37 protein-coding genes and 1 tRNA gene (1 of these 38 running past the window's edge) are annotated in these 57671 nt (G+C 57.3%); 30 read left to right on the top strand and 8 right to left on the bottom strand.

Features of this window, described 5'->3' with window-relative positions; all coding sequences use genetic code 11:
• Positions 1 to 987, top strand: the 3' portion of a protein-coding gene (locus tag JS530_RS09930; protein WP_240541190.1) for an alpha-galactosidase. Its footprint begins 1137 nt before the window's first position; the window shows 987 of its 2124 coding nt (coding positions 1138-2124); its start codon lies off the left edge, out of view; it ends in the stop codon at positions 985 to 987.
• Between the two features lie 69 nt (positions 988 to 1056).
• Here JS530_RS09930 and JS530_RS09925 read toward each other — a convergent pair whose 3' ends face one another.
• Positions 1057 to 2070 (bottom strand): LacI family DNA-binding transcriptional regulator, encoded by a 1014-nt coding sequence (locus JS530_RS09925; RefSeq protein WP_214377004.1) that lies wholly within the window; start codon positions 2068 to 2070, stop codon positions 1057 to 1059.
• 151 nt (positions 2071 to 2221) lie between these two features.
• On the opposite strand from JS530_RS09925, the gene JS530_RS09920 reads away from it, so the two are divergent.
• From JS530_RS09920 to JS530_RS09880, 9 genes are all read left to right on the top strand, one after another.
• Positions 2222 to 3484, top strand: coding sequence for an ABC transporter substrate-binding protein (locus JS530_RS09920; protein WP_214377003.1), 1263 nt, complete (start codon positions 2222 to 2224; stop codon positions 3482 to 3484).
• A gap of 242 nt (positions 3485 to 3726) precedes the next feature.
• Positions 3727 to 4644: a carbohydrate ABC transporter permease gene (locus tag JS530_RS09915; RefSeq protein ID WP_214377002.1), complete on the top strand. Its 918-nt coding sequence runs from the start codon at positions 3727 to 3729 to the stop codon at positions 4642 to 4644.
• A gap of 38 nt (positions 4645 to 4682) precedes the next feature.
• Entirely contained in the window at positions 4683 to 5525 is an 843-nt protein-coding gene (locus tag JS530_RS09910) for a carbohydrate ABC transporter permease (protein ID WP_214377001.1), read from the top strand.
• Positions 5526 to 5559: 34 nt separating this feature from the next.
• Positions 5560 to 7593: a glycoside hydrolase family 127 protein gene (locus JS530_RS09905; RefSeq protein ID WP_214377000.1), complete on the top strand. Its 2034-nt coding sequence runs from the start codon at positions 5560 to 5562 to the stop codon at positions 7591 to 7593.
• Positions 7594 to 7842: 249 nt separating this feature from the next.
• Entirely contained in the window at positions 7843 to 8850 is a 1008-nt protein-coding gene (locus tag JS530_RS09900) for a hypothetical protein (protein ID WP_214376999.1), read from the top strand.
• A gap of 24 nt (positions 8851 to 8874) precedes the next feature.
• Complete coding sequence (locus tag JS530_RS09895) at positions 8875 to 10620, top strand: immunoglobulin-like domain-containing protein (protein ID WP_342590074.1); 1746 nt, start codon at positions 8875 to 8877, stop codon at positions 10618 to 10620.
• Positions 10621 to 10878: 258 nt separating this feature from the next.
• The gene (locus tag JS530_RS09890; protein ID WP_214376998.1) at positions 10879 to 11373 is read left to right on the top strand and encodes a MarR family winged helix-turn-helix transcriptional regulator; all 495 of its coding nucleotides are present in this window, start codon (positions 10879 to 10881) and stop codon (positions 11371 to 11373) included.
• Positions 11374 to 11575: 202 nt separating this feature from the next.
• A complete protein-coding gene (locus JS530_RS09885) occupies positions 11576 to 13342 on the top strand; it encodes an ABC transporter ATP-binding protein (RefSeq protein ID WP_214376997.1) in 1767 nt (588 codons plus the stop codon).
• Positions 13343 to 13370: 28 nt separating this feature from the next.
• Entirely contained in the window at positions 13371 to 15212 is a 1842-nt protein-coding gene (locus JS530_RS09880; RefSeq protein ID WP_214376996.1) for an ABC transporter ATP-binding protein, read from the top strand.
• 505 nt (positions 15213 to 15717) lie between these two features.
• Here the strand turns inward: JS530_RS09880 and JS530_RS09875 are convergent.
• Positions 15718 to 16821 carry an FAD:protein FMN transferase gene (locus JS530_RS09875; RefSeq protein WP_425350872.1) on the bottom strand — a complete coding sequence of 368 codons (1104 nt, stop codon included), beginning with the start codon at positions 16819 to 16821 and terminating at the stop codon, positions 15718 to 15720.
• Between the two features lie 253 nt (positions 16822 to 17074).
• Here JS530_RS09875 and JS530_RS09870 point away from each other — a divergent pair, with 253 nt between their 5' ends.
• The 3 genes from JS530_RS09870 to rsmI all read left to right on the top strand — a co-directional run bounded on the left by JS530_RS09870 (position 17075) and on the right by rsmI (position 20124).
• A complete protein-coding gene (locus JS530_RS09870; RefSeq protein ID WP_240541189.1) occupies positions 17075 to 18511 on the top strand; it encodes an MFS transporter in 1437 nt (478 codons plus the stop codon).
• A gap of 139 nt (positions 18512 to 18650) precedes the next feature.
• Positions 18651 to 18723, top strand: a tRNA-Ala gene (locus JS530_RS09865).
• Between the two features lie 363 nt (positions 18724 to 19086).
• Positions 19087 to 20124, top strand: a complete 1038-nt coding sequence (gene rsmI / locus JS530_RS09860) for a 16S rRNA (cytidine(1402)-2'-O)-methyltransferase (RefSeq protein WP_342590073.1) — start codon at positions 19087 to 19089, stop codon at positions 20122 to 20124.
• Between the two features lie 66 nt (positions 20125 to 20190).
• Here rsmI and JS530_RS09855 read toward each other — a convergent pair whose 3' ends face one another.
• Entirely contained in the window at positions 20191 to 20547 is a 357-nt protein-coding gene (locus JS530_RS09855) for a variant leucine-rich repeat-containing protein (protein ID WP_240541188.1), read from the bottom strand.
• Positions 20544 to 21230 (bottom strand): hypothetical protein, encoded by a 687-nt coding sequence (locus tag JS530_RS09850; protein WP_240541187.1) that lies wholly within the window; start codon positions 21228 to 21230, stop codon positions 20544 to 20546. The genes JS530_RS09855 and JS530_RS09850 overlap by 4 nt, the downstream gene beginning before the upstream one ends.
• Before the next feature lie 453 nt (positions 21231 to 21683).
• Between JS530_RS09850 and metG the strand changes: the two genes are divergently transcribed.
• Together metG and JS530_RS09840 are read left to right on the top strand one after the other, a co-directional pair.
• Positions 21684 to 23558, top strand: a complete 1875-nt coding sequence (metG, locus tag JS530_RS09845; RefSeq protein WP_214376994.1) for a methionine--tRNA ligase — start codon at positions 21684 to 21686, stop codon at positions 23556 to 23558.
• 525 nt (positions 23559 to 24083) lie between these two features.
• Complete coding sequence (locus JS530_RS09840) at positions 24084 to 24254, top strand: hypothetical protein (RefSeq protein ID WP_214376993.1); 171 nt, start codon at positions 24084 to 24086, stop codon at positions 24252 to 24254.
• Positions 24255 to 24355: 101 nt separating this feature from the next.
• Here the strand turns inward: JS530_RS09840 and JS530_RS09835 are convergent, their stop codons facing one another.
• A complete protein-coding gene (locus JS530_RS09835; RefSeq protein WP_214376992.1) occupies positions 24356 to 25687 on the bottom strand; it encodes an ABC transporter substrate-binding protein in 1332 nt (443 codons plus the stop codon).
• Positions 25688 to 25752: 65 nt separating this feature from the next.
• Here JS530_RS09835 and JS530_RS09830 point away from each other — a divergent pair, with 65 nt between their 5' ends.
• The 8 genes from JS530_RS09830 (at position 25753) to JS530_RS09795 (ending at position 39793) form a co-directional block, all read left to right on the top strand.
• Complete coding sequence (locus tag JS530_RS09830) at positions 25753 to 26079, top strand: hypothetical protein (RefSeq protein WP_214376991.1); 327 nt, start codon at positions 25753 to 25755, stop codon at positions 26077 to 26079.
• Positions 26076 to 30143 (top strand): fibronectin type III domain-containing protein, encoded by a 4068-nt coding sequence (locus JS530_RS09825; protein ID WP_214376990.1) that lies wholly within the window; start codon positions 26076 to 26078, stop codon positions 30141 to 30143. Before JS530_RS09830 ends, JS530_RS09825 begins: the two co-directional genes overlap by 4 nt.
• A 127-nt stretch (positions 30144 to 30270) precedes the next feature.
• Positions 30271 to 31677, top strand: coding sequence for an MFS transporter (locus tag JS530_RS09820; RefSeq protein WP_214376989.1), 1407 nt, complete (start codon positions 30271 to 30273; stop codon positions 31675 to 31677).
• Positions 31678 to 31879: 202 nt separating this feature from the next.
• Positions 31880 to 33166, top strand: a complete 1287-nt coding sequence (locus JS530_RS09815; RefSeq protein ID WP_214376988.1) for a LacI family DNA-binding transcriptional regulator — start codon at positions 31880 to 31882, stop codon at positions 33164 to 33166.
• The gene (locus JS530_RS09810; RefSeq protein WP_214376987.1) at positions 33163 to 34809 is read left to right on the top strand and encodes an MFS transporter; all 1647 of its coding nucleotides are present in this window, start codon (positions 33163 to 33165) and stop codon (positions 34807 to 34809) included. The genes JS530_RS09815 and JS530_RS09810 overlap by 4 nt, the downstream gene beginning before the upstream one ends.
• Positions 34810 to 34908: 99 nt before the next feature.
• Positions 34909 to 35865: a TatD family hydrolase gene (locus tag JS530_RS09805; protein WP_214376986.1), complete on the top strand. Its 957-nt coding sequence runs from the start codon at positions 34909 to 34911 to the stop codon at positions 35863 to 35865.
• 295 nt (positions 35866 to 36160) lie between these two features.
• Positions 36161 to 38863: a KUP/HAK/KT family potassium transporter gene (locus JS530_RS09800; protein ID WP_342590072.1), complete on the top strand. Its 2703-nt coding sequence runs from the start codon at positions 36161 to 36163 to the stop codon at positions 38861 to 38863.
• Between the two features lie 69 nt (positions 38864 to 38932).
• Positions 38933 to 39793 (top strand): class II glutamine amidotransferase, encoded by an 861-nt coding sequence (locus JS530_RS09795; protein WP_214376985.1) that lies wholly within the window; start codon positions 38933 to 38935, stop codon positions 39791 to 39793.
• Positions 39794 to 40160: 367 nt separating this feature from the next.
• Here the strand turns inward: JS530_RS09795 and JS530_RS09790 are convergent, their stop codons facing one another.
• From JS530_RS09790 to JS530_RS09780, 3 genes are all read right to left on the bottom strand, one after another.
• A complete protein-coding gene (locus JS530_RS09790) occupies positions 40161 to 40871 on the bottom strand; it encodes an HD domain-containing protein (protein ID WP_214376984.1) in 711 nt (236 codons plus the stop codon).
• A 368-nt stretch (positions 40872 to 41239) separates the two neighbouring features.
• Positions 41240 to 42508, bottom strand: a complete 1269-nt coding sequence (locus JS530_RS09785; protein ID WP_214376983.1) for an ATP-binding cassette domain-containing protein — start codon at positions 42506 to 42508, stop codon at positions 41240 to 41242.
• Positions 42505 to 43914, bottom strand: coding sequence for an ABC transporter permease (locus tag JS530_RS09780; protein ID WP_214376982.1), 1410 nt, complete (start codon positions 43912 to 43914; stop codon positions 42505 to 42507). Before JS530_RS09780 ends, JS530_RS09785 begins: the two co-directional genes overlap by 4 nt.
• A gap of 416 nt (positions 43915 to 44330) precedes the next feature.
• On the opposite strand from JS530_RS09780, the gene JS530_RS09775 reads away from it, so the two are divergent.
• From JS530_RS09775 to JS530_RS09745, 7 genes are all read left to right on the top strand, one after another.
• A complete protein-coding gene (locus JS530_RS09775) occupies positions 44331 to 45836 on the top strand; it encodes an LCP family protein (RefSeq protein ID WP_214376981.1) in 1506 nt (501 codons plus the stop codon).
• A 144-nt stretch (positions 45837 to 45980) separates the two neighbouring features.
• Positions 45981 to 47183, top strand: a complete 1203-nt coding sequence (locus tag JS530_RS09770) for an acyltransferase family protein (RefSeq protein WP_214376980.1) — start codon at positions 45981 to 45983, stop codon at positions 47181 to 47183.
• Positions 47184 to 47658: 475 nt separating this feature from the next.
• Positions 47659 to 50691 (top strand): cell wall-binding repeat-containing protein, encoded by a 3033-nt coding sequence (locus tag JS530_RS09765; protein WP_342590071.1) that lies wholly within the window; start codon positions 47659 to 47661, stop codon positions 50689 to 50691.
• A 25-nt stretch (positions 50692 to 50716) separates the two neighbouring features.
• Positions 50717 to 53851 (top strand): cell wall-binding repeat-containing protein, encoded by a 3135-nt coding sequence (locus tag JS530_RS09760; protein ID WP_214376978.1) that lies wholly within the window; start codon positions 50717 to 50719, stop codon positions 53849 to 53851.
• 184 nt (positions 53852 to 54035) lie between these two features.
• Complete coding sequence (locus JS530_RS09755; RefSeq protein ID WP_214376977.1) at positions 54036 to 54752, top strand: glycosyltransferase family 2 protein; 717 nt, start codon at positions 54036 to 54038, stop codon at positions 54750 to 54752.
• Between the two features lie 290 nt (positions 54753 to 55042).
• Complete coding sequence (locus tag JS530_RS09750; protein WP_214376976.1) at positions 55043 to 56512, top strand: hypothetical protein; 1470 nt, start codon at positions 55043 to 55045, stop codon at positions 56510 to 56512.
• A 61-nt stretch (positions 56513 to 56573) separates the two neighbouring features.
• The gene (locus tag JS530_RS09745; protein ID WP_214376975.1) at positions 56574 to 57299 is read left to right on the top strand and encodes a glycosyltransferase family 2 protein; all 726 of its coding nucleotides are present in this window, start codon (positions 56574 to 56576) and stop codon (positions 57297 to 57299) included.
• Positions 57300 to 57671: the final 372 nt, after the last annotated feature.

Below are 57671 nucleotides of genomic sequence, written 5' to 3'. Positions count from 1 at the left end.
GCCGAAGGCATGATTCCAGGCATTTGGATTGAACCGGAGGTCATCGGCGTGCAGAGCCCGATGGCTGACAGGCTGCCGGATTCCGCGTTCTTCCAGCGTCATGGCCAGCGCGTGGTGGAACAGGATCGCTATCTGCTTGATTTGCGCGACGATGCGGCCCGCGCCCACCTTGACTCGGTGATCGATCGCTTGGTCAAGGAGTATGGCATCGGCTACTTCAAGTTCGATTACAACGTTTCCCCAGGTGCCGGCACCGACTACCAATCCGACAGTGATGGCGATGGCCTGCTCGGCCATAATCGCGCCTACAGCGCTTGGATTGATTCCCTGTACCAGCGATACCCGGACCTCATCATCGAAAACTGCTCATCCGGTGGCATGCGCGAGGACTTCGCACAGCTCAGCCGCTTCCAAGTGCAATCCACCTCCGACCAGCAGGATTGGATGCTGTACCCTGCCATTGCGGCTGCTGCACCCATGATGATGCTGCCCGAACAGGCGGCCAGCTGGGCGTACCCGCAGTCCGACATGGATACGGAAACCACGGCATTCAACATCAACACCACGTTCTTGGGGCGCTTCTTCCTCTCCGGCTACCTGAACCGGATGAATGAAGCACAACATACGCTCGTCGAATCCGGCATCAAAGCCTATAAAGCACATGTGCAGCCGGTGATTGGCCAATCCACGCCGTTCTGGCCGCTGGGATTGCCGAAGTGGGATGACGTGGTCGTGGCGCTTGGCCTGAACACCGCCCAAGGCGACGCGTTGATTACCGTATGGGCGCGCGACCCGTTCTGCTCGCAAAGCGCGCTGCGATTGCCGCAATTCCAAGGGCGTGAAGTGTCGGTAACCCCCGTCTTTCCAACCGAGAAGGACGGGCTGGAGCCGTGGCGGACAAGCTGGGATGCGCAGTCCGGCATATTGCACGTGGATGTGCCGGTCGGGGAGTATGCCTCCCGGACCTTTGCGGTAAGCGCTCGCTGACCGCAAAGGCGGTGTTTCGGGGAGGTCCTGATCTCTCCCAGGCGTTCGCGAGGCCGTCTTGTCTGGTGCCTAGCGCTTCGAGACGGTCGATTCGCGGATGATCAGCGAACAATCCATCAAGGTCATACCGCGTTGCGGGCGACCTTTGATGGCTGAAAGCAGCATGCGTGCGGCCTTGCGCCCCATTTCGCGCATGTTGTTATCGAACGTAGTGATGGGGATGCGGCATTCCGTGGCGGTTACGGACCAATTATCGTGACCGATCACCGCCACATCCTCAGGCACCCGAATACCATGCTCCAAGAATGATTCGATTGCACCGCGAGCCAACATATCGTTCAAACAGTAGAGGCCGTCCACCTGCTCGCCGGACTCAATAAGCAGGTTGGTGGCCACGCGTCCCCATGATTCATGCCAGTTGCCGTATCGGGTAGGTGCGGAAAAGCGCAAGCCGGCCTCCGCCATTGCCTGTTCGGCACCTTTGACGCGATCTTTGGTAGCCGCATAATATTCCGGTCCAGCCAGTATGGCGATATGCGTGCGGCCTTGCCCCAGTAGATGATTGATCGCGGCCTGCCCGGCCAGACCGTTATCCACGGTGATGGAGCTGTCGGCTGGATCCGTGGACGGGGCATACACATACACAATGGGAATCCCCAATACGGTACTGGGTTTGACTGGAGGCCGGGCATCGGTCTCGCCGCCGAGAATCAGCAGTCCATCAACGCCGCGGGCCGCCATTTGATCGATATGGTTCCGCTCGATTTGCGGATCGCCTCGGGAGTTCGTGAGCAGTACCGCATGATTGGCCACGCCGAGCGTATCCTCCGCCCCGGCGAGGGCTGGCATGGAGAAACGCCCTTCCAAATCAGCCGACACCAAACCAATCAACCCGGATTGTTGGCGTACGATCCGCTTCTCTGCGGCTGTTCGCTGTTGATAGCCGAGTTCCTGGGCGGTGGTTTGCACTAAACGTCTGGTATGTGCGGCGATATGCCCAGTGCCATTCAGTGCTTTTGACGCTGTGGCAAGAGAAAGATGGGCGGCATCGGCCACATCTTGCAAGGTAACACGAGTTGTCACGTGGCCATTGTAGGAAAACTTTCCTAACCAAGCAAATCAGGTTCAATCCGAAAACGTTATTTTTATGCTGAAGTTACTTGCTTTCCAAACCCTCAACGCAGAGTGAAACTCAAGGTCGAGAGAGCGGGCAGAACCATAGAAAGGAAACATCATGAACGTTCGTTTGCGCAGTGGCGCCAAGAAGATTGTGGCCGCGGTGGCGGCCATCGCATCGCTTGGAGCAATGGCGGCATGCGGTAGCGGCACGGCTTCTCAGTCGGACGACAACACCCTGACCTTCTCCTACTGGGACACTTTCCCGGTACTTGAGGAGTTCAAGAAGGACAATCCGGACATTCAGCTCAAGGAAGTCAAGGTTCCCGGCGACTCCTACAACACCAAGATCAACCAGATGATTCTTGGCAACAACGCTCCTGACGTGATGCTGCTGCAGGAAGCCGATTACGTGCGCTACGCCAAGAACGGCGTGATCGACAAGCTCGATGACAAGCTGGGTGACATGGGTGTCAAGACCGATGACTTCCTGCCTGCCATCAAGGGCATCGCCGACGATGTGGATGGCTACTATGGCCTTTCCCAGGGCATGGCCACCGAGATCATGTACTACAACAAGGATATGTTCGATGCCGCAGGTGTCGCCTACCCGACCGCTGACTGGACTTGGGATGATTACGCTGCCGCTGCGCAGAAGCTCACCAAGACCGAGGGCGGCCAGACCACTCAGTGGGGCTCCGATGCTCCGAGCTTCAACGGTGTGTGGTACTCGCTGGCAGGCCAGGGCGGTGACGCTGTGGTCAAGGACGGAAAACTTTCCTTGGGTAAGGGTCTGAAGGCCGCTCTCGAATACCAGAACAAGATGACCAACGAACTCAAGGTCCAGCCTGCTCCGTCTTCCGGCTCCAAGGTCTCCGACCTGTTCGCCGCAGGCCAGGCTGCCATGACTCTCGGTGGTAGCTGGCTGATCGCCAACACCTACAAGGATGTCGACTTCAACTGGGATATCGCTCCGATGCCGGCCGCACCGGATGGCCAGGACTACGACTCCTTGCACACCTCCTTCTTCGCCGTCTCCTCTTCCTCCAAGCACAAGACCGCTGCCTACAAGTTCCTCAAGTGGATGATGAGCGAAAAGGGCCAGGTCGCCCTTGAGAAGGCCAACGCCAACATCTCCCCGTTCAAGTCCATCGGCGACAAGGGCGACTACCAGATTCAGGGCAAGCATGGTCCGAGCAACTGGGACGCCTTCACCGAGGCTGCTGAGCAGGGCAAGTTCGGCTACACCACCGTGGCGTCCACCCCGACCTTCGACCTGTACAACCAGATCAACGCCTACATCCTCGGCCAGACCTCTGAGAACGATGTGCTCAAGACCGCTGTGGACAAGGCCAACAAGGACATCGAAGCCGCCCAGTGAGCCATATCTGATGCGGTTCTGATCTGAATAATCAGATTCTTTCTTCTCCCTCCTTCTCCTACCTGTGCCGCCCGCCGATCAAGGTCGGCGGGCGGCACAGGGTTTTCCCTCATAACGTTTTTTCTATCGATCTGATTGAACTGCCGTGCGCAACATACATGCACAGCTCAATCACCATTGACTGCTCCTGACATGCCTGCCGCGAACCACCGACCGGCATATATCAGAAAGGAATATGCACCATGTCCACCGTTGCCGTATCCGCATCGCGCAAGGATGCGAAGAAGCCCAAGCGGCGTTCGGATGCCGCTGCGGGTTGGGGCTTCCTGAGCCCCTGGATCATCGGTTTCCTGTTATTCAGCGGTTTCCCGATTCTCTTCAGCTTCTACCTGAGCCTCACCAAGTGGAACCTGCTGGGTAAACCACAATTCGTTGGTCTGCAAAACTATGCTGACCTGATGTCCGGCGATTCCGAGCTGGGCAAGACCCTGCTGGTCACGTTCATCTTCACCATCATCAACGTGGGCGTTTCCATTCTCTTCTCCCTGATCCTGGCCATGCTGCTCAACAGCAAGGTTCGATTCAAAGGTCTGTTCCAGTTCTTCTACTACGTGCCCACCATCATGCCGTCCGTGGTAATGGCCGGCTGCATGACCCTGATGTTCAACCCGCAGCTCGGCATCGTCAACTATGTGCTGAAGCTGATTGGCGTCACCAATCCTCCGAACTGGACCGGCAGCAATTCTCTGGTGTGGGTGGTTGTCGCCTACGCCTCTGTGTTCACTTTCGCCACCGGCCAGCAGATGCTCGTCTTCTCTGCGGCGCTGAAGGATGTGCCCACCGAGCTCTATGAGGCAGCCTCCCTGGATGGTGCCAACGGCTGGCAGAAGTTCTGCCATGTGACCATTCCGGGCATCGCTCCGATGATGCTGTTCAATGTGGTCAGCTGCACCGTGAACTCCTTCAACGGCGCCTTCACCCTGCTCTACCCGTTGACCGGTGGTGGTCCGGGCGATGCCACCAAGGTGCTCGGTCTGCTCATCTACGACAAGGCCTTCAAGAGCTTCAACATGGGTCAGGCTTCCGCGCTCGCCGTTGTGTTGTTCATCATCGTTGCCATCATCGGCGCCCTGCAGTTCAAGCTCATGGACCGCAAGTGACCCAAGGCTCATAGCCGTAAAGACGAAAAGAGACAATCATGTTCAAAGCTCCCAAGTGGTTCACCGTACTGCAGTACGTGGTGATGATCATCGTCGCACTGTTTATGTTCTTCCCGATCTACTGGATCTTCTGCAACTCACTGAAAACCCTGACCGGCATCTCCGCATTCCCGCCGCAATTGTTCCCCAGCAATCCGCAATGGAGCAATTACGCCACAGTGCTCAGCAACCCTTCCACGTTGCTGTACCTGCGCAACACGCTGATTCTGTGCATCGGCAATACGATTGGCACCCTGCTCTCCAGCTCCATCGTGGCCTACCCGTTGGCTCGCATGCACTTCAAGGGTCGCGGCGTGATCTTCGCCATCATCATCGCCACGATGATGGTGCCGACCGCCACTTTGGTGATTCCGCAGTACCTGCTGTTCCGCGCATTCGGCATGCTGGATTCCTTCTGGCCGTTGATTCTGCCGGCATTCTTCGCCCAGCCATACAACGTGTTCCTGTTCCGCCAGTTCTTCGTATCCATCCCGGAATCGATTGACGAGGCCGCCATGTTGGACGGCTGCAACCGCTGGCAGGCGTTCTGGAAGGTGATTGTGCCGCTTGGCAAGCCGATTTTCATCACCGTCGGCATCATGTCCGCCAGCTTCTGGTGGAACGAACTGTTCACTCCGCTGATCTTTATCGACTCCGATAATCTGAAGCCTTTGACTGTGGGCGCGCTGACTTCCTTCCAGCTCGCCGGCGGCGGCAACCAAACCAACTGGCCGCTGCAGATGGCCTTCTCCATGCTGATGATCATCCCGCCGGCAATCCTGTACATCTTCTGCTCGAAGTACATCACCGAGGGCATCAAGACCAGCGGTATGAAGGACTGATGTGCCGGGCGAATTCGGCAGGAAGGAATGACGTATGACTGGCAAAGCATCGAAGTCTGCAGCACATGTGGAGGCAGACGCTCTCGCGCACAAGCCGGCCGAACCTCAGGTGTCCATCACTTCGAAATTCTGGGGGCGCTACCGTTCGATGACGGTGAACAACGCCCTGCCATATCAGTGGCGTGCGCTGAACGATGAAGTGCCTGTGGATGTGCCTGAAGGCGCGGCATGGGGCGAGAACGGTAGCCAATTCAGCCACTCGATGCGCAATCTGCGTATTGCGGCAGGTCGGGAGCCGGGCTCATTCAGCGGACAGCCATTCCAGGACACGGATGTTTCCAAGTGGCTGGAAGCGGCAAGCTATGCGTTGGGATTCGCCAAAGAAGACCCGCAAGCCGATGTCGATGAGCTGGAACGCCGTGTTGATGAGGTTGTTGGCCTGTTTGCTGACGCCCAGGATAAAGATGGCTATATCGATACCAAATTCGAGATTGACCTGCCTGCCGACCAGCGGTTCCGCGGGCTTCGTTGGAGCCATGAACTCTACACGATGGGTCATTTCATCGAGGCGGCCGTAGCCAACTATGAATCCACCGGCAGCAGCAAGGCGTTGGATGTAGCCCGCCGTGCCGCAGCATGCATTGACGAGCATTTCGGTGATGGCGAGGGTAAAGTGCATGGTCCGGATGGTCACCCTGAGATCGAACTGGCGTTGGCCCGGCTCTACAAGGCGACCGGTGAGCGGCGCTGGCTCAATCTGGCGGCTTGGTTCATCCGCGTGCGTGGTATGGATCCGGAGTTCTTCGACGAACAGGATTACGCCGGTGGACCGCAGTTCTATAAAGATCTGCACATGCCGCTGAGCTATTTCATCATGGAGAAGCCGGTTCTGGATCTGGACAAGGCGGAAGGCCATGCCGTGCGATTACTGTACATGGCCACCGCCATCGCAGAAGTCGGGCATCTGCTGGACGATACGCGTATGCTGGCTGCAGCCGAACGGCTGTGGACGAACATCGTGCGCCATCGCATGTATGTGACCGGCAACGTGGGCTCCTGCCAGATTGGCGAATCGTTCAGTTACGACGATGATCTGCCGAACGATCTTGGCTATGGCGAAACCTGCGCCTCAGTGGCCATGCTGTTCTTCGGCAAAGCGTTGATGGAAACTCATCCGACCGGTGCCATAGCCGATGTCATGGAACTCGAGCTGTTCAACGGTATGCTCGCCGGTATTCAACTGGACGGTACTCGGTACTTCTACGTGAATCCGTTGGAAGCCGATCCCGCCGCATCCAAAGGCAACCCCACCAAGGCTCATGTGCTGACTCGTCGTGCCGGATGGTTCGATTGCGCATGCTGCCCGGCGAACATCGTGCGACTGATCGCTTCGCTGGACCGTTACCTGTACACCGTCAAGGGCAATACGATTTACGCGCACCAGTACATTGCCAACAGAACAGAGTTCGGCAATGGTTTGGTAGTCGAACAATCGCAGCCGGGCGAAGGCTATCCGTGGAGCGGCGACATTGAATTCCATGTCGCCAACCCTGAAGGCTTGCAGCGTAGTCTGGCTGTGCGCATTCCCGCTTGGAGCACCAAGTGGACGCTGGATGTCGACGGCCGTCGCACCTATGTGCAGCCGCGCGACGGGTTTATTGCCGTGGACGTCTCCAAGCCGGAAACGCATATCAAGCTGATGCTCGACATGTCTGTGCGATGCCTGCGCGCCTCACTCAATGTCAAGGCCGATGCCGGCAAACTTGCCGTGGCTCGTGGGCCGATCGTGTACTGCATGGAGCAGGTTGACAATCCGCATGATCTGTGGACCTACAGCATGCCGGTGAACGCCCAGATGAGCGAGCATTACGACGCCAAGCTGTTGGACGGTGTCGAAGTGCTCAAGTTCGGCGGCGTGCGCGATGTGCAGGAAGCGGATGGGCTCTACGTGTCTGTTGACAAACCAGTGGAGCGTCGGGCGGAGGAATTGACCATGATCCCGTATTACGCCTGGTGCAATCGCACGGAAGGTCAAATGCAAGTGTGGGTGCGTGAAACCGTGCGGTGAGATGCGGGCGAGGTAGTGTTTTCGCGCGCGCATCGAGCCAATACGGTTCGCCAATAACTAATGAATAAAGGACCCTCCTTCGCAGCAGGCTTGAATGAAGGCTCGCATGCTGCGAAGGCGTCCCGTCTCCTGATGGTAATGAAGACGGGAAACAACAGCATATGGCGTCGGCAAGGGAGCCGGCTTAGCGGTCTGCTAGCTTGCTCCTCCTGTTGATGGCATATGCATTCATCAACCAGAAGGAGAATAATGAGGTTACGAAAATCTCTGGCGTCACTGCTCGCGGTGGCGACTCTCGGTGCAGGTGCAGTTGCTCTCTCGGCAACTGCTCATGCTGACGATGTGCAACCAACTGATATCGCCATCGATTTGAATCAATCCACTGGTGCGGTGAAGTATGGCGCAACCGGTTTCCTGTACGGTTTGGCCGATGATGGCGTGCCGACCGATACCATGCTGCAAGGATTGAGCCATCTGCACACGCAGGTGGGACGCCCGACCGATGGCAAGCAACATCCGAACGGCGATTCTGTGGAAACTGCAGGACAGTGGTTCCGCAATGGCGGTCAGGATATCCAGATTTACCTGAAGGATATGTATCCCATTCCATGGCCCTACCCCTCGTACAGCCCGAACATTGAAGAGGATTATCTGCCCAAGATCAAGAAGCAGATGGATACCGCCAAGAATGCGGGCCTTGACACGAGCAAGGTCATTCTTATCACGTTTAACGAGCCTGATATCGGTGATAGGAACTACCGCAATTCAGCCAATCCCACGAGCGACGGATTTAAACGACTGCTCGCTGATTGGGACACTATGTATAAGTTCATCAAGAACTACAACGCCGCCAATGGAACCAAGTTCCAAGTGGGTGGCCCCAATTACAACGCTTATTATGAAGACGCCTATGATGCATTCCTGAAGCATGCAATCGAAGCTGATACGGTACCGGATGTGGTGACCTGGCATGAGCTAAACAGCGCTGAAGCTCAGGGATATCTGCCACATTACAACAGCTGGAAGAAGATCGAGGAGAAATACCTCGGTGCTGATTCCAATATTCCAATCAGCATCAATGAATATGCAAACCGTGGCACTCAGCAGGTGACTCCCGGCGTAATGGTGCAATACATCAGTCATTTTGAGAACACCAAGGTTTCCGCGGCATTGCCGTACTGGTTCCCGGCTGGTGATCTCGACTGGTTGGTCACTCGTAACAATCAGGCTACGGGCACATGGTGGTTGTACAACTGATATGGCCAGCTTTCCGGAAACACCGTGAAGGTGAATCTGAAGGACGATAACCAGAACACGCAGGCCGTGGCTTCCTATGATGAATCGACCCAGCAAACCCGAATCCTGTTCGGCGGTGCCGAAGCCGGTGCAGTCACGCTGACCGATACATTGAAGGTCTCTGGAGCGGATACGAAATACCCCGATGGGGCGCACGTCACTGTTCAGGGCGTGGATGCTACGGCTCCGGGTAATATGCCCAATGCCAAAGACCCGGCTGCCGGCAATAAGGTTCCGGAAGCTTCCAAAGGCACGTATGTGCAGTGGCAGGGAGATGTGTCAGCCCAGCAGCTGGTAGACGGCTTGGATATTCCGGGCCTCAAGGCAGGATCCGCGTACTACGCCATCATTACGCCTGGCAAGACTGGCGGCACAACCAGCAATCAGCTTGACGGAACGTACGAAGCCGAATATGCGCATGTTGCCGACAGCAACAATAATGTATCCAAGTCATTGCTCACTGTGTATGCGGGAGGCGCGAGCGGAGCCGGTTATGTGACCGGTTTTGACAAGGCCTCTACTGATCGCGGTGACGCAAACAAGTTCTTCGTCACTTCCCAGAAGGACGGCTACGCCAATATCGCCGTACGCTATGCGGCTGATGCGAATAGCAAGCTGTTGCTCAAGGTGAATCGTGCCGATGCAGTAACGCTTGATCTGCCGTCTACCAACGGTGCGTGGGGCGAAACCACTGTGCGCGCTTACCTGCCGCTGGGAATCAGCGAGCTTGATTTCACGGCGCCTGAGCATGCGTCTGATTCCGCTGGCGTAAAGCTTGATGCGATCAAGTTGGCTTCCGATGATGCCACCGCAGTGCAGAAAATCGAAGCTGAATCGGCATCCAACACCCGTGACGGCAAGGCTGCAGTATTCGACGATGCCAAAGCATCCGGCGGCAAGGCAGTGAACAATGTGGGCAACAATCAAGGTTCCTTGACCTTCAATGTGGCTGATGTGCCGGAATCGGGCGATTACACATTGACCTTTGCCTATGCACATCTGGATGTGGCGGACAACAATGATTTCCAGACCAAGAACCGTTGGGCTGACGTCTCCGTCAATGACGGTAAAGCACAGCAAGTGGTGTTTGCCAATACTCGTCACTGGGATGATTATTGGACCACTTCAATTCGTGTGAACCTGAAAAAGGGCGATAACACGGTGAAGGTGAGTACGGCCGCAGCCAAGAAGGGTTGGGCGCCGAACTTCGACTACTTGCAGCTGGGTCGTACCGCCGTGCAGACATCTGTGCCGCAGCAGTCCGTGAATGCGGCTCCGCAAATCAAGGGCGCTGATGATGTTGCCATCAACGAGGGCGATGCTTTCGATGCCAAGGCTGGAGTGACCGCTTCTGACGCTGAGGATAGTGATCTGACCGAAAAGATTCAGATTGAAGGTGCCGTGGATACCAAGAAGGCTGGCTCGTACGAGCTGACCTACACGGTTGTCGATTCCGCAGGCGCCAAGACCACGGTGAAGCGCACGGTCACGGTGAACGCCAAGGATACCGATCACAATCAGGGCGGTCAGACTGGCGGCAATAACCAGTCTGGGCAGCCCGGTACCGGCAAGGGCGATAACGCTCCTGCGGATGGTAAGGGCTCGGGCAATGTGCTCGGTAACACTGGTGCCGCTGTCAGTGTGATTGCCGTGGTTGCGATGGTACTGGCTGCAGCCGGTACGCTGATTACCGTTCAGCGCAGAGGCAACGCTCGCCATTCCGATCGCTGACCGCTGGTAATTCGATGAGTCACGAGTCATGAGTCATGACTCATACTGACCATCCCTAGGAAAGTGGCTCTGCATGGTTGCAACAATCATGCAGAGCCACTTTTGTTACGTTGTTTAAATTGTTTATAGTGTGAGGTATCATTAGCGACGGTTGCGCGGGTGATGCGGCACGGAGAGCAGTGCCGATTGCGCATGTGCGCCAAGTTGCAATCTGCGAAATCATGTATCGCAGATGGGGGATAGCAAAGGAGATGTACCGTGGGCTATGAGGAAGAAGCGGTGGATGAGCTGTGGCGCGATGTGTGGTGCCACAGGTCGCAAGTGCAGCGCGATCTCAACCATGGCGCTGGCGAATCCTTTGTGGTTCGCATGCTGGCCCATCAGGGCACGATGTCTCCCTCGCAACTTGCCAATGCCATGCGCGTGACGAGCGGGCGTATTTCCGCGGTGCTCTCTGCATTGGAGAAAAAAGGCCAAATTGTGCGGTCTGTGGATCCTGATGATCGCCGCGCGGTGCGAGTGGAGCTTACGGATGCCGGTCGGGAGCGCGGCCGTAAGGATATGCAGGAGATACGTGACGCCGTCTGCTGGATTTTCTCGCAGATGGGGGAGCGGCGTACCCGCGAATTCGTTGATTTGGCCCGCGAATTCTCCACCTATATGTCGATTTGCAAGCCAGGTGAGCCGCGTCCCACGCCGGAAGAAGTGCGCAAGGCGTTCGAAAAAGATTCGCAGGATTCCGAGAATCTGTAAGCGTGGTGCCGCATAGTGCTTCCGCTTGCTGGCTGAGCGCAAGCCGATTCTGCTCATAGTGAATCATTGAATGTCGTTCAGCCGCGCATAATATCTTACAGTGTAAGTAATAAATACTAAAAAGGATTAAGTACTTCTGTTTGCTTCCCTCGGACAGCAATCGCAGTAATCAACAACACAATCAACAACACAAGGGGAAACAATGCTTCGCATCATGAAATATCTCTCCAAAGCGGAGATAGGGCAGATGCTGCTCGCACTGGTAACCATCGTGGGGCAGGTCTTCTTCGACCTCAAACTGCCGGATTACATGTCCGACATCACCACGCTGGTCGAAACACCGGGCAGCGCCATGGCCGACATCTGGATCGCCGGCGGCAAGATGCTGCTCATTTCACTCGGCTCCGTGGCCTGCGCCGTCATCACCGGCTATCTCGCGGCCCGCGTCGGCTCATCGTTCACCCAGCGCCTGCGCTCGCTGGAATTCCGCCAGGTCGAATCGTTCGGCCCGGCCGAAATGAACCGATTCTCCACTGCGAGCCTCATCACCCGTTCCACCAACGACATCACGCAGATTCAGATGTTCATCACCATCGGTCTGCAGCTCATCGTCAAATCGCCGATCATGGCGGTCTGGGCCGTGGCCAAAATCGCCGGAGAAGGCTTCGAATGGACGCTGGCCACCGGCGTCGCCGTCGTGATTCTGCTGGCCGCCATCGCTGTGCTGATGGCCATGGTCATGCCCAAGTTCAAAGCCATGCAGCAACTCACCGACAACATCAACCTCGTTGCCCGCGAGAACCTCACCGGTCTCAAAGTCGTGCGCGCCTACAATGCCGAGGACTATCAGGAAGCCAAGTTCACCGAAGCGAACAAGGAACTCACGGAAACCCAGCTGTTCACCAACCGAACCATGGCAGTCATGATGCCGCTGATGAACACGGTGATGAACGGCCTGATGCTCGCCGTCTACTGGATCGGCGCCACCCTCATCAATGCCGCCGACATCACCGACAAGCTCACCCTGTTCTCCAACATGGTGGTCTTCTCCAACTACTCCGTGCAGGTCATCATGAGCTTCCTCCTGATGAGCATGGTATTCGTGCTCTGGCCGCGCGCCGACGTCTCCGCCCAGCGCGTGCTCGAAGTCATCGACACCGAACCGATGGTGGAAAACGGCACCAAAACAGCCGTCGACATCGCCAAAACCGGCCAGCGCGGCACCGTGGAATTCAAGAACGTGAGCTTCACCTATCCGGATTCGCGCGAGGCCATGCTCGAGAACATCAACTTCAGCGCCAAAGCCGGGCAGACAGTCGCGTTCATCGGCTCCACCGGCTCCGGCAAAACCTCACTGATTAATCTGGTGCCGCGCTTCTACGACGCCACCCAAGGCCAAGTGCTGGTCGACGGCATAGACGTGCGCGACTACGACCTCAAAACCCTGCGCGACAAAATCGGTTATGTACCGCAGCAGTCAGTGCTGTTCAAAGGCACTGTGGCCAGCAATGTGAGCTACGGCGACAAGTCATACGACGATACGATGAGTCGCGTCAAAGCAGCCGCCGATGTGGCGCAGGCCAGCGAATTCGTCAACCAAATGGACGGCGGATTTGAAGCGGCCATCGCACAGGGTGGCTCCAACGTCTCCGGCGGCCAAAAGCAGCGTCTCTCCATCGCGCGCGCAGTCTATCGCAAACCGGAAATCCTGATTTTCGACGATTCGTTCTCCGCGCTGGACTTCAAAACCGACCGCGAAGTGCGAGAGGCGCTTGCGCGCGAGGCCAAGGAATCCACCAAGCTCATCGTGGCGCAGCGCATCGGCACCATCATGAACGCCGACCTCATCGTCGTGCTGGACGACGGCAAGATCGTCGGCCAGGGCACCCACAAAGAACTCATGGAAAGCTGCGAGGTCTACCAGCAGATCGCCGAATCCCAGCTCAGCAAAGCCGAGCTGATGGCCTGACCAAGAGCGCTAACGAAAGGACTTACCAATGCCAAGAGGACCTATGGGACACGGGCCGGGCGCAGGGCGCACGGTCGAAAAGCCCAACGATTTCGGCAAAGTCATGGGCAAACTCGTCGCCTACTGCCGTAACTACATTCCTGTCATCATCATCGCGCTCATCCTGGGCGCAGCCGGTACCATCTTCCAAATCATCGGTCCGGACAAGCTCAAGGACATGACCAACGTCATCGTCAAAGGCCTGCCCGCAGTCGTGCATGGGCGCCCAGTGATGCGTTCCATCGATCTTGCTGAAGTCGGACGCATCGCCTGGCTGCTCGTCGCCCTGTACGTGGGCTACGCCGTGCTCAGTTACATCCAAAGCTGGATGATGGCTAACGTCACCCAGCGCACAGCCCAGCGTCTGCGCGAATCCATCTCCACCAAAATCAACAAACTGCCGCTCAAATACTTCGACAAAGTCAGCTACGGCGACGTACTGTCACGCATCACCAACGATGTGGACGCCATCGGCCAGACGCTGGGGCAGAGCCTCGGCTCGCTGATCACTTCGGTGACGCTGTTCGTGGGCGCGCTGGTCATGATGTTCTACAACAACGTGATCATGACGCTGTGTGCCATCGGTGCCAGCCTGCTCGGCATGGTGCTGATGATGGTGATTATGAAGGTCTCCCAGAAGTACTTCGCGCAGCAGCAGGCCGCGCTGGGCGATGTGAACGGTCACGTGGAGGAGATGTACTCCGGGCATGTGATCGTGAAGGCGTACAGCGGCGAGGCCGATTCGATCGCGCGCTTCGAGAAGTACAATGCGGATCTCTATGAATCCGGTTGGAAGTCGCAGTTCCTCTCCGGTCTGATGATGCCGCTCATGAACTTCGTGGGCAACTTCGGCTACGTGGTGGTGTGCGTGGTGGGCGCGGCGCTCGCCATGGATGGACAGATCGAGTTCGGTGTGATCGTGGCGTTCATGATGTACATTCGCCTGTTCACCCAGCCGCTCTCGCAGTTCGCACAGGCTTTCCAGAACCTGCAGCGTTGCGCGGCCGCCGCCGAGCGCGTGTTTGGCTTCCTCGAGGAGCCGGAAATGGCGGACGAATCCGCCAAGCCGGTGCTCCTTGGTGCTGAGGGGCACCAGGTTCGCGGCGATGTGGAATTCAGCCATGTGCAGTTCGGCTACGAGCCGGGCAAGCCGATTATCCATGATTTCTCCGCATCCGTTGCGGCTGGCCAGAAGGTGGCGATCGTTGGGCCGACCGGTGCCGGCAAAACCACGATGGTGAACCTCTTGATGCGCTTTTACGAGATTTCCGGTGGCTCGATTTCGATTGATGGCGTGGACACCGCAAGCGTGCCGCGTTGGAATGTGCATGAGCAGTTCTCGATGGTGCTGCAGGACACGTGGGTGTTCCGTGGAACAGTGCGTGAAAACATCGCCTATGCGAAGCCGGGCGTGACTGATGAACAGATCGTTGCGGCCTGCAAGGCTGTGGGATTGGACCACTTCATCCGCTCCCTGCCGCAGGGCTATGACACGGTTCTGGACGACAAATCCTCGCTTTCCGCGGGCCAGAAGCAGCTGCTCACGATCGCCCGTGCCATGGTGCAGGATGCGCCGATCTTGATTCTCGACGAGGCCACCTCGTCCGTGGACACCCGTACCGAGGAGCTGATTCAGAAGGCCATGGATGCGCTGACCGTGGGGCGCACCTCGTTCGTGATTGCGCACCGACTCTCCACCATTCGCGACGCCGACATGATTCTCGTCATGAACCACGGCGACGTAATCGAGCGCGGCACTCATGACGAGTTGCTCGCGGCGGGCGGGTTCTATGCCGGTTTGTACAACAGCCAGTTCTCGCTCGCTGGATGATGGAGTGTCCTCGTTGTTGCTGCCCGCTGCGACGTACCTCCGTACGCCTTTGCGGGCGCGCCAAGAGGCCACACACATCATCCAGTTCACTTCGCTCGCTGATTGACGGCGCGATGTCGGCGTTGCTCTGCAGCGGGGTAGAACTTCGAGCGGTTCGAGGTTTTGCCCCGGTGCTCTGTTCTCAACAGGGCAGAACCTCGGCTGACTTGAGGAAACACTCTGCTACGTGCGCATAGTGGGGCATTCCCTCGGTCGGCTCGAGGTTTTGCCTCGCTGGTTCGGGCTCAGCGGGGCGAAATGCCGATTAACTCACGGTTTTGCCCCACTGATTGGTTCCCAGTGAGGCGAACTCTCGGTCTGCCAGAGGATTTGCTTCGCTGCAGCAGTTTCATCGGGGTGAATTCGTGATTGACCCGAGGAAATGCCCCGCTGGCTTGAGATTCAGCGGGGCGTAATCTCGGCTGGCTCGAGATGTTGCCCCGCTAGGTGCTGATAATTCCGAGGGCTAGCGCGTGAAGAAGCTGCCTGGGAAGTTGGGGGACTGGGCGGCGGTGCGGTCGGCGTTGAGAATCGCGCAATCGAAGTCGAAGTAGCGCCGCAATTGCTCGGCTGAAGTCGTGAATAGGGCAGTGGCCAAGCCGTCGGCAATCGCAGTTGGATTAGCGTGATGTGCGTGCGATAACGGTTTGCCGCTGCCGGTGGATTGCGCACTGTGATCCATGGTGATACCGAATCCAGAGGCGTTTGATAAGGCGTTGGAATGCTGACCGATTGGGGTTGTAACCAATCCCGTATTCCGCGCGACCGCAACCCATGTGGCCGCCACGTCTTCCACCGGCAGTCCGTCAATGGCGTTGAGCAGATGATGCAGTTGATGGCCGGCCGCCTCGCCCCAGTGGCGACGGCTGGGCGCGCTCGCGCAGAACGCGCCGGCGTTGAGTTCAGCAGTGCCCACTGCGCGGGTTGGATCCGCAGGATCTTCGAGGGCGATGGTGATCGGCGAACCGGCATCCATGCGAATCAGCAGATCACCACCCGCATCAATCACAAAGGCATCAGTATGCGGGGCGAGCATCCCTGCGATCAGATCCACCGCATACCCTTTGCCGCATGCGCCGAAATCAAGAGCAACCGGACCGTGCGTAACCAGTGTTGTGCCGCGTTCGCCATGCCGCTCCACATCATTGCGCCACGTTGGACGGCCATGAATCGCACCCAAGTGGCTCTCATATGGCGTGTTTCCGAGGTGTGATTCGTTGGCCGTGCCGGAAGCTGTATTGCGCGAAGGTGCTGTGTCGGATGCGGCACCACCGGTGTCATATCCGAGCGCATCCGGCGCAACAGTAAACGAATAGTGGGCGTCGTAGCCCAGTCGAATCAGATCTTCGCCCACGCATGGGTCGATGGCGCCCTCGGTGGCCTCGAACAGTCGGTCATACCAATCGAACAAATCCGCGCACCAATCAGGGAAATCGAACGTGCCGCCGTGCTGGGCTGTGCGCATGTGCGAGACCAGCGAACTCGGGCGGAAACGGGAGAGCGCGGACTCGTAGGTGTCGATGAAAATATCGATGGCATCGTACAGCGTGACGGTTTGGTCGTTCGCCATCGACTGGCCAGACTGGCCAGACTGGCCAGTAGCCGCGGTGCCGCCGAACAGCAGCGAAGGCATGGCGATGGGCGTCTCCGCAGATGCCGTGGATTGCACTATCAGTCCCGTACCAAGCGCGTGCGGGAAGGCCATCGTGTGTGGCAGCTGTTCATCGAGGCTGGTCATGCCTACCATCGTAATAGGCTCGAGTGTTGGCCGGGCTTGCGGTGATACACTGCTATTGACATAGTGTCAACAAGGAGGTTTGGCTATGAGCGGTTCTGATCGAATTTCCATTGATACGCACACTGATGCTGCTGCGGGAAGTGCCGGGGTCGGCGTGCCGGCCATCAAAGACCTGCCGCTCGCCAAAGTCTGGGCATTCGCCATCGGCCAGTTCGGCTGGGCATTGCTTTCCGGCATCATCTCCAACTGGCTCGTGTACTTCTACCAGCCCGACCAAGAGACCATCAGCCAAGGTCAGACTGTCTTTGTGCCGCAAGGTTTGGTAGTACTCGGCATTGTGACCGTAGTGGGTGGCATCACCGCATTCGCGCGATTCTTCGATGCATTCGTGGATCCGGCCGTGGCCTCACTCTCCGACCGATGCAACGCCAAAGCCGGCCGTCGCATGCCGTTCCTGAAATTCGCAGCCGCACCACTCGCCATCGTCACCGTGCTTGTGTTCTGGAGTCCGATCAACGGCACCAGTTGGATCAACGGCGCATTCCTCTTCGTCACCGTGATCGGCTACTACATTGCACTCACGTTCTACTGCACGCCATATAACGCGCTGATCGCCGAGCTCGGCCATGATTCCAAGCAGCAGCTCACCATCTCCACCGCCATTTCGTTCACCTGGGTGGCCGGTACCGCCATCGCCTACGTGGCGCCAGTGATTTGGGGTGGCCTAGTGCCAGGACTTGGCCGCATCACCGCCATTCGCGTGACTTTCACCATCATGGCCGCCATCGCATTCGTATGCATGCTGGTGCCGCCGCTCGCCATCCGCGAGAAGGACTACGTCAACTCCCAGCCCACCTCCGAATCCACCATCGAATCACTGAAGCAGACCTTCGGCGACGGCGAATTCCGCAAGTTTGTCTGCTCGGACGTGGTCTACTGGGTGGCCATCACCACTTTCCAAACCGGATTGCCGTTCTTCGTCACAAGCCTGCTGAAACTGCCGGAAACCACCACGACCATCTACTTCGTGCTCATGACCGGCGTTTCCGTACTGTTCTACGTGCCGGTCAACATTCTGGCCAATAAAGTCGGCAAGAAGCGGCTGCTGCTCGTGGCGTTCGTGATCTTCACCTGCGCGTTCGCGTTCGCCGGCGCGCTTGGCTCGGGCGCTCTCGGCTTCCTGCCGGCCATGACGCAGGGCCTGATCCTCTCGGTGGTCGGTGCGATTCCGATGGCCGCGTTCGGCATCCTGCCGCAAGCCATCGTGGCGAATATCGCCGACGCCAGCTCCAAGACCACCGGTCAGGATCGCCAAGGCATGTTCTACGCTGCCCGCACGTTCGCAATGAAGATGGGACAGTCCGTGGCCATGCTGCTGTTCACCGGTGTCTCCACGATCGGTATGGCCTCCGGCGCCGGTTACCGTATCGCCGCCGTGTGTGCTGCGGTGCTGTGCGGCCTGGGCGGCATTGTGTTCGCGTTCTACAACGAAAAGAAAGTGCTGGCCGTGCTGGGGCAATAGTCTGGGCCAGTAGTGCCTGGCCTCGCGCCGACGGCCCCTCGGCCGCTCCTGCTCTGCCACACCCGACCTCGAATTGCGTTTGACGGCACTTCGTACTATATTGTTGCGAGTTGCTTTGCGGAGCAAGGCAACAGACCAAGGGGCTGTAGCTCAGTTGGTAGAGCGCTTCGTTCGCATCGAAGAGGTCGCGGTTTCGACTACCGTCAGCTCCACTTGGGTCGCTTGCATTCATTCCACCGCGAGCGGCCCTTTTCTTTTGCATCCTTCCCATCGGAAACGCTCCTGACGTCCATGATTTGCTACGCTGACGGACAGTAAGAGTCGTATCTCGTTTACGAGGGGTTGATTTTGGCTTCTCGGAACATCTATCTGCTCTACAAGGGGTTGGTGGAGGCTCGTATATGCCGCATATAAGCCATTGCCATACCGTCATTCCGCCGTTTTTGCGGTTTACATACTTGGCGAGGAACCCCTTGTAACGCAGATAGACCTCCGGTGCGGCTCAAATCAACCCCTTGTAAGCCAGAAAGCCTCCAAAAACCGGCTAACTCCGTGGGGTGGGGAATACTGGAAGTATGACAAGCGCAGAGAATATGGCAGGCGATATGACCAATGATGCGGCCGAGCAGTCTGAATCAGTGAATTTCGCAGCTTCGCAAGAACAGACAAGCGGAGCCGACGCGCATACTGCAGCGCTGGATTCTGCAGACGCCCGCGCCGCAGCCGTGAACATTCCAGCCGGTACCGTGGTACTCGCCGCCACACCGATTGGCAATATCGGTGACGCTTCCGCCCGCTTGGTGGCGCTGCTGGAGCGCGCGGACATCGTGGCCGCGGAAGACACGCGTCGCCTCTATGATTTGGCGCGCCGACTCGGCGTGTATGTGACCGGCCGCGTGGTGGCCTACCACGATCACAACGAGCGCAGCAAAGCCGACGGTCTGCTCGATCGGGTGGAAACCGGTGCCACGGTGCTTGTGGTGTCCGACGCCGGCATGCCCACCATCAACGATCCAGGTCTGGCTATCGTTCGTCGCGCCATCGAACGTGGATTGCCGGTGACCTGTGCGCCCGGTCCCTCCGCAGTACTGGACGCGCTCGCACTGTCCGGTTTGCCTACCGATCGATTCTGCTATGAAGGATTCCTGCCGCGCAAGCATTCCGAACGTGTGCAAGCGTTGCGCGCATTGCTGCCGGAGCGCCGCACGATTGTGTTCTACGAGACGCCGCATCGCATCGCCGATTCGATGGATGACCTGTTGGACGCGTTCGGCCCGAATCGTCCGATGGCATTGTGCCGTGAGCTGACCAAGGATTACGAGCAGATTCGCCGCGGCTCTATCAGCGAGATTCGCCAGAGTGTGATTGATGATCCGCCGCGTGGAGAAATGGTGTTGGTTATTGGCGGCGCATCCAATGAGGAGGCCGAGGCTGCGGCGCCGAATACGTTGAGTGTGGAGGATTTGGCGGTGCTCGCTATCGACCGCGCGCTTGAGGATGGTCTGCGTATCAAAGACGCCATCGCCCAAGTGGTGCAGGAACATCCGCTGCCGGACGGTTCGCTAGCCAATCGCAAGCAGGTGTACTCGGCAGTGTTGGCAATGAAAAGCTGAGTTGAGCGCATGCGGACGCATCGTTGACAATACTGCCTGCGGTGCTGCGTGATTTACGACGCAGAATCACCGGGCTTCCGCTTCCAGCGATTCCAGCAGTATCTCAAGCGCCTGCCGCACGCCAGGCCCGCCGGATTGGGAAATATATTCCAATAAAGCGGCATCAGCCGTCGGATTCGCGACGACCCAGCGGCGCAGTTCCGGCACGTGCTGTGCAATATACCAAAGCACATCAGCATCAGTATCCGGCGAGCAAGCCACCTGCGGCGTGAGCGGAATCGGTGGATTCGGCGGTGCCGTCATATCCGAAATCAGCGCGGATGCTGAGTCTTCTTGATGCTGCGGAAGCCTATGCGACTGCCGAAGTTTGCGCAAACGATGCGTCGGCTGCTGCCTTGCGCGATGCCAGAATCGTCCCATCATGCGTACCGTTCTGTAGCGGAATCGTTGATCTCGCGCTGCACGGCATTGAAGAATTCCTTAGCGCGCGCCGCATACTTGTGATGGCGATGTTCCCGGATGATTTGCAGGCAGTCATTCGGGCGGAATTCGTAAGCCGACATAAGCTGACAGACCAACGTATTGGCCACGGATGGATCCGGGCCGTTTTCGGGAGCCATGACCAGATCACAGGCGGTGCGAGCGGGTGTGGTGATAACAAGGTCGCCGATTTTCATGATTTGTTCGGGCAGCGTGAGGCGTTTGAATACGCGGATGCGGCGGCCGGCTACAGCAGCGCGAAAATGCGATGTGGAGATTACGTCGATGGTGTCGGGAAAGTCGCCGCCGCCGAGCCAAACCCAAGCGGCAGTGCGCGTGCAAGCCACAGTGCCGAACGGTGCGATTGCGGACATGATTGAGGCGCGCCCGTAGAGTGTGTTGGCATGCTCGCTCCAGTAGGCGCAGGTTTCGTCGAGCTTATGAATGGTGCCGAGTTCGGCAAGCAGATTCATGCTCAGCGGTCCGGGTAGGTCGGAGAGGTGCAGGATGGGCGGCACACTCGGCTGGGCTGTGGGTGTGCGGCTGCCGGCGGCGGCTCCCGCGCCTGGAGTGCTGATGGTGACGGTGTTAACGCCGTTCTTCTTTGAACGATTTGAAGTACTCATGATTCCACAGTTGCACGTTTCCGCGTTGCGCGCCACCGGCTTGGCGAAAACGGTGGATAAGTGGATAACTTTGGTCGGGAGGTCAGGATTGTGGATAAGTCGGTGGATATTTGGGTGGGGTGTAGTGATTGCGGGTAATCGCGGTACGGTCCTGTGATTGCGGACTCGTCTACGGCGAGACTGTACTGCTTTATGAGCTGATGCTCGCAGATCTCTCCCTCAGTCAACTACGTTGACAGCTCCCTCATCAGAGGGAGCCATTGGCTCGGTTGTCGCTGAGTGTGCGTTCGCTGGACAGCCCACTGGACTGTCTTTTATGCGGCGTGGTCCGGCAATTATGGTCGGGCTTCGCCCACGTTTTTCTGGCTCGGTTGTCGCCTCGCACACGTTGGGCGAACGCTCTCGCGTTCTCTATGCCCAACGTGTCCCCTGTACGCCGGATAATCGGGGTTTATGAGTCATGTTTTGGTGAATGTTGCTTGGCCGTATGCGAACGGCCCCCGTCATATTGGCCACGTCGCCGGCTTTGGTGTGCCGTCCGACGTTTACGCGCGCTACGAGCGCATGAAAGGCAATGACGTGCTCATGGTCTCCGGTACCGATGAGCACGGCACCCCGATCCTCGTGGAAGCCGAGAAGGAAGGCCTCTCCGCGCAGGAGCTCGCCAACCGCTACAATCGCGTGATCGCCAAGGATTTGTGTGACCTCGGTCTGAGCTACGACCTGTTCACCCGCACCACCACCGGCAATCACGAGCACGTGGTGCAGGAGATGTTCAAGCAGTGCCTGAAGAACGGCTACATCTACAAGGGCACCCAGCAGGTGGCCATCTCCCCATCCACCGGCCGCACCCTGCCGGACCGTTACATTGAAGGCGAATGCCCGATTTGCCACGCCGAAGGCGCTCGCGGCGACCAGTGCGACGCCTGCGGCAACGAGCTCGATCCGGACGAGCTGATCAACCCGGTCTCCAAGATCAACGGCGAAACCCCGCGCTTCGAACAGACCGAGCACTTCTTCCTCGATTTGCCGGCGCTCGCCGAAGCCAACAAGGCATGGCTGGAAACCCGCAAGGGCTGGCGTACCAACGTCATCAACTTCTCCCTCGGCCTGTTCAAGGAAGTCAAACCGCGCGCCATCACCCGCGACATTGACTGGGGTATCCCGGTGCCGGTCAAGGACTGGATCGACAACCCGAACAAGAAGCTCTACGTGTGGTTCGACGCTGTGATCGGCTACCTGTCCGCATCCATCGAATGGGCTCGCCGCCAGGGCGACCCGGAGAAGTGGCGCGAATGGTGGAACGATCCGAGCTGCCCGGCCTACTACTTCATGGGCAAGGACAACATCACCTTCCACTCTCAGATTTGGCCGTCTGAAATGCTGGCCTACAACGGCCAAGGCTCCAAGGGCGGCGAAACCGGCCCGATGGGTCCGCTGAACATGCCGGAGCAGGTCGTGGCCTCTGAGTTCATGACCATGGAAGGCAAGAAGTTCAGCTCCTCCCGCGGCATCGTGATCTACGTGAAGGACATTCTCGCCCGCTACCCCGTGGACGCCGTGCGCTACTACATCTCCGTGGCTGGCCCGGAATCCTCCGATTCCGACTTCACGTGGGCTGAGTTCGTGCGTCACAACAACGAGGAGCTCGCCTCCTCCTGGGGTAACCTGGTGAACCGCGTGGCCAACCTGATCAACAAGAACTTCGGCCAGATTCCGGCTCTGGACGAGGATTCCATGACCGACGAGGATCGCGGTCTCCTGGAAGAAACCGCTGCTGCATTCGACGTGGTCGGCTCCTCCATCGAAACCCATCATCAGAAGCACGCACTGGCCGAGGCCATGCGCATCGTCGGCGACATCAACAAGTACATTTCCGCCACCGAACCGTGGAAGATTAAGGACGACCCGGCTCGCCTCGGCACTGTGCTGCATGTCGCCGCCCAGGCCGTCTCTGATGCGAACCATCTGCTCGCCCCGTTCCTGCCTCACTCCGCGCAGAAGGTGTGGGAGGCGCTCGGCGGTACCGGCACTTTCTCCCCGCTGCCTGAGCTGCGCGAAGTCGAGGATCTCGACAAGCCCGGCTTCAAGTACCCGATCATCACCGGCGACTACAAGCTTGGCGTGAACGTGCACCCGTGGAAGAGCGAGCCGATCGAAGTCGGTGCAGTGGTGCCGAAGCCGAAGCCGATCTTCGCCAAGATTCCGACCGAGGCCGTGGAAGAGGAGTTGGCTCGCTTCGATGAGGCGCTGGCTGCTCGCCGCGCCGCCGAAGCCGAGCGCTTGGCTGCAGAGAAGGCCAAGCTGGCTGCCGAACAGTCTAAATAAGGCATCGGTTTCCGGATTTTCTCTCACTGACGAAGCGTCAGTGAGAGAAAATCCGGAAAACCCGTTTGGCGCATGGGGCTCGAGGGCGTCGCATTGGACATTGTGCGGCATTCTGATGGGTAGCGTTACAAAGTCAACACAGTTTGCCAAGAAAACTCCCAGATAAGCACATCGAATCGCCAAGGAACGGGCGGTTAACTAGAACATGTCAACGGATGAAGTTCATACCGATGGCGAGGTTTTCCGAACCCCATAACTGAACCCTTCTTCTCTCTTCTCTCTCACCCGGCGCCCCAACGCCGGGTTTCTTTTTTGGCATGGAGCCCGACGCGTTGCCGACGGTATCCGGTTTGGCAAATTTTGGCAAAGGCTGGCTGTGTCAGAGGGTGGCAAATTTTGGCAATCACTGATGACCATATGCTGAGGCATGCAAGCGCTCATGCCGCGATTGGTGCGGCGGTGCGGATGCTGTAAGAGCGTAACCGTAAGAGCGCAGTAAAGTCGCGAGGAAAGGAACGTATGATCATGGTGGATCAGATGGTGATTGCTGGTGCAGCACTGGCTGCGGATTGGCAGAATGCTCTGATTGCGACCGGCGGCACGCTCGGTAAGGCTGCCATCGTGATGGTAGTGGTTGCCATCGGCGGTGCCGCGATTGATGCCGTGGCTCGTTTTATCAAGAACCGCTTTATGTGATGGTCGATAAGCTCAGAACAGATGGCCCGTATCTGGCGCAAATCAATGAGATATGTGCCAGATACGGGCCATCTGACTTGTTTTTGCGAACAGGATTACCGCTACTTCACTGTGAACCCTTCCTGCTGCCCATAGGTCTTCAGCGAATCGCCCCACTGCACGAGCGCGTTCTGCAGGGTGATTTTGCCGTGATACGCCTGACCAATTGAGTCGACCGCAATCGAGTTCGCGTAGGCCATGTACGGCAGGTATTCGAACTTGGTGCTCACGTCGTTCGAAGCCGTGGCGATCACCTGATGCGTGGCCTGTCCACCGAAGAACGAATCCTTCTCGTTCAGCCAATCGCTATCGGTGAGCACGGTGTTGAGCGGCGGCAATCCGCCTTGTGCAAGATTGACCTTGACGCCGTCGCCATATGCGAACCACTCAGCAAATTCATACGCCGCTTTCGCCTTGGCGTCATCGGTGCCCTTGGGCAATGCCAACGCGCCGCCGCCATTCTCGCCATTTGTATGCTCGCCGGCTGCATACTGCGGCATCAGGGCGATGCGCCACGAACCCTTGGTCTGCGAGAGATTCTTCTGCATCGAGGACACCATCCATGCGCCGGTCAACATCGTGGCGATAGAACCGTCGTCCAGCTTGCGCCACCATTCGTCGGTCCAGCCGGTGGTGGAGGTGTCGATGAGTTTGGCATCCAGCATCGATTGCCACATGCCGGTGAATTTCTTCACGTTTTTGCCGCTGAAGTTCACGCTGACGTTGGTGCCGTCCACGCTGAACGGCTGTGCGCCTGCCTGCCAGAGCATGGAGGTGATGAAGCCGCCGTCGCCCGTGTCGTTGGCGATGTGCGCGTCGCCGGGCAGCGCGGCGATTTTCTCAGCGGCCGCGCGGTATTCGTCCCATGTGGTCGGCGCGGTGGTCACGCCGGCTTTGGCGAACACGTCCTGGTTGTAGAACATCACCATCGGGCCGGAGGAGATCGGCAGTCCGTACGGTGAGCCGCCAACGGACACATTGTTCTGCGCGGCCTTGGTGAAGTCGCCGCGAATCGAACCGAAGCCGTAATCGTTGATGTTGCGCAGCTGATCGGAGATGGCAAACTGATGCACGGCGTTGTAGTCGAGGTAAACCACGTCCGGGATGCCGCGGCCTGCGTTGATTGCATTGGTCAGCTGCATGTATTCGTCTTCGTTCGCGCCGGCGTTGGTGACTTTGACCTTGATGTTCGGGTGGGTTTTCTCAAACGCGGTGACGAAATCATTGATGGTGGATTGCCAGGTCCACAGGGTGATTTCGGTGGTGCCGGAGCTGCTGTGGGTGCTGTTTTCGCTCGAGGTGCTGCCGCATCCGGCGGTGGCGAGCAGGCTCAGTGCCGCGATGGTGGCGGCAGCCGTGCGAATCCTAGTGACTTGGCAAAGCAGACGAGACATGTGCAGACACTCCGATGTTGAACTGGACAATGTGCAGAACTTCCGAACGCAGATTTTACCTGTGTGTGACTTGCGAGACTGCACAAATCAAGAGTTTTTGTGCAATTGGCAAAGAGCGGCAATATCCCGCGGCAAAATCAGGGATGACTGATGGCAAAGCATGGCAAAAACTGGCAAAGTTGCGCAAAACTTGGATGGCAAAAAACGGCAAACGTGGTGACGCTTCTATGGTGAGCCATGTGATTCGGTGCAGCGCCCCGATGAAACCGAAGAAGGTTTCGGTTTGCTCGGGTGCTGGGCCGAAAAAGACAGTCGAAACCATCGGCTCGCGCAACCGCAACAGCCCGATGAAGACCGAAGAATCGATGAGGAATCGAAAGGGATTGCAATGAGGCTCAACCTCAATGGTGTGTGGGACTTCTACCCGAACGGCGGGCAGGAGCGTTATGACATCGTCGTGCCGACTTGGTGGGACTCGTTGCCCGCCACCACCGGCTACCCGGCCGAATGGGAGAAGGGCCTGCACCACGGCGTGTACGTCAAGACCGTGGATCTGCCGGAAAACATCACCGACGAAGACGTGTTCCTCCACGTCGGCGCACTTGCCACGCTCGGCAAGGTGTTCGTCAACGGCCAGTCCGTCGGCCCGCTCACGACCAAGGGCTACCTGATGACCCTGCTGCCGTACGACCTCGATATCAACAACGTGGTCAAGCCCGGTGCCAACGAGATTCGCATCGAAGTCTGGTCCGTTAAGGCACTGCCGGAAGACGCGCTGGCCACCGAAGGCGGCCCGGATCGCCTGCTCTTCCCGTTCGGTGTGGAGAACATCGTCGGCCGCGTGGGCATTGGCGAAGACGTCGAAATTGTCACCAAGCCGAAGCTGCGCATCGACGATCTGCAGATCATGCCGGACCTCAAGAAGAACGCTGATCCGTCCGACGACGAACTCGCCGTGAACGTGACCATCGTCAACCACACCGCCGCCGATGCCGACCTGAAGCTCACCGCCGCTGTGCACCCATACAAGGGTGATACTGAAACCGCGGCGCTCACCTTCGACCCCGTCGATGTGCACGTCGCAGCCGGTGAGAGCACGGTTGTGAAGCTCGCCAAGGGTTGGCCGACCGCCCACTACTGGTCCCGCACCGACCCGTTCCTCTACACCGTGGACGCCGCCATCGCCGACTCCAAGGCCGCGGACGATGCAAAGCCGGTGCACGAATACTCCGACCGTTTCGGATTCCGCCAGTTCTGGCGCGAAGGCGACAAGTACATCATCAACGGCGTCAAGATTCGCCTGCGCGGCGACTCCCTGTGCCTGCTCAACCAGGGCGACCGCGATCTGATCAACGAGATCGGCGACTCCTACGGCGTGATCTTGGACGACAACCACGCAATGGACGAGATGGCCAAGGCATGGCTCGACGCCTACCGCCACGCCAACTGCAACATCATCCGTAACCACATCCGTTCCGTGCCGTCCCACGTGCTGATGGACCACGCGGATGAAACCGGCATGCTGCTCGAAGAGGAAACCGCGTTCTGGAACCCGGGCTCCACCTCCAACGTCTCCCTCGATCCGCCGTACTACCTCAACTACTCCGATGAGGCCATCGGCTACTACACCGAATGGGTGGAGCGCTGGGTGCGCGAATACCGCAACCATCCATCCATCGTGCTGTGGTCCACCACCAACGAGGCATGGAACCCGAACGACGCCGAAATCCTCATCCCGCCGCTGGAAGCTGCGGCCAACCGCGAGGATCCGACCCGCTTGGTGATGAACGATGGCTTCAACAAGCCGATCACCAACGAGGACTCCCGCCACTACTTCGGCGGCTACCCCTCCGGCATGACCTCCGCACCCGACATCTACGATCTTTACCAGATTGACGGCGACCTGCCGCTCGGCGCTGGTGAAGAGTTCTCCGTCTCCACCGCAGGCATCCCGCAGTACGCCGAAGACGGCACGATCAAGGACATCTACCATGGCCGCTTGAACGGCAACCCGGACACCATTTCCCGCGCCGACTTCGGCCGCGAAGTGGGCCGCGTGACCCGCGGCGTGCGTACCACGCGCATGGCCAACTGGAAGCCGTTCTGCCTGTCGATGTTCATCTACGACAACATCGAAAAGGTCATTGAACTCGATCAGGAGCACACCAAGCACGGCCTCAACCCGAAGGCTCTGCTGCGCCCGCAGTTCGACCCGACCGCCGAAGGCGACGCCCGCTGGATCGAAGGCGACGGCTACCGCTACTTCGCCAACTCCTACGCCGACGTGGCCGCATTCGACAAGGACTTCGACAAGGAGCCGCGCCTCGGCCTGCCGCACCACATCTACCAGCTTGGCACTGCCTCCCAGCGCACGCTGCTCGTCTACAACGATGAGGAAGTCGACGGCACTGAACTCGAGGTCCGCTGGACGGTGACCGCCCAGAACACGCAGGACGGCACAGTGCGCGAAGTCGAATCCGGTTCCAAGACCATCACCGTGGACCACGGCGAATTCACCGAACTGCCCATCACCATCCATGTGCCGGGCGAGGTGGAGACCTACGAATCCAAGCTCATCGAAACCCTGAGCGTGGTCAAGAACGGCAAGCTCAAGTTCACCGAAGACAACTTCCTCGGTTGGATCGGCCGCCCGGCCCCCGCCAAGATCGGCGCCAGCCGCGAAGTCATCGACCTCGGCACCGTGGACTGGGTGTCCCGCAACGTCAAGCACTGCCTGCACCTGAAGCAGGAAGGCGGCGCCCTGAGCGAAAAGTGGACCGCCCGCGTGGTGGATGACGCCAACGGTTCCATCAGCTTCGAGCGTCTCGCCGGCAACCTGCGCCACGAGCAAGAACTGTTCTACACGGTGAACGTGGCCGGCCTCGAATCCGGCAAGGCCTACACCGGCCAGATCGAATACACCGGCGAAAACGGCGACACCGTGACCGTAACCGTGAAGTTCGTAGCCGGCACGATGCCATGCAAGTGCCAGGCCGCCAACAAGGCCCTGGGCGCCACCGTGCGCGTCAGCTCCTCCTCCGAGCGCTACGGCTGGACCGTGGCATCCCTGGTCGACGGCGAATTCAACGCCGACTACAACCACTTCGGCTGGTCCAGCGAACCGACCAAGGAGAACCACAGCGAATGGGTCTCCCTGAAGCTCGCCGAACCGACCACTGTGGCTCAGGTTGTGCTCGCCCCGCGTGGCGAAAACCCCGGCGGTACCGTTGCCGAAGCCTTCCATGGCGAAGGCGAAGGTGTCGGCGGTGTGCAGGAGTTCGCCGCAGGCCACCGCGCTTTCGATCCGAACCAGGGACAAGGCTTCCCGGTCGACTTCACCATCGCCGTGTCCGCCGACGGCAACGCGTGGACCAAGGTGGTCGATAAGCACGACTATGCACTGCCCGCCAACGGCAAGCCGCGCGCGTTCGACTTCGCTCCGGTAGACAACGTGCGCTTCGTCAAGCTGGAAGCCTCCAAGCTGCGCGCCAACCCGAACGAACATGACGAGTACGCGCTGCAGCTCGTGGAGATCGCCGTCTACGCCGATGCCCACATGCCAGCCATTCCGTCCGAGCCCACCGATGTGACCGCTTCCGTACAGTCTCACGACGTGCAGGTCAGCTGGAAGTTCGCTTCCGACGGCCGCTCGCCAATCCTCGGCACCAAGCTCACCCTGACCAACGCAGCCGGCGAAATCATCCCGGCCGAAGTCACCGGAACTGATACCTACGCGCTGATCAGCGATGTGCCGGCCGGCGAATGGACCGTCACCGTGCAGGGCCGCAACGAGATCGGAGAAGGCGAAAGCGCCACGTACCAAGCTTTCAAGGTCGGTCGCGACACCGCCAACGAGGTTGACGATCAGCTGCCGCAGCCCAAGGCTCCGGTTGCCGAACTGCTCGTGGAATCCGGTGCCGTGGCGGTCTCCTGGAATGATGTGGACACTCGCTCCGGTTTCGGCAAGGGCGGCACCAACATCCATCTGACCCCGGTTGATGCTTCCGCTGACTCCACGTTGCCGAAGCGAGTGGCTTGGACCCCGACCGGCACCACCGCCTACACCTTCACCGATGTGGCCCGCGGTACCTACCAGGTGACCATTGAAGCCACCAGCGGCGAAGACAAGGTTTCCCCGGCCAGCGAGCCAAGCGAGCCGATCATCGTGGCCGCCGTGCCCGCCAAGCCGAACAAGCCGGGCGTTACCTCCACCGCCGACACGATGAACGTGACCTGGAAGGCTCCGGCAGACGGCGGCACTGCGATTACCTCCTACGTGCTGACCTTGCGCAACCTCACCGAGAACACCGTCAAGGTGGTCAAGGCCGAGGCTGGCGAGGAAGCCAAGAGCGTGTCCGGATTGAGCGCCGGCAACTACACGGCATCCGTGATCGCGGTCAACGCAATCGGCATGTCCGCCGAGTCCAGCCCGTCCCTGCCCTGCCTCATCAAGTAGACCGCGCGCAACGCGCGCCCAATAATCAAAGATTTGCCGCTGCCCAGGCAACGGCGAGCGGTGTGGTGCAAGGGAAGGCTTGCATCACACCGTCCAATAACAAGAAAGAACTAAGGAGTTCTGCACTATGAGCACTGCAACAGCGCAGTCAGTCAAGAAGACGCCAAAGAAGCTGACTTGGCTGAACATCGTCGGTTATGGTTCCGGCGATCTTGCCAACAACATCGGCTGGCGTATGATGTCGATGTTCCTGGCCACCTACTACATCTACATGGGCATCGACCCGGTGACCACCGCTAACATCTTCCTGTTCGCCCGCTTCTTCCAGGCTGTTGTGTACCTGCTCGCCGGCAACTACGCCGATCGCGTCAAGCCGAACAAGAACGGCAAGTTCCGCCGTCTGGTCGTGATGTTCGGCGTGCCGATGATGGTGGCCATCGCCCTGATGTACACCATCCCGGCCAACGCTGAGATGGGCGTCAAGGTGGCATGGGCCATCGTCACCTACCTGCTCTACCAGCTGCTCGGTGCCTTGGGCGGCGTGCCGTACGGCGCACTGCTCGGCGCTATGACCCAGGATCAGAACGAACGCCAGCGTCTTTCCTCCGCCCGTATGGTCGGCGGCGCTCTGTTCGGTCTCATCGTCACCTTCACCCTGGCTCCGGCCATCAACACCGTGAAGGATCAGGCCGCTCTCGCCAAGCTCATGCTGCCGATCGTGTGCATCTTCTGCCTGGTTGGCGCGCTGATCTACGTCTTCCTGTACAAGACCACCATCGAGCAGATCGATGTGCCGACCCAGCCTAAGGTCTCCTTCATCGACACCCTGAAGGCCATCGTCATGAACCCGGCCCTGCTCATCCTGTGCTTCGCCACCGGCTTCTACCTGATCGCCACCTGCGTGGGCTCCATCGGACCGATCATCGCCAAGGAAGTGCTCGCCAACGGTGCCGACGCCGGCACGCTGGCCCTCATCACCACCATCGTCACCCTGATCAACGCCTCCATCGGCGTGGTCGCCTCCCCGTTCGGCCCGGTTATCGCCCGCCACCTCGGCAAGAAGGGCGGCTGGTACCTCGGCTGCGCACTCGGCATCATCGGTGGTGTGATGTTCATCTTCGTCTCCAACGTGTGGCTGTCCCTCGTGGGCATGGCGCTGAACGCCATCGGTGCCCAGTTCTGCGGCAACTACGTGTGGGGCATGGAAGGCGACACCGTTGAGTACTACGAGTGGAAGACCGGCAAGCGCACTGATGGTGCCGCCATGGCTGGCCTGAGCTTCTTCCGCCAGATGTTCGGTGCCCTGACCTCCTGGCTTGGCCCGGCCATCCTCGCCTTCACCGGCTACAAGTCCGGCATGAACGTGGCTCAGGATCCGACCGTTGCCGAGAACCTGCGCCTGGCCGCCGGCCTCGTGCCGCTGATCGGCTTCGTGATCTCCGCCGCCATCATGTTCTTCTACCCGGTCACCGAGAAGAAGTTCGCCCAGATCAAGGCCGAGCTCGCCGAGCGTCGTGCCGAGGCCGAGGCGTGAAACAAACAATCCAGTGGATTGTTTGTAGCCGAGGCCGAACGGCGACAGCCGTGAGGTAATGATGAGCCTGGCCGTAGGCCAGTCAGCAATTGCTGGTCGAAGCTAAGGCTGCTGAAGCCTGATTCGCGCTGATTGGCTCCCTCGTGTAGAGGGAGCCTTTTTCTATATATAGTGGAAGGCAATACACCAGGGGAGGGCTGAGATGGCACAGCAACAGCGCAAGGCAACCGATCGCGTACGTCTGGCGGACGTGGCGGACGCTGCCGGCGTGGCCATCTCCACCGTCTCCCGCGTATTCAGCAATCCTGACCGCGTGAACTTCCAAACCGTGGAACAGGTACGCGCAGTCGCCGAACGCCTCGGCTACCGGCCGAATCCTCGCAAGCATCATAGTGCTGCCGCTGCTGCTGCAGTGCCGGAGCGCTCGCCAATGCAGCCGCAGCCGTCGCCGACCATGCCAACTGCCGACGATACCGCCGCGCACTCCCGCAGCAGTTCTGCCTACACGACTAACCCTGCTAGCTCTGCCTACTCTGCGAACCCTGCCAGCCCTGCCAACTTCGCCCACTCTGCCAGCCAAAGCCGCTCAACCACAGCTGTGAGCACGTCCACCAGCGGCGGAGTCATCGCACTCGTAGTCAAAGACACCACCGACGGCATCTCCTCGCAGATCTTGAAAGGCGCGCAGATCGCCGCCATGGAATCCGGCAGTGCGGTGGGTTTGATTGAAGCCGGCCAATCCCAACCGCGCACGCAACAGTTGCTCACCCATCTGATCGGCAAGGTTGACGGCGTGATTCTCGCCACCGATTCGCCCGGCATCGACTTCATCCGCAACTACGCCAAGCGTGTGCCGCTTGTAGTGCTGAATCGTCCGGTGGATGGCGTGCCCAGCGTGGTGCCTGATCCTCGCATCGGCGTGGTACGCGCGCTGACCATGCTGCGCCGCGCCGGCCATACCGCAGTCACCTACGTATCCGGCACCACCTCGTGGGCCAATCAGTCGCGCTGGTCCTGCCTGCACGATGTCGGCCAGCGCATGGGCCTGCGCATGAACCATATCGGACCAGTGCGCCCCACTGTCGAGGGCGGCTATCAGGCGGCGCTCGCGCTTGAGAATTCCAAACCCACCGCAGTCATCACCTATAACGATCTGATTGCGGCCGGCATTGTGCTGCGTCTGACTGCGGACGGCGTGCGCGTGCCGGACGACGTGTCCGTCATCGGTTTCGATAACACGCTGATTGCCCCGGTGGTGACTCCGCCGATCACATCGATTCGTATTCCGCGCGATCTGTTGGGGCAGACTGCGGTGCGACTGCTGCTCGGGCGAGAATCCGGCGCGGTGCGAAATCCCGCGGATGCTCAGCTGATGGAACAGTTGAAGGATCTGGGTGTGCGCAATGAGGACGAGCAGTCCGCCAATGTGACTTTGGTGGACACGTCGATTATTGTGCGCAGGTCCGTAGGGGAGAGGCGGGCGCAATGAGCGACAGCAAGCGTGAAACACTGCGTGAAACCGGTCGCAGCAGTCGTGAAACAGTCCGTGAAACATTGCATGAAACCAGCCGTGGCGCACAGTCGGAAGCAGACAGCCAAGCGCTGAGCCAAGCCCTGCATGAGCCCGGCGTGCGCAAAATCACCCTGCGCAACGCCATCGGCTTCGGTATCGGCGACTTCTACGGCGGCGGCCAGCTCACCATCATCGCCGCCTACCTGTCCCTGTTCTGGACCACGTTCTGTGGCATGTCCATCGCCACCGCGCAGTCAGTCATCGGCCTGAGCGCACTGATCAGTGCAGTGGCCGCGTTGCTGTTCGGGGTATTCGACGACAATCTTTACCGCTACACCATCGGGCTGCGTTTCGGCCGCCGCCGCTTCCTGCTCATGATCATCGGTCCGATGCTGCTGGTCGGTGTTTTCCTATGGATACCGGGGCTGCCGCTCGCCGCCTACGCCGCGGTGTACGTGTTCTGGGTGATTCTCGCGCAACTGTTCCAAACCGCCTACAATCCGCTGCCCGGCGAAATGACGCCCGACTTCAACAGTCGCACGAAACTCTCCACCGTGCGCATGTTCATCTCCACCGGTGCGGCCACGCTGATTCCGCTCGCCGGCAGCGCCGTGCTCGCCATTTTCGGCGAACGCACGCCCGCCGGCTACATGATCTTCACGATTACCACGACGGTACTGTTCGCGCTCGCCGTATTCGCCTGCTGGCGCAGCACATGGGAGATGAGTCCGGAAGCCGCGGGATTCGGCGCGTATGCGCGTGGTGAGAAACATGAAGGGCCGATTGGCGCGCGCGGATGGCTGCGGCGCGCAGGCAAAGTGCTGCGCGAATACGCCACCACGTTGCGGGTCAAGGAATTCCGCAAGCACCTGTCGATCTATCTGCTGGTGCAGGTGTCGATGGACGTGTTCGGGCAGACGTTCGTGTTCTTCGTGGTCTACGACTGGAATCACACGGCCGCGTTTGCCTCGCTGCTGCTCGGCTGCACGGCCATCTCCCTGCCGCTCATGCCGGTATTCGGCTGGGCGATGACGCGCATTGGGCCCAAACGCCTGTATGCCATCAACTTCATCGGCTGCCTGATCGGCGTGGCATGGATGTTCGCCGCATGGATGCTGGTCGGCGTGCTGCCGGGCGTGGTGTGGACCATTGCCACCGTAGTGGGTGCACTGTGGTTCTTCGCGTTCAAATCCTTGTGCGGCTACCTGCCGTGGGCCGTGTTCCCGTACATTGCAGACATCGACCAGATCATCACCCGCCGATACCGTTCCGCCACATTCGCCGGCATCCAAGCCTCGTTCCGTCAGCTCGGCTCAGGCATCGGCACCATCGGCGTGGGCCTTGTGCTCGGCGCAGTCGGATTCGACGCCACACTGCCGCAGCAGAGCATCGCCGCCAAAATCGGTTTGGGTGCGGTGCTGCTCGGCTGGTTCGCCTTCGCCATGATCATCTGCTGGATTATCTCCGCGCACCTGGTGATCAACAAACACACTGATTCCGTGGTGTTGGCTGAGATTACGCGACTGCGCAACGGCGGTGCGCGCAACGAGGTAGACGCGGAAACCCGCGGCATCGTCGAACACCTGACCGGCCTGCCATACGAGCAATGCTGGCGGTAATAGCTGAGGTTCTGGGGGTTCCGGGGTGTTCCCGAATTTCTCTCACTGACTGTTAGTCAGTGAGAGAAATTCGGGAACACCCCGATACACTGGAGCATCATGAGCAAGCATCACCGCGACCGCAGCTGGGCGCCGGCACCCGAGCCGCTGCCCGAAGACATCCAAGTCATCGATAACCACACGCACGTGGCCTCCGTAGTGCCATTCGCGCGCGCCATGGACCATGAAGCGCAGGCCAAAGGACAGGCTCCCGTACCTGTCTACGATGTGGACCAGCTGCTCGCGCAAGCACAAGCGGTCGGCGTTGGGGGTATTATCGACTGCGGTTGCGAGCTGCCGCACCTGATGACCGCCGTGCAGATGGCCATCGATCATCCAGGTAATGTGCACGCGGCGCTCGCAATACACCCCAACGAAGCCGTGCTCCACGGGCATCGCGGGGTTCCCGGGCCGGACGGACTGCCCCTGAAATACAAGCCTTACCATGACACGAGTTTCGAGGATGCGCTCGCCGAAGTGCATCGTCTGGCCACGCACTACCCCGAGCAGGTGGTGGCCATCGGCGAGACCGGCATGGATCTGTTCCGCACCGGCGAAGGCGCCAAGGAACTGCAGCGCGAGGCGTTCCGCGCGCATATCGCGCTCGCCAAGGAGCTGGGCTTGCCGATGCAGATTCATGACCGCGACTCGCATCGCGAAGTCATCGAAACCCTGCTGGCGGACGGTTCTCCCGAGCGCACGGTGTTCCACTCTTACTCAGGCGACGCTGAAATGGCGCAGATCGCGCGCGAGCAAGGCTGGTACCTGAGCTTCTCCGGTACCGTGAGCTACAAGGGTAACGATGGCATCCGCGAATCGTTGCGGATTGTTGGGCTCGACCATGCGATGGTGGAGACTGATGCGCCATATCTGACGCCTGTGCCGTACCGCGGTCGCACCAATGCACCGTATATGATTCCCTACACACTGCGGGCCATGGCTGATGCGCTGGATGTGTCGATTGTCGAGGTGGCTCGCGGCACTCGTACCACTACTCGCGAGGTGTACGGCATCTAAACTGCGACGTGTGCGCGCCGTCGCATCGGATTCCGGGGATTACGTCGAAATAGGCCCGTTTTCATGCCCCTAAACGACGGATTTCGGGGAATCCGGCAAAAAAGAGGGTGTATGCGGGGTGTGTCGTGACGGATTTCGGGGAATCTAGCGCGGGCGGGTAATTAGGCATGCTGCCCTGTTTTTGCGAGTTGCGAAGAAATCGCAACGGCGCTACCATATCGTTCGATATTGCAAGCAGAGCATGAATGTGAACTCGCGGGATGAAGTTGGGGCCCGTGTATGGAGGACTGAACGTATGGTTGAGTCGAGCAAACAATCTTCGCGCGCCCGAAAACAGAACAATCACACCGACGGCGAAACCAGCACCCAAGCTGAAGCCAGTAATCAAGCCAAACCATCCCGTCAGCCTCAGTCTGGTGAACCAGCCAAACCGAGCAATCAAAACAATCAAAACAATCAAAACAATCAAAACAATCAAACCGCGCCGGCGAAACCGGCCAAACCGTCCAAACCGGCCAAGCAACCCAAGCAAAAGCTGCCCAATGCCAAGCGCGCAGCCGCCAGCAAATCAACCCAAGCCGAGCAGATAGCCAAAACCCTGAAGCAAGAGGAAGCCGCACTCCTCCGCGCCGACACGTACACCAAAGCCCCGAAAGTCTCCCGCCGCACGCTCACCAAAGAAGAGCGCGAAGCTCTCGCCAAACAGCGCGAGGCCGAAAACAAGGAGGCCGAGAAACTCGCCTTCACCGCGTCCAAGGGTCGCATCGGACGCTGGTGGGCACGCCTGCAATCTGGGCCGAACAAGATCACCTGGGGCATGGCCATCGTGGCGCTCGGCGTGGTGTACGGCGACATCGGCACCTCGCCGCTCTACACCGCGCAAACCTTCCTCTCCGGCCAGGGCGGACTCGGCAATGTGGACCGCACCGCGGTGCTCGGCATGCTGTCGCTTGTCTTCTGGTCGATCACGATGATCACCACCGTCAAATACGTGCTCATCGCCATGAAAATCGATAACAATGGCGAGGGCGGCATCTTCGCGCTGTATTCGCTGATTCGCCGTCACGGCGCATGGCTTGCCATCCCGGCCATGCTGGGAGGCGCGGCCTTCCTCGCTGATTCGGTGCTCACGCCGGCTGTCTCCATCAGCTCCGCAGTCGAAGGTCTGCAAACCCTGCCTCCGCTCGAGCGGCTCTTTGACGAGAACCCCAGCCTGACCCTGATGATCACCGTGGTCATTATTGTGGTGCTGTTCTCCGTGCAGTCGCGCGGCACCGAATCCATTGGCCGCGTGTTCGGCTCGATTGTGCTCGTCTGGTTCAGCTTCCTCGCCGTAGTCGGCCTGTTCAATCTTTCCAATGATTGGACCGTGTTCGAGGCACTGAACCCGATCTACGGCATCCAATTCCTGTTCAGTCCGCATAACGAAGCCGGCATCGCACTGATGGGTACCGTGTTCCTCTCCACCACCGGCGCCGAGGCGCTCTACTCCGACATGGGCCATGTGGGCCGCGGCAACATCTACTTCACCTGGCCATTCATCAAAGTGGCGCTCGTGTGCAACTATTTCGGCCAAGGCGCATGGATGCTCGCCAACAATCGCAACCCCGAATACACCACGATGAAAACGCTGAACCCGTTCTTCCAGATGATGACGCCGAACGTGCGTTACATTGCCGTGGTGCTTTCCGTGACCGCCGGCGTGATCGCCTCCCAAGCCCTGATCACCGGCGCGTTCACGATGGTCTCCGAAGCCACGCGCCTGAACTGGATGCCGCATCTGCAGGTGCGCTACCCGGCCCGCACGCGCGGCCAGCTGTACATTCCGGTGGTCAACGGCGTGCTGTGCGCCTCCACGCTGATGGTGCTCGCCATCTTCAAGGATTCCGAACACATCTCCGCCGCATACGGATTGGCGCTCACCATCACAATGATCACCACCACCGTGCTGCTCGGCGTGTACCTGTGGTATGCCGGCCGCCACTTCGGCGCACTGCTGTTCACTGTGGTGTTCCTTGCCATCCAGGTGATGTTCTTCATCGCCTCGATGGCCAAATTCCTGCACGGCGGCTGGTTCACCATGCTGCTCACGCTTGGCATTCTGTTTGTGATGTATACGTGGAACGAAGGCACCAAGCTGGAACGTGCGCAGCGCCGCCATATGCGCCCGGCTGATTTTCTGCCCGCGCTCGACAAGCTGCACGGTGACTTCCGCATCCCGTACTTCGCGGACAACATCGTCTACCTGACTTCCGACGCGGAAACCAAGCGACTCGACACCGACATCTTCTTCTCCATCTTCGCCGACCATCCCAAGCGCGCCCGCGCATGGTGGGCAGTGAGCGTGGAAACGACCGACGATCCGTTCACGCGCGAATACTCGGTGGAGAATTTCGGCACCAGCTTCCTGTTCCGCGTGCGCATTCGCTTGGGATTCAAGGTTTCCCAGTCGATTCCGGCCTACATTCATCAGATCATGCACGACCTGTCCAAAACCGGCGAACTGCCCAAGCAGCAGTCGCTCTACCCCAAGGTGGACGCGGATCCGGATATCGGCACGATTCGCTATGTGCTGATTCACAAGGCGCTGATGCCGGAATCCAAAGTGTCCGCGCGCGGTGCGTTCCTGTTGCAAGCCAAGTATGCGATTCGCCATATGGCCGGCTCGCCGGTCAAATGGTTCGGTTTGGCACCGTACAATCCGCTGATTGAAGTCCAACCGCTGTTCGTTTCCACGCGCCGGCCTCCGCGACTGAAGCGCACGGATCTGATGCGTTCGGTGCCGCTGCCCTCAAAGCGCAAGGCCGATCCGGCTGCGATTCCAAATCCGCTCGACACCACCACCGGGCTTGGAGAGTTGGTGAAGCAGGTGGAATCCACGATGGATTCGGCAGATGCCGCGGGCGGACGTGCGGGCTCGAAGCACTCCGGCAAATCCGATTTCACCCAGGCCGACGTGACCATCGTGTCCCGCATGATTCGTCCCAAGCGCCACTAATACGCTCTATAAGCAACTCCTATAACGGCCTCCGCACGTCGCTGAGTTGCGCCGGTAGATTGTCATACTATGTGCAGATTACTGGGATACGCGACGGCAGGTACCGACCTGAGTCTCAACGACATCCTCGGCGTGAAGAACGTCGAGGACTTCCGCGACCTCTCGGAAATCCACAATGATGGTTGGGGCGTGGCGCAGCTCGCCACTCCTACCGAAACCCCGTACGTGCGCGATGGTGGCGCTCCCTCGCCGGAAACCGGCGTCAAAATCTACAAGTCCACGGTCGCCGCACGCTTCGACAGCACGTTCGGTGCTCTGGCCGCTCAGCCGGCACGCGGCGCCATCTGGCACCTGCGTCTGGCCAGCTCCAATCTGCCGCTCATCATGGAGAACCAGCATCCGTTCTATGCCAACGGACTGAGCTTTGTGCATAACGGCGATATCTCCGACGCCAACGGTCGCAACATTGTGACCAACCGCTCCTACCCAGTGGATCACAGCGTGCTGCTCTCCACCGGCGGTCGCTCCGATTCCGCAATCTTCTTCGCGGTGATTCTGGAATACATCGGCTTCGGCTTCCCCCTCGACGAAGCGGTGGCACAGGCGGTGCGCGAACTGCGTCAGGCCTACCCGAAGTCCAGCTACAACTGCATCATCCAGTCCGAAGACCAGATGGTGGCACTGTGCGCGGCCGGTCGCGAGAAGACCAGCCCGCGCATCGTGGAAATCTATGACGAGTACGGCCGCGGCGCTCAGGCCGCCGACTACCGTGTGATGCGCTACCGTGCGCTCACCGACGCGGACGGCAAGCAGACCGGCGTGGTCGTGAGCTCATCCGGTTACGACCAGAACGGTTGGACCGAACTGGAAAACGATCAGATGATCGTGGCCTCCAACCGCAACGGCACCTTCCGCCTCCGCTCCATCTGAATCCGCGCCCGCTTTGCGCGCCCTGCGCTTTCGCGCACTCCCGCGCGTCCCGCGCCCCGTGAGCGCGGCCCGCGCGTCCCGTGAGCGCGGCCCGCGCACCCCGCGCCCAATAGGGCCAGATTCCGGGAAATCCGCCGTGAAACGTATCGTGAAACGCCCCTTTTGCGCCGCAATCCCCGGAATCCGCTGCAAAAGGGGCGTTTCTGCGACGCAATCCCCGGAATCCGGCAAGGAAGGTGGGGACGGGCGGCAGGGCGCAAATCATGCGCAGACCGTGCACAGACCGTGCACAGACCGTGCACAATCACATGCACAGGCCATGCACAGGCCATGCGCAGGCCGTGCGCAGACCGTGCGCAGACCACGCTCAGACCATGCGCATATGGTACTTTTCGGCCAGTGCGGGAATATCCGGCACACCGTACTTGGCCACCAGCTCCAGCCAGCGCTGCTTGTTCTTTTCGCCGTATCGCGCGGCTTTGGCGGTATAGGCATCCACTTGCAGGAACTTCGGCGGTGTGGACTTGCTGTGGAACTTGTCGGCATACATCACCACTTCCTGCTCCAGATTCACCGGCACATAGTCATCCGGCGGCAGCGGCAGGTCCTGTGCGATCACGGCCTCACGATTCAAGCCCACACCCGTATGATTGCGCGCGAACTGGGCGATCGACTCGTCCACGCCTTCGCTCAGGAGGTACTCGTAGCCTTTGAGCCCGTGCAGAATATATTTCTTGCCGCTGAACTTCAACGGTTCGCCGTCGGTGCCGTCATGCTTGAACACTTTGTAGGTGCCGATGTCGTGCAGCAGGCCGCCGATAAGCACCAGATGCTCGTCCAGCAGCCGCGGTGGCACTTGGCCGCCAGTCACGCCGTCGGGGGAGGGAACCAAGGATTCGCCGCCGGCCGGCAGCGTGCAACGGCGCGTAAACAAAGCGTTCTGCCGGCGTACTATCTGGCAGCCGATGGTCGCCACAATCACGCAATGCGTATGCACCAGATCGTACGCCTCCTGCGAGGGGGCAATCTTCTTGTGCAGTTCGTCAATCTGCTCCAGCGTGGGAATATATCCGCTCATGATGCGCAGCTCCAGTCCTCCATAAGCCTAACTACACCCCAGATTAGCGCGTAGGCCGGCTCTACCAGTTGCAATACGGCTTTGAGCGTGACTATCTCGCTTACAAGGGGTTGATTTCCGTCTTCCAGAACGTCTAACTGCTCTACAAGGGGTTGTTGAGGGCATGTATGCGCCGTATACAAGCCCTCAGCGCAACGTTATTCCGCCATTCTTGAGAGCTGTCTACTTGGCGAGGAACCCCTTGTAACGCAGATAGACCTTCCGCCAAGCACGAATCAACCCCTTGTAACGCAGAAAGCGGGGTGAAGACCACTTTCTTGGGCCTTCACCCCGCTATTCATCGGGTGCCGCGGGAAAATGCGCTGGTTTCACACCTCAAACAGCGTGTCCGCAGCCTCGGCAATCTCGCGCGAAGCGGTCAGCACGATCACGCAGTGCTTCGGATCGCCGCTGTGCGCCAGCTTGGCCAGTGCGGCGAACACGGTCACCGTGTCGTCGTCGTTCAGGTCACGCGTCGGCTCGTCCAAAATCAGTACTTCGGCTTCGGCGCTGATGGCACGGGCAATGGCCACCAGACGCTGCTGCACTTGCGGCAGCTTACCCACGGCCGCGCCGGTCGTGGCTTCGGAGAAGCCCACTTTGGCGAGCAGTTCGCGCGCGATCACCGGCTTGGGCTTGAGGAAATTGCGGTTGGAGGCTTCCATGGCGTAGAGCACATTGTGCTCGGCATCCAGATATGGCTGAACGGCATGCAGTTGCGGCACAATGCCAAGGCGATGTCCGCGCAATTCCACCGGTTCCAGCTCGGCGATATTCGCACTCTTATTCATCACCGCGCCGGAGGTCGGCTGCACGAGACCGGTCATGACACCCATCAGCGCACGACGCTTGGCGTCCGCGGTCAGACCGGAATCCGCGTCATCGCTGATGAGCACGGCGTATGCGTGACCGGCATAGCAGGCGAACTCCACGTTATCGAGCACGTTGACCTTGCCCTTGGCGCCCGCCAGCGTGACCTTGTTCAACGCAAACGTGGGGTAGGTTTTCAGCAGCACGTCGTCCGCACCGCCGCCCACCAGCACGCGATCGATGCGCGATGCCAGCGTCATGGCCGGTTCGGCTTTGTGTGACTTGTCCTCGCGCGCGGCCAGATCGTTCTTCGGTTCGGATTTCGCCAGTCCCAAGGTTTCGTTCACATGTTTGGCATTGCGCTCGGTGACTGCGGCGGATGCATCGGCAGAAGCCTTTGCCTCCGCTTCGGCTTCGCTGGGCTCAGCTGCAGCGTCTGCGGTGCCGGCCGCAGACGCCGCATCGGCAGACGCAGCGCCGTCAGCTTCGCCGGTCGGTACGGCGGCGACTGCCTCAGGATCGGTTACGGCTGATTCCTCGGCGGCAGCCAGACTGCTGTAAATGTTGTCCGCTGCGCCGGCTGCGGCGTCGCTGACTTCGGCATCGTCTGCATCCTCGTCATCGTCAAACATGACGCTGAATTGGATGGAGTCGGCGGGCGCTGGCTTGATGGCATCTGCGGCAGACTCCGCAGCAGCCTCAGCATCCGCCGCCTTGGCGTCGAGCTCCTCGGACTGCTGCAGGTTCTCCTGATCCTTGACGTTCTTGTCATTGTTCTTCTCGCTCATGCCTTGGCCTCCGCATCGTCGTTGGAATCAGCTTCAATCGTTTCGGTTTCGCTCACCGAACCCCAGTCGCCGTCGGCGGCAAAGAGCTTGTCGGCGCGGAAGAACGCCAGTCGCAGCGCGGCGAGGATGGCGAGCACCAGGATGGTACCCAAGCCGCCCCACACCATATTCCAGATGAGCGAGGAGGAAGCGGTGACTTCGTGGCCGGTGAACAGGGCTGCGGCAAGCGGCTTGGTGGCAAAGATGCCGCCGACCAGGCCGATCACATAGAACGGCAGCGTGGTGAAGAAGACCTCGAGCATGAACTGCCAGCCCAAGCGCCCGCGGGAGACGCCGGAGACCAGCGCCATGCCGATTTCGTCGTCGCGCTTCGGACCCCATACGCCGACGAGCACCAGCGCGAGCAGCAGCACACCGCCCACAGCCAGCAGCACAATGGTGCTGGTCTTCACGTTGGCGGCCACGGCATCCATAGACTTGAGCGACTGAACATACGCCTCAAGCGAGGGGGAGGACACCGTGTAGCCGGAGGCAGGCAGCTTGGACTTCTTGAAAGTGGCGACCAGCTTCTTGTAGGAGGCGGAATCCGTAACGTTGAACACCACGTTCAGATCCGGCACCTGCCAGCCGGAGACGGAGGAGTCGCCGGTCTGCGGGTCAAGTCCTGCCTTGGCGAAGGTCTGGTAGTTGGTGAAGATCGCGTTCTCGCGGTTGCGGGCAGTCACCACCGGATTGTCGGCGTCGGCTGCGGCCGTGTATTCGTAGATGCCGCGCACGGTGAGCTCCGCGGTTGTGGAAGCATCGGAGGCTGCGGCCACTTTGAACTTGCTGCCAACCTTCAGGTTGTTGGCCTTGGCGAATGCGGAGGAGACCAGTGCGCCGGTGGTGTCTGGGTTGGAGGACTGATTGTTGTAGCTCAGGTTCTTGCCGCTCACGATCTTGAAGGTGCCGAGATCGCTGGCCGAGGCCGCGTCCTTGGTCCAGAAGGCGCGCCAGATGAGCTGGCCGCCGGTCTTATCGTCGGAAGCGGAACCGAGCTTATCGCCGCTCACGGCCTTGAGATCACCGGAAACGCGCGCCGGCACGGTTTCGGTGACCGTGAAGTCGAGCGTCACGCCGGCCTGCTGAATGATGGTGGCGTATTCGGTGTAGTCCGTCCAAGTCATGTAATGCTTGGTGGATGCCGAATCGCTGGGGGAGACCTTCTTCCATGCGGCGGCGCTTGGACGAATGGCCAGTGTGGCCTTCTGCACGTCGTAATCATCGGTGTGCGCGGTGTGATTTTCCTGCACGATGGCCAAGCCGGCAACTGTGCCGAATGTGACCACGAGTGCGATAATCGCGGTGAGCGCCGTGCGCCCCTTCGAGCGCATCATCGCTCGCCATGCGTTGCTGAGGACGAACATGTGTGTACCTCTCCCGTTCTCCTAAGCCGAAACTCTCTGGCTTGCAGCGATGTATCTACGCTGCGAGCCGAATCATTCGAACTTCTCGAAACTCATCAATACGAACTCCACTATTATTGCGCTTCGTGACCGTTGTCTTGCGCATTACTGTTATACCTCTCAATGAAGTCTGAAAGTACTCTGATAATCGATGGTCGCGATTGACGGTTGCGCATGCGGCGTCAACAACTGATCGCGGAACCGCCGCCAAGCTACCATCCAATTTCGAAGATTCAGCCCGTATTCGGCATATTTCCAATGGTTTCAAGCCGTTCTGCTACACTAACCAACGACGTATAAGCAGACACCTGAGGTAGTGAGGGTGGCGCGTCTTCGGGCAGTGAGACAAGCCCCCACCAATCAGGAAGGTAGTGATTATGGCAAAACGCAGGGCACATGAAAGTCATCCAATTCCGAATCTTGGATGGCAGAGGGTGCAAGGGCCGCATCATACCGCGGCATACCGTGTGAGCCATAAGGTTGCCAAGGGCATTGCGCTGGCTGTGATTGCCGTGCTCTCGTTCGTGGGTACGTTCGCTGGAGTGACGTGGGCGGATATCAGCAACACGGTGAGCAATCAGTCTGTCAAGATGATTGTGCAGAAGTCCAACGGCAAGAAGGTTGATATTCTGCCGGTGGATCCGTATTCGAATACGCCGATCAACATTCTGCTCATCGGCCAGGATTCGCGCGATGGCGACACGAACAGCGCTATTGGCGGTGGCGATGAGGTCGGTGTGCATAACTCCGATACGCTGCTGGTTCTGCAGATTGCCGCGGATCGTTCGTTCATCAACTTGGTCTCGCTGCCCCGCGATTTGATGGTGTCCACTCCGGGTTGCGAAACCTCCAACGGTACGATGTATGCGCAGTCCTCGGTGATGATTAATTCCATCTTCCCAAACGCTTACGCGCAGGGCGGCGACGTGGCTTCCGCCGCCAGCTGCACAGTGAACGAAGTGAATTACCTCAGTGGTCTGAACATCCAGCAGTTCATGGTGGTGGACTTCGGCGGTTTGGTTAATATGATTAACGCTGTGGGCGGTGTGGATGTGTGCATTCCTACTCCTATGCAGGATGACTACACCGGCTTGAATCTGGCTCAGGGTATGCAGCATCTGGATGGTATTACCGCGACGCAGTATGCGCGTACGCGTCACGCCACTGGTACCGATGGCTCGGATACTATGCGTACTACTCGCCAGCAGTACTTGATTAAACGATTGATAAAGACTGCGTTCGATAAGAACATGCTGACGCATTCCGCCCAGCTCTACCAGCTTGCTAAGGCTGGTCTGGAGTCGGTGCAGATGAGCGAAGGTTTGGCGAATACCACTACGCTGGCCGGTCTGGCCGCCAGCATGAAGAGCTTCGACATGAGTCACTTGTATTCGCAGACCATCCCGGTGGTGCCGTGGACTCAGGATGCCAATCGTAGCCAGTTCGCCGATGGTGCCGATGCCGTGTGGGAGAAACTGCGCAATGCTCAGCCGCTGGTGGATTCCGCCAACACGGGCACTGCCATCAACACCAACAATTCTTCGGATTCGGATAGCTCTTCCAGCTCGGACAGCAAGAAGAAGAGCACCAAGAAGAAGTCCGATAGCTCCAGCTCCTCGGATTCTTCTTCCACCGACAGCACCGACAGCTCCAGCACGGATTCCAGCTCCACCGACTCCTCCACGCCGACCACAAACGAGGACGGTTCCACCTACGATCCGGCTACGAACACCACCAAGCTGGCGGACGGCACCATCATCGATCGTGAGACCAACGGCATCATCGACCCGGAAACCGGTGCGATTCGCAGCCAGACCACCGGCCAGTTCATTGGCTTGGCCGCGCGTTACATCGAAGTCACCTACTGCGGTGTGAAGTACTGATCGCAGTGCTGATTGATCCGGTGAAGAGCCGCGAACCATGACGCGCATCGCTCCTTGTCTTGCACCAATCCAAGCAAGACAGGGAGCGTTTGCATCAGTAGACGCATACAAGCACACCACACAGGAAATCCAACGTAGAACAGCATGAGCAAACGCAATAGTTACGTAGAAATGCTACGAGTGCTCGCCATAGCGGGTATCTCGGTGTTCCACGTCTTCCAGCCGTGGTTCGCTGCCACTGCTGTAGCCACGCCGATTGATCAGCTGTCTCCTGAGAATCAAGTGATAGCCAGCAATCCGCTGGCGATGCTGTTGCTGGGTCTGATTGCACTGCTCGGCGCCACCGGCAATCACATGTTCTACATGATTTCCGGGTTCTATTTGGTGCCGTCCGCCGCCCGCAAGTCGCACACCATGACCAGTGCTGAGTATTGGCGCGAGCAGTTCGCTGCCACTGCCCGCCGCGCACTGATTATTGTGCTTTCGGTCCTGTTCTATATCGCCGTTTGCTATGTGATTAATGTGTTCGTGACGGTGCCGGAGATTGGCACTGTGGTGTGGTGGAGCTACGGGCTTGAATTCGTGTGGCTCTATTTGGTGTTTGTGGTTATTGCACCGGTGTTCGCTTGGATTGTTGAACGCGCGAATCCGCGCGTGCTGTGGACGTTGATGGTGATTGCGCTGGTTGTGGTGTTTGCTCTGAACCTGTACATTGCGTTCATCAATCCGCAGGATACCGCGCGAGGCTTGAGTGATTGGCGCAAGCAGATGAGCGCGGTGACGTATCTGGTGTCGTTCCTGTTCGCTGGTGTAGTGGGTGTGGACGTGCGCAAGGCTGGCGGGCTGGGGCGTGTATCGGCGCAGGCATGGCGTCGCGCGGCGACCGCGCTGGCATTGCTGGTGCTGCTTGTGGAAGCGGTGCTGGTTGTCTTGGATGAGCGACAGCTGATGATGGCATTGTCGTATAAATCAACGTCGCTGATCTCATTCCTCGGCGCATGGTTTGCATTGATGATTGCAACGGCTGCTCATGGGAACGGCGAAGCAGACGTGGCTCACAGTGCACGCAGCATGCCTGAGAACATCGCGCGCTGCATTACTGCGGTGGCGTCCGGCATTCTCGGCTTCTATATTGCCCAATCGCTGCTGGGCGGCATCTGGCATACACAGTGCACGGCAATCATGAAGGGATTACTGCTGCAAGGCAATGCGTGGAGCCTTGCGGCTGCGTTGACTTTTGGCGTACTGTTCGCGCTCGCATTCGTGCTGCTGGTCACTATCTTCGATTACGTCACTCGCCAGCCGCTGCTCCGTCTGTTGCGTTTGCGTTCTATTACACGCGCGTAAGCGCACAATAATGCAAGCATTCTGCGTGTATGTGACTGGTGGCATGCGCGCTATCAGGGTGCGATTGTAGAGTGGGCTGTGGTTGTGTGCCGGCATCGTGGGGAATACCGCGACTGCTCGGTCAGGATAATTCGTGAATTCAAGCTCTGGCATGGTCGTTGGCTGTGACTGGAGCGATAGAAGTATAAGAAGAAGAGGGCCTGTAATGGCGAAAGCGAACATGAGCAAGCGCATGCACGCTGGCTTCAGGAATGCTGTGGCATCGGTTGTGTCCGTTGCCGTGCTTGGCGCACTATGCACCGTACCGGCGTATGCGCTGAGTGATACCAATCTGGATGAGTCGTCGAGTCAGTCTGCTGGCGCAAGTACGGCAACGAATGCTGGCACTGCGACGAATGCGGGCACCGCACAGACCGGTACTGCGCAGTCGCAGCTGAAGACTCAGGCCATCAAGGACGAGTCCTCCTCCGATGCCATGCCGAGCAATCCGAATGCCGCATTGCCCGACAAGGTTGCCGCGAACATTGCCGATAGCGACACCGTGGTTTCCGAAGACTACGCGGTGAGTGACAATGGCGAGCTGAAGGATATCGAAACCGGTAAGACCGTCACCGATCCGAAGCTGGTGGGTACCAAGGATAAGCAGCCGGATCCGCTGGCTAAGACGGATGGCGAGTCGTTCATCCCGGTTGAGGCCAGCGAGGTGAAGCAGAAGGTCGCCGAAGTCAAGGGCGATGCCGCGGTTGAGGGGGATTCGGCTACGTCTGATTCTGCTGATTCCGCCGGTAATGCAGCAGGTACCGATCAGTCGAACGGAACCGATGCAGGGCAGTCCGGTACCGAGGGCAGCAGTGCAGCTGGTACTGCTGGTGCTGTGAGCGATAAGTCCGCAAAGTCCAGCAAGTCCACAAAGTCGAACGTCAAGCTTGCATCGCTACAGAACAATGGCTACGGCGCGCACTGGGGCACCTACAACGGTACCGCCGCCTTCTATGACGCGAACAACAACCTGTTCGTGCAGCAGGCCAAGGGCGTGGTGGATGTTTCCGTATTCCAGGGAGATATCGATTGGCAGGCCGCCAAGAACGCCGGTGTGGAAGGCGCGATTATCCGTATCAGCTTCGGCGCAGGCAATGGCTTCGATGCCAAGGCGCTACGCAACATCAGCGAATGCAAGCGCCTGGGTATTCCGTTCGGCGTGTACACCTATTCGTACGCTGAGAACTCTTCAGTTGCCGCCGAAGAGGGCAATGACATTGTGAACCTGCTGCGCCAGGCCGGCGTGAGCCCGGGCGACCTGAGCTACCCGGTGTATTACGACCTTGAACGCTGGACGTGGGCAGGCCACGCGCCGCCCACCGACCCGAACGTGTACGAAGGCATTGTGAACACCTGGTACAGCAAGCTGCAGGCTGCCGGTTACAACAATCTTTCGGTGTACTCGTACACCTCGTACCTCAATTCCGCACTCAACAAGGCCAGCATCCACGCCAAGACTCGTTGGGTGGCCCAGTATGGCTCCACGATGGGCTTCACCAACTGGTCCACCAACGATCGCGGCTGGCAGTACACCAGCGGTGGCTCGGTGGCCGGCATCAGCGGCCGAGTGGATCTGAATGCGTTTGGGTACAAGGAATATCACGCCAATTATGATGTGCGTGGGTTGGAGAAGCTCTTTGTTCCTAAGGGAACTTATTACATCGACTCGGTGAAGAAACTGGATTCATCGGTGTCGATTGACGGTAAATCTTCGGACTCTGGAGCGGTCACAGATTTGCAATCCGGAGATTCATCATCTGCGCATTTCCAACTGATTCCGCAGGATGATGGTTCATACGAGATTGTGAACGAGAAGTCTGGCTTGGCATTGGACGTATCCGGCGGTAATGCCTTTAATAGGGCTGTTGTTCACCAATGGGAACGTAATAATACAACTGCTCAACGGTGGTGGCTTCGCTCGGCTACTTCAGGTGGCGTGTTTATTCAGTCCGCTTTGGGCAACTGGGTCTTGGATTTGACCTCTGGCAACACCACAGATGGCACGGTAGTGCAACTGTATGAGCCGAACGATTCAGAGGCTCAGCATTTCGTGGTGACTTCGGCTACCGCGAAAGTTCCCTCGAATCCGGTCCGTCTCACTTCAGGCGGTGAAGAAAACCGTACGCTCGGCATTGCGAACGATTCATATGATGATGGTGCGAAAGTGCAGTTGCAGGATTGGACTGGCTCGGATTCGCAGCTCTTCAAGTTCAGCCGAGTAGGCAAGGGCCTCTACGAAATACGAAACCTGAACTCAGCGAAAGCTATTGAAGCGGCTTCGGGTGGTACCGCAAAAGGTACTGCGGTTCGTCAGTGGACCGCCAATAACACCATTGCACAGCGCTGGGCCATCTACGATTCGTCTGCTGGTGGTGTTGTGTTGGTGAGTGCGAAGTCTGGTCGTGTGGTTGATGTGCCCAGTGGCAATCTCTCAGCAGGTACGATAGTCCAGTTATGGAATGCCAATGGCACGGTAGCCCAGATGTGGAAGACTTCCACTTCGCAATCAACTCATGGCGGTTTAGTGCGTCTTTCTGGTATTGGTCGGTATGAGACGGCTAATGCGGTTGTGGCTGCCGGTTTTGAGAAGTCGGATTGGGTCGTAATTGCTTCCGGAGAAACATATCCGGATGCCCTATCCGCTTCGGCTTTGGCTGGTGCGTTAGATGCTCCAGTGCTGCTATCTCAGCCGGATGCTTTACGTGATGATTTAGCAGACCGAATTCGATCTCTAGGCGCGTCGAAAGCGGTATTAATCGGCGGTGAAGGTGCGCTATCCAGTACTTTGGAATCTCAGGTGCGAAACTTGGTGTCCTCTCATTCAGTATATAGATTCGGGGGCGAGACTCGATATGACACTTCTCTAAGTATATTGAGAGATGCTCCGGCCAAACTTGGTATCTCGTGGTCTAAGGATAAGACTGCGATAATTGTAAGTGGGGAAAGCCCATATGACGCATTATCGATTTCCTCTCTTGCCTGGAAAAAGAAACAGCCCATTGTCCTGACGGGGCTTGACGGTTTGGAAACGCGTACGTTGAATGTTCTGCATAAAGAAGGTTTTAAGTCCGCACTACTTATTGGAGGTAAAGGCGTAGTCCCGATTACCGTTGAGCAACAGCTATACTCGATGAACCCTGTACGACTTGGCGGTCAGACCCGTTATGAAACATCCTTAGAAGTAGTGAAGTATGCTCAAGAAAACGTTTTTCTTAGGACGAATGGTGCGGTCTTTGCTTCTGGCGAAAACTATCCTGATGCCCTAGTTGGTGGTGCGTTGGCAGGGAAAACGGGAAATGTTCTTGCTTTAGTTAGTGATGGTGATATGAGTTCGGCGACAATAGACTTTATTGCAGATAAACAGAATGCCGGGAGCACAGATACAGCGTATGTGTTAGGTGGTGCTGGAGTGCTGAGTGCAAGTACAGAAATAAGTATTGCAGCCAAACTCAATAAACACATCCAATAACCGGTAATAACTGAATGAGAGAAGAATGATGAAGTATCGCAAATTGATTGCCGGCATTGTATCGGTCGCTCTTGCGTCTACTCTAGGATTAGCACAAACCGCTGGAGCTATTGAGTATCCGAACGTCGAATCCGTGAATGACACTTCATCAGACGGCATTTCACAGGTCACAAAAAACCATACTCCTAAAACCGAGAAGACATCGTTTTCGTCTTCGGAAGACGATCAGAGCATCGCTCCGTATTCATTGGACGAGAATGAATCCAGCTCCGAACCGAAGAATGATGCCACGCCTTCATCAACTGGAGTGATAACCGCATCAGCTGACCTCTCTGGCCTTGCTACGGTGGGAGTTACTTGGAAGCAGCAGGATATGAGCGACCACAGCAAGGCGCCATCATACCGACTGCGCACCTTCCAGAACAACAAATGGGGCGACTGGGTGGAGTTGCCATCCGTGGATGAAGACGCCGATGTGATGGGCGTGAGTGCTTCATACTACGTGGGCAACGCCAGTAAAGTGGAAGCCGAACTGACTCCGGTTGACGGCCAGACGCTTTCCGAAGCAAAACTCGTAACTGTCGATTCCGGCTACTCTGCCGGCAATGCACAAAGCTCTGCGTTTAAGGATGCCAACGGCAGTACCAAGCATGTGGCAAAGTCCGCAGTGCTTACCGATAAGACGACGGCTAAAACGCAGCAAACTGCTGCCGTTACCGCTACCGGTACGATTCATACCCGCGAAGAATGGTGGGTGAACGGTAATCCTGCAATGACCTGGTCTCCGGAGCGAACCGGACATTGGAAAGGTGCCATCGTGCATCACACCGTTGACCGCAACAACTATTCCCAGGCTGAAGTACCAGCCATGATCAACGGCATCTACGTCTTCCATAATGTCACACGAGGCTGGGGTGATATCGGCTACCAGATTATCGTGGATCGCTTCGGCGGCATCTGGGAAGGGCGCGACGAAGGCGTTCCCAACCAGATTGTGCCCGCCAGCCAAGTTGCCGGTGCTCAAGCATACAGTTTCAACTACGACACCTTCGGTGTAGCACTACTCGGCAGCTACCATCTGAGCGAAGCTCCAACGGATGCGCAGATTCGTTCCACCGCTGCGGCTATCGCATGGGAATTTGATGCCCTTGGCATCAGTGACCCGTATGGTACTTTCCAATACTTGGGAACACAGGCGCGCATCACCGGCCATGGTGACCACAGCCACGGTTCGGCCAACAACACCGCATGCCCGGGTCAACAGGTGTGGAACCGTATGGGAACGATTCGTGATCTAGTGAAGAGCTATCTGAACGACGTTACGCATTTGCCTGCGCTCTCAGTCGGTTCTGGCACGTTCTATATCGATTCCGCAAAACAGCTCGAATCATCGTTACAGGCGGAAAACGGTTCCACGGCTGAAGGTGCTTCGATTCGTCTGCAATCCGGTACCAAGGATGCGATGGGCTTCGAGTTCAACCAGCAATCCGATGGTTCGTACGAGATTGTGAATAAGAAATCAGGTCTGGTGCTTGGCGTGAAGGATGAGAAGGCCTCCAATGGCGCTGCTGTGCAGCAGCAAAGCCGTAATAACAAGACATCTCAACGGTGGTGGCTGAGGACTGCTAACACCGGCGGTGTGTATATCCAGTCCGCTTTGGGCAACTGGGTCTTGGACTTAGTGTCCGGCAACACTCAGGATGGCACGCTCGCGCAACTCTATGAACCGAATGGCACGCAGGCGCAGCAGTTTATTGTCGCGTCCGCGACAGCGGCGATACCTAAGAATCCAGTGCAATTGACATCGGTTGCCGATGTCAAGTTATCGGTCGGCATTGCCGATGCTTCTTTTGATGCAGGTAAAGCTGTCCAATTACAAAACACTGATAGCTCAGATGCGCAGTTATTTGCGTTCAATCAAGCGGGTAACGGTGTATATAGCATTATCAACTTGAATTCCGGCAACGCTGTAGAGGTCGCTTCAGGTGGTATGACAAGTGGCACCGCTGTTCGTCAGTGGACACCTAATGGTACTTTGGCGCAATTGTGGGCACTACGAGATGCCGGAAATGGGCAACTTGGACTGGCTAATGCCAAATCTGGGTTAGTTCTCGATGTCCCGCATGGGAAACCTGGCAATGGAGTTGCCCTGCAAATATATAGTTCCAATGGAACCGTTGCGCAATCATGGATTGCCAAGTCCGTTGAGTCCTCTCGTGGTGTAGTAAAACGGCTTTATGGCCAACTGCGTTACGACACTGCTGATGCTGTGATCGATGCAGGATTCAAGCAATCTCGGTGGGTGGTCATCGCATCCGGTGAATCATATCCGGATGCACTGGTTGCGTCTGCAGTCGCAGGGGCATTGAAGGCCCCGGTGATGTTGTCTGAACCAGACTCATTGGATAATTCCGCAGTAGATCGTATACGACAGCTGGGCGTAACTAAGGCGGTATTTATAGGCGGACAAGGGGTACTATCCACAAGATTGGAAACACAAGTAAAAAACTTAGTTTCTGAGCATCAGGTGATTCGTTTTGGTGGTGCAACTAGATACGACACATCGTTGGACGTGCTGACACGCGCACCGGAACTCCTGAACTTTGAATGGTCGAATACGGTGGTCATGGCGACCGGAGAATCTTACCCAGACGCATTGTCAGCGTCGTCTATGTCATGGGCAATGAGGTCTCCGGTTGTTCTAGTCCAAGATGGGAATCTCGATGAGGAGTTAGCTCAGACAATACTATCTGCGAGGTTTAACCATGCACTTCTTATCGGTGGTGAAGGCGTGATTGCAAAGAATGTGGAAAAGCGTTTAGTTTCACTAGATCCAACACGTCTTGGCGGGGCTGACAGATATGAGACGTCAGCGGCAGTTGCAGAGTATGCGGTCGAAAAGGGCATTCTCAAGACGGACGGAGCAGTATTTGCCACGGGTGAGAATTATCCAGATGCATTAGCTGGCAGTGCTTTGGCAGGTTCAACGGGCAACGTATTGCTGTTGGTTGGTGATTCTTCAACGCAAGCTGTTGATGCAGTTGCTAAGTATCAGACGAAAGGCAATAAAAGTACGGCCTTCATTCTTGGAGGGGAAGGCGTGGTGAGTTGGAAGGTTGCTCAGCATATTTCTACTGCTTTTAATAAGCGCCTTGAATAATGAGGGTGTTGGTGACTGCAACGCAGTACGGTCGCGCGGACAGGTATACAGTTGAGAACTCATATGCGGCCGAAGGTGTTTGCTGGCAGCATGGGTTATCTCGCTACGACATTGGTGGCATCTCAACATTGAAAGTGTTGTATCATCTAAAGGAAACTGATAATAGATAGGAAAATGTAGAAGAATGCTTGACGGTAGGACTGTTTCTCTGGTTATGCCTTGCCGCAATGAGGCCTCGTTCCTCGAGAACCTTATTGATGAGATTCCTGATTTCTTTGACGAGATAGTCTGCGTTAGCAATAAGTCAACAGATAATACTGTTGAAGTTGGCACGCGTATTCAAAAGCATGTACCTCGTTTTAGAATGTTGCAGGATGATCGCACAGCGAATGGTATTGGATACGGTTATGCGCATATGACCGGCATCAATGCAGCAGAAGGCGATATCATCGTATGTGCGGATTCTGATGGCACATATCCTGTTGAAGATGTGCCGCAACTATGGCGCGTGATGCAGGATAAAGGAATAGCATTCACATCCTGCACCCGTTATCCCGATCGGGATATTCCAATGAAGCTCCAGCTGGGAGTTAAGATATTAAATGCTGAAATTGCCTTGCTTTACGGATTGCGTATTCATGATTCGTTGTCAGGCATGTGGATTTTCACCAAGGATGTCGTGGATCAACTCCATCTAACCGAAGGTGATTGGAATCTGTCTCCTCAGATTAAGCTAAATGCGTATGAGGCTTTGGGCACCAGGTTCAAGGAACTGAAGATTACCCAGAGAGTGCGTTACGGAGAGACAAAGCAGAACTATTTTGAAACAGGTATGAAACATCTGTTATGGATTGCAAGAAATAGATTCAAGAAAAGGAACAGCATTCAGCCATGCGTCTGATGTTGCCCGCACTGTGTCAAAGTGATTTTTCGAGTGTCTATGTAGATGTGAATTATTGGCAAGGAGAACCTTTAAATAGTTGACAGACTTCACTAACTCAACCACATGTAGCGTACGATAAAACAGAAGCAATGACAGGGCTTCTTATGGAGCTTTGACATGTTGAAATGAAAATAAATCTGTAGGATATTTAATGTCGCAATTTGACCGATTTCTTGGCATACTAGACAAAAGTGTCACAGTATTGCTTCGGGCGTTATTCCTAGTTTTTTTTAGGTGCTTTGTACTTATTGTCGATATTTACTACATATGATAATCCTGATCAGTATAATCATCTTTTTATTTCAATTATTTCGGCTTTGATTGCTGGAATATTTTGTATTGTGATATTGCGATGGAAGTTGTTTAACGTTTGGATTGATTCAGCTCCCTTAACGCTATGCTATATCGTTTTCCTTTCTACTATCTTTCTTTTATCATTATTGTGGATTTGTCTGGCAAATGGTGATCCAACCTCTGATCAGCTGATGATGTTCAAACAGGCTGATGGGATGCGAAATCGTCTATTATCGCTTGATGAGCAGATATATATAACCCGTTATCCTTATCAGAGCGGATATGTGCTGTTCATCTATATCATGGGTGGATTATTCGGTGCCCATCATTATCTTGTAATTAGACTGTTTAATGCCATAGCGACTTTGTTGTTGGCATTTGCATTATGTCGAGCATCTAAAGTGCTATCTAACGATGAAAATACAGAGAAGCGTTGCATGTTAGTTGTAACGGCGTTTCTTCCCTTGACTTGCTTCGCGCCATTTATATACGGGAACATACCATCTACGGCGTTCGCAGTTATGGCGTGCGTTCATCAGCTAAAGATATCGGTTGATTGTAAAAAATTATCTTCTGTAGTTGTCTACAATGTCGCTGCGATGTTTCTATGGTATTTTCTTGCCATTTGGTTTCGTCCGACTTCTATTATCTTCGTTATTGCTTCTATACTTGTCGCTTTAACTATCGCTATTATCAAACGCAATATTGCTCATGTTGCTGTTGCTGGTGCATGTATAATAGCATACCTGTTGGCGGCTATGCTTCCTGCGATGATAGTTCGTACCTATACGGGTTATCCTGATGACAGTTCGCGAGCGATGCCCAAGGCCGCATTTATAGCTATGGGTCTTCAAGATACTGCGATTGTTCCTGGATGGTATAACGAGTATACCGGAGTTATCTATGATCAGGCAGGTGGCGATTCCGACCGTACAGCTGAATTGGCTATCCAATCTATAAAAGAGCGTGTGGCTGTTTTTGCTCATCATCCACGTTATGCAGCGGGGTTCTTTATAAAAAAGATAGGTGCGATGTGGAGTGAGCCGACCTTTTATTCACTCCAATCCTCAATCATTCCCGATGATGAAAGTGCTGGTCGTCTTCAGCATTTGTTGAATCGAACAAGCGCGCGAAATGTGTACCTTACAATATGCGATATCGTTCAATCTGCTATATATCTTTTAGCTTTCATAGGCCTATTCGTTAAACGTCGAAGCATCACTCTGCAGCAGATGCTGTTTTTCATAATTGCGTTAGGCGGATTCTTGTATCTATCCGTTTGGGAGACTAAGTCCAACTATGCTATGCCTTTCTTCCTTGTGTTGATTCCTTACGCTGCTGTTGCTTGGACAATGTTGACAATTTCTGGAGCAAAACAAACGAATAAGGATCATTCTTCGAGCGGTGAGGCATATAAGATATAGTTGCATAGTTTGTATTGGAAGTTGGATATAAGCTTAACGGGCATTTCAGGAGGTAGAAGATATGTCAGATATATTGTATATCGTTATGCCGGCATATAATGAGTCGGCCAATATTATGGCTACGCTCGCTGAATGGTATCCAATAGTTGAACGTCTTGGGAACCACTGCAGGCTGGTGACTGTTAACGACGGGAGTCGAGATAACACGTTGGAGCTTATGCAGAAATTTGCTGAACAGCATCCACAGTTTGTGCCGTTGGACAAGGCTAATAGCGGACATGGAGGGACCGTTTTATACGCATATCGGTATGCGTTGCAGTCGGGTGCTGATTGGATTTTTCAAACGGACACAGATGGACAAACAAGACCAAATGAGTTTTGGCAGTTCTGGGAGCAACGTCACGAATATGATATGTCCATTGGCAACAGAACCGAACGCGAAGATGGGTTTTCTAGGATTGTGGTGACCAGAATTCTCCGTCTAGTAATCCAGTTGAGGTTCGGGGTGTATATTCCAGATGCCAATACGCCATTTCGTTTGATGAGTGCACAGAGTTTGCGCGAAAATATTATGCTTGTGCCGGATGATTTTAATCTAACAAATGTGCTTCTCTCGGTTATATACATGAAAAAACATCAAAGAGTGTGTTTTATTCCCATCACATTTCGACCGCGTCAAGGTGGTAACAATTCAATTAATCTTAAAAATATATTTGCGATAGGGAAAAGAGCGTTAAAGGATTTTAAGATTCTTATTATTAAGATTGATCAGAATATAAGCGCTTAATGCAAATGCTGTTATATTTGTGGTTGGAACTCAATCCAGTCAACAAAATAATTGACGTTTGTTAGTTTGAGTATGTTGGGGTGTCCAGCATGTCTCATGTGGTTCTTCAAGCGTTGGCATGGGTGTCACTTTACAGTATGTTTGCCAATGACCTTGAGATAATGTTTGGGCTGGTTCTGTCATGCTCTTTTAGAAGTGAATGACAGAACCAGCCCAAATTCTTAGTCTATTTTCTTTGCCGATTCTATTTGACGGTGAGGTTGAGTTTGTCGGCGATGGCGTCGGCGGTGGCGGGGGCGACCACGCCGGTGCCACCGGCGATCCACGCGTGGTCCACGCCGTCCGCGTGCTCGCCCGCGAGCGAGACTGCCG

Source organism: Bifidobacterium colobi, from assembly GCF_018555455.1.
GTDB lineage: Bacteria > Actinomycetota > Actinomycetes > Actinomycetales > Bifidobacteriaceae > Bifidobacterium > Bifidobacterium colobi.
Note: the sequence above shows the minus strand (reverse complement) of the source record. Positions and strands in the feature narration are given on the sequence as shown.

What these genes read in the sequence shown, in the direction of transcription:
- JS530_RS09920 (WP_214377003.1), top strand. Translation starts at nt 2,222, where the DNA reads ATGAACGTTCGTTTGCGCAGTGGCGCCAAGAAGATTGTGGCCGCGGTG.
- JS530_RS09915 (WP_214377002.1), top strand. Translation starts at nt 3,727, where the DNA reads ATGTCCACCGTTGCCGTATCCGCATCGCGCAAGGATGCGAAGAAGCCC.
- JS530_RS09910 (WP_214377001.1), top strand. Translation starts at nt 4,683, where the DNA reads ATGTTCAAAGCTCCCAAGTGGTTCACCGTACTGCAGTACGTGGTGATG.
- JS530_RS09905 (WP_214377000.1), top strand. Translation starts at nt 5,560, where the DNA reads ATGACTGGCAAAGCATCGAAGTCTGCAGCACATGTGGAGGCAGACGCT.
- JS530_RS09900 (WP_214376999.1), top strand. Translation starts at nt 7,843, where the DNA reads ATGAGGTTACGAAAATCTCTGGCGTCACTGCTCGCGGTGGCGACTCTC.
- JS530_RS09885 (WP_214376997.1), top strand. Translation starts at nt 11,576, where the DNA reads ATGCTTCGCATCATGAAATATCTCTCCAAAGCGGAGATAGGGCAGATG.
- JS530_RS09880 (WP_214376996.1), top strand. Translation starts at nt 13,371, where the DNA reads ATGCCAAGAGGACCTATGGGACACGGGCCGGGCGCAGGGCGCACGGTC.
- JS530_RS09875 (WP_425350872.1), bottom strand. Translation starts at nt 16,821, where the DNA reads ATGGCGAACGACCAAACCGTCACGCTGTACGATGCCATCGATATTTTC.
- JS530_RS09870 (WP_240541189.1), top strand. Translation starts at nt 17,075, where the DNA reads ATGAGCGGTTCTGATCGAATTTCCATTGATACGCACACTGATGCTGCT.
- rsmI (WP_342590073.1), top strand. Translation starts at nt 19,087, where the DNA reads ATGACAAGCGCAGAGAATATGGCAGGCGATATGACCAATGATGCGGCC.
- JS530_RS09855 (WP_240541188.1), bottom strand. Translation starts at nt 20,547, where the DNA reads ATGATGGGACGATTCTGGCATCGCGCAAGGCAGCAGCCGACGCATCGT.
- JS530_RS09850 (WP_240541187.1), bottom strand. Translation starts at nt 21,230, where the DNA reads ATGAGTACTTCAAATCGTTCAAAGAAGAACGGCGTTAACACCGTCACC.
- metG (WP_214376994.1), top strand. Translation starts at nt 21,684, where the DNA reads ATGAGTCATGTTTTGGTGAATGTTGCTTGGCCGTATGCGAACGGCCCC.
- JS530_RS09840 (WP_214376993.1), top strand. Translation starts at nt 24,084, where the DNA reads ATGGTGGATCAGATGGTGATTGCTGGTGCAGCACTGGCTGCGGATTGG.
- JS530_RS09835 (WP_214376992.1), bottom strand. Translation starts at nt 25,687, where the DNA reads ATGTCTCGTCTGCTTTGCCAAGTCACTAGGATTCGCACGGCTGCCGCC.
- JS530_RS09825 (WP_214376990.1), top strand. Translation starts at nt 26,076, where the DNA reads ATGAGGCTCAACCTCAATGGTGTGTGGGACTTCTACCCGAACGGCGGG.
- JS530_RS09820 (WP_214376989.1), top strand. Translation starts at nt 30,271, where the DNA reads ATGAGCACTGCAACAGCGCAGTCAGTCAAGAAGACGCCAAAGAAGCTG.
- JS530_RS09815 (WP_214376988.1), top strand. Translation starts at nt 31,880, where the DNA reads ATGGCACAGCAACAGCGCAAGGCAACCGATCGCGTACGTCTGGCGGAC.
- JS530_RS09810 (WP_214376987.1), top strand. Translation starts at nt 33,163, where the DNA reads ATGAGCGACAGCAAGCGTGAAACACTGCGTGAAACCGGTCGCAGCAGT.
- JS530_RS09805 (WP_214376986.1), top strand. Translation starts at nt 34,909, where the DNA reads ATGAGCAAGCATCACCGCGACCGCAGCTGGGCGCCGGCACCCGAGCCG.
- JS530_RS09800 (WP_342590072.1), top strand. Translation starts at nt 36,161, where the DNA reads ATGGTTGAGTCGAGCAAACAATCTTCGCGCGCCCGAAAACAGAACAAT.
- JS530_RS09795 (WP_214376985.1), top strand. Translation starts at nt 38,933, where the DNA reads ATGTGCAGATTACTGGGATACGCGACGGCAGGTACCGACCTGAGTCTC.
- JS530_RS09790 (WP_214376984.1), bottom strand. Translation starts at nt 40,871, where the DNA reads ATGAGCGGATATATTCCCACGCTGGAGCAGATTGACGAACTGCACAAG.
- JS530_RS09785 (WP_214376983.1), bottom strand. Translation starts at nt 42,508, where the DNA reads ATGAGCGAGAAGAACAATGACAAGAACGTCAAGGATCAGGAGAACCTG.
- JS530_RS09780 (WP_214376982.1), bottom strand. Translation starts at nt 43,914, where the DNA reads ATGTTCGTCCTCAGCAACGCATGGCGAGCGATGATGCGCTCGAAGGGG.
- JS530_RS09775 (WP_214376981.1), top strand. Translation starts at nt 44,331, where the DNA reads ATGGCAAAACGCAGGGCACATGAAAGTCATCCAATTCCGAATCTTGGA.
- JS530_RS09770 (WP_214376980.1), top strand. Translation starts at nt 45,981, where the DNA reads ATGAGCAAACGCAATAGTTACGTAGAAATGCTACGAGTGCTCGCCATA.
- JS530_RS09765 (WP_342590071.1), top strand. Translation starts at nt 47,659, where the DNA reads ATGCCGAGCAATCCGAATGCCGCATTGCCCGACAAGGTTGCCGCGAAC.
- JS530_RS09760 (WP_214376978.1), top strand. Translation starts at nt 50,717, where the DNA reads ATGATGAAGTATCGCAAATTGATTGCCGGCATTGTATCGGTCGCTCTT.
- JS530_RS09755 (WP_214376977.1), top strand. Translation starts at nt 54,036, where the DNA reads ATGCTTGACGGTAGGACTGTTTCTCTGGTTATGCCTTGCCGCAATGAG.
- JS530_RS09745 (WP_214376975.1), top strand. Translation starts at nt 56,574, where the DNA reads ATGTCAGATATATTGTATATCGTTATGCCGGCATATAATGAGTCGGCC.